General features: G+C 61.2%; 47 protein-coding genes and 1 riboswitch (1 of these 48 only partly in view). Of the genes, 27 read left to right on the top strand and 20 right to left on the bottom strand.

Translation table 11 applies throughout. The features are described 5' to 3' along the window. Window positions 1–149: 149 nt before the first annotated feature. Complete coding sequence (locus ACTG2G_RS08125) at window positions 150–878, bottom strand: 1-acylglycerol-3-phosphate O-acyltransferase (RefSeq protein ID WP_439985353.1); 729 nt, start codon at window positions 876–878, stop codon at window positions 150–152. A gap of 185 nt (window positions 879–1,063) precedes the next feature. On the opposite strand from ACTG2G_RS08125, the gene ACTG2G_RS08130 reads away from it, so the two are divergent. From ACTG2G_RS08130 to ACTG2G_RS08145, 4 genes are read left to right on the top strand one after another with little or no spacing between them, the layout of a single operon-like run. Continuing rightward, complete coding sequence (locus ACTG2G_RS08130) at window positions 1,064–1,441, top strand: hypothetical protein (RefSeq protein ID WP_005354882.1); 378 nt, start codon at window positions 1,064–1,066, stop codon at window positions 1,439–1,441. A gap of 52 nt (window positions 1,442–1,493) precedes the next feature. Continuing rightward, a complete protein-coding gene (locus ACTG2G_RS08135; RefSeq protein ID WP_439985354.1) occupies window positions 1,494–3,536 on the top strand; it encodes a protein-disulfide reductase DsbD family protein in 2,043 nt (680 codons plus the stop codon). A gap of 9 nt (window positions 3,537–3,545) precedes the next feature. Then, window positions 3,546–4,289: a DsbA family protein gene (locus tag ACTG2G_RS08140; protein WP_139462366.1), complete on the top strand. Its 744-nt coding sequence runs from the start codon at window positions 3,546–3,548 to the stop codon at window positions 4,287–4,289. Window positions 4,290–4,292: 3 nt separating this feature from the next. Continuing rightward, window positions 4,293–4,808: a protein disulfide oxidoreductase gene (locus ACTG2G_RS08145; protein WP_439985355.1), complete on the top strand. Its 516-nt coding sequence runs from the start codon at window positions 4,293–4,295 to the stop codon at window positions 4,806–4,808. A gap of 61 nt (window positions 4,809–4,869) precedes the next feature. Here ACTG2G_RS08145 and ACTG2G_RS08150 read toward each other — a convergent pair whose 3' ends face one another. After that, a complete protein-coding gene (locus ACTG2G_RS08150; protein WP_362772777.1) occupies window positions 4,870–5,694 on the bottom strand; it encodes a LysR family transcriptional regulator in 825 nt (274 codons plus the stop codon). Window positions 5,695–5,824: 130 nt separating this feature from the next. Here ACTG2G_RS08150 and ACTG2G_RS08155 point away from each other — a divergent pair, with 130 nt between their 5' ends. The 8 genes from ACTG2G_RS08155 (at window position 5,825) to ACTG2G_RS08190 (ending at window position 14,311) form a co-directional block, all read left to right on the top strand. Then, window positions 5,825–6,703, top strand: coding sequence for an NAD(P)-dependent oxidoreductase (locus ACTG2G_RS08155; RefSeq protein ID WP_439985356.1), 879 nt, complete (start codon window positions 5,825–5,827; stop codon window positions 6,701–6,703). Continuing rightward, a complete protein-coding gene (locus ACTG2G_RS08160; protein WP_368172108.1) occupies window positions 6,700–7,452 on the top strand; it encodes an SDR family NAD(P)-dependent oxidoreductase in 753 nt (250 codons plus the stop codon). Before ACTG2G_RS08155 ends, ACTG2G_RS08160 begins: the two co-directional genes overlap by 4 nt. 280 nt (window positions 7,453–7,732) lie before the next feature. Next, window positions 7,733–8,017 (top strand): cold adaptation protein ActJcold adaptation protein ActJ, encoded by a 285-nt coding sequence (atcJ, locus tag ACTG2G_RS08165; protein ID WP_005343121.1) that lies wholly within the window; start codon window positions 7,733–7,735, stop codon window positions 8,015–8,017. A gap of 23 nt (window positions 8,018–8,040) precedes the next feature. Further along, window positions 8,041–8,583, top strand: coding sequence for a cold adaptation protein AtcA (gene atcA, locus ACTG2G_RS08170; RefSeq protein ID WP_040067053.1), 543 nt, complete (start codon window positions 8,041–8,043; stop codon window positions 8,581–8,583). A gap of 12 nt (window positions 8,584–8,595) precedes the next feature. Next, the gene (gene atcB, locus ACTG2G_RS08175; RefSeq protein ID WP_005343119.1) at window positions 8,596–9,363 is read left to right on the top strand and encodes a cold adaptation protein AtcB; all 768 of its coding nucleotides are present in this window, start codon (window positions 8,596–8,598) and stop codon (window positions 9,361–9,363) included. Between the two features lie 11 nt (window positions 9,364–9,374). Then, on the top strand, window positions 9,375–10,277 hold the full coding sequence (gene atcC / locus ACTG2G_RS08180; protein WP_041209250.1) for a cold adaptation protein AtcC: 903 nt from the start codon (window positions 9,375–9,377) through the stop codon (window positions 10,275–10,277). A 667-nt stretch (window positions 10,278–10,944) separates the two neighbouring features. Next, complete coding sequence (locus tag ACTG2G_RS08185; protein WP_439985357.1) at window positions 10,945–12,432, top strand: peptide MFS transporter; 1,488 nt, start codon at window positions 10,945–10,947, stop codon at window positions 12,430–12,432. Window positions 12,433–13,411: 979 nt separating this feature from the next. Continuing rightward, window positions 13,412–14,311: a hypothetical protein gene (locus tag ACTG2G_RS08190; protein WP_439985358.1), complete on the top strand. Its 900-nt coding sequence runs from the start codon at window positions 13,412–13,414 to the stop codon at window positions 14,309–14,311. 34 nt (window positions 14,312–14,345) lie between these two features. On the opposite strand, the gene parC is transcribed toward ACTG2G_RS08190, so the two are convergent. The 6 genes from parC to nudF all read right to left on the bottom strand — a co-directional run bounded on the left by parC (window position 14,346) and on the right by nudF (window position 21,395). After that, window positions 14,346–16,640 (bottom strand): DNA topoisomerase IV subunit A, encoded by a 2,295-nt coding sequence (gene parC / locus ACTG2G_RS08195; protein ID WP_439985359.1) that lies wholly within the window; start codon window positions 16,638–16,640, stop codon window positions 14,346–14,348. Window positions 16,641–16,711: 71 nt separating this feature from the next. After that, a complete protein-coding gene (parE, locus tag ACTG2G_RS08200) occupies window positions 16,712–18,622 on the bottom strand; it encodes a DNA topoisomerase IV subunit B (protein ID WP_201948020.1) in 1,911 nt (636 codons plus the stop codon). A gap of 132 nt (window positions 18,623–18,754) precedes the next feature. Next, the gene (locus ACTG2G_RS08205; RefSeq protein ID WP_421386873.1) at window positions 18,755–19,342 is read right to left on the bottom strand and encodes a YqiA/YcfP family alpha/beta fold hydrolase; all 588 of its coding nucleotides are present in this window, start codon (window positions 19,340–19,342) and stop codon (window positions 18,755–18,757) included. Between the two features lie 12 nt (window positions 19,343–19,354). Further along, window positions 19,355–20,173: a 3',5'-cyclic-AMP phosphodiesterase gene (cpdA, locus tag ACTG2G_RS08210; protein WP_041202814.1), complete on the bottom strand. Its 819-nt coding sequence runs from the start codon at window positions 20,171–20,173 to the stop codon at window positions 19,355–19,357. Window positions 20,174–20,195: 22 nt separating this feature from the next. After that, entirely contained in the window at window positions 20,196–20,645 is a 450-nt protein-coding gene (locus ACTG2G_RS08215; RefSeq protein WP_042052480.1) for a DUF1249 domain-containing protein, read from the bottom strand. A gap of 108 nt (window positions 20,646–20,753) precedes the next feature. After that, the gene (gene nudF / locus ACTG2G_RS08220; protein ID WP_064335385.1) at window positions 20,754–21,395 is read right to left on the bottom strand and encodes an ADP-ribose diphosphatase; all 642 of its coding nucleotides are present in this window, start codon (window positions 21,393–21,395) and stop codon (window positions 20,754–20,756) included. 304 nt (window positions 21,396–21,699) lie between these two features. Here nudF and tolC point away from each other — a divergent pair, with 304 nt between their 5' ends. Further along, on the top strand, window positions 21,700–23,019 hold the full coding sequence (tolC, locus tag ACTG2G_RS08225; protein WP_005335902.1) for an outer membrane channel protein TolC: 1,320 nt from the start codon (window positions 21,700–21,702) through the stop codon (window positions 23,017–23,019). A 116-nt stretch (window positions 23,020–23,135) separates the two neighbouring features. Here tolC and hldE read toward each other — a convergent pair whose 3' ends face one another. Then, window positions 23,136–24,563, bottom strand: a complete 1,428-nt coding sequence (gene hldE / locus ACTG2G_RS08230; protein ID WP_127006055.1) for a bifunctional D-glycero-beta-D-manno-heptose-7-phosphate kinase/D-glycero-beta-D-manno-heptose 1-phosphate adenylyltransferase HldE — start codon at window positions 24,561–24,563, stop codon at window positions 23,136–23,138. Between the two features lie 204 nt (window positions 24,564–24,767). Here hldE and lpxL point away from each other — a divergent pair, with 204 nt between their 5' ends. From lpxL to ACTG2G_RS08265, 7 genes are all read left to right on the top strand, one after another. Beyond that, the gene (gene lpxL, locus ACTG2G_RS08235) at window positions 24,768–25,691 is read left to right on the top strand and encodes an LpxL/LpxP family Kdo(2)-lipid IV(A) lauroyl/palmitoleoyl acyltransferase (protein ID WP_421209315.1); all 924 of its coding nucleotides are present in this window, start codon (window positions 24,768–24,770) and stop codon (window positions 25,689–25,691) included. A gap of 629 nt (window positions 25,692–26,320) precedes the next feature. Next, on the top strand, window positions 26,321–28,243 hold the full coding sequence (locus tag ACTG2G_RS08240; RefSeq protein ID WP_021231686.1) for a PTS mannitol transporter subunit IICBA: 1,923 nt from the start codon (window positions 26,321–26,323) through the stop codon (window positions 28,241–28,243). A gap of 37 nt (window positions 28,244–28,280) precedes the next feature. Next, a complete protein-coding gene (locus ACTG2G_RS08245; RefSeq protein ID WP_005363105.1) occupies window positions 28,281–29,426 on the top strand; it encodes a mannitol-1-phosphate 5-dehydrogenase in 1,146 nt (381 codons plus the stop codon). A 133-nt stretch (window positions 29,427–29,559) separates the two neighbouring features. After that, window positions 29,560–30,081 (top strand): MltR family transcriptional regulator, encoded by a 522-nt coding sequence (locus tag ACTG2G_RS08250; protein ID WP_005335907.1) that lies wholly within the window; start codon window positions 29,560–29,562, stop codon window positions 30,079–30,081. A 190-nt stretch (window positions 30,082–30,271) separates the two neighbouring features. Continuing rightward, window positions 30,272–32,059 (top strand): cation:proton antiporter, encoded by a 1,788-nt coding sequence (locus tag ACTG2G_RS08255; protein WP_439985360.1) that lies wholly within the window; start codon window positions 30,272–30,274, stop codon window positions 32,057–32,059. Further along, window positions 32,056–32,628 (top strand): DNA-J related domain-containing protein, encoded by a 573-nt coding sequence (locus ACTG2G_RS08260; RefSeq protein ID WP_429205725.1) that lies wholly within the window; start codon window positions 32,056–32,058, stop codon window positions 32,626–32,628. The genes ACTG2G_RS08255 and ACTG2G_RS08260 overlap by 4 nt, the downstream gene beginning before the upstream one ends. Before the next feature lie 64 nt (window positions 32,629–32,692). After that, window positions 32,693–32,941, top strand: coding sequence for a hypothetical protein (locus ACTG2G_RS08265; RefSeq protein WP_005343091.1), 249 nt, complete (start codon window positions 32,693–32,695; stop codon window positions 32,939–32,941). A gap of 160 nt (window positions 32,942–33,101) precedes the next feature. Here the strand turns inward: ACTG2G_RS08265 and dmeF are convergent, their stop codons facing one another. Further along, window positions 33,102–34,061 carry a CDF family Co(II)/Ni(II) efflux transporter DmeF gene (gene dmeF, locus ACTG2G_RS08270; protein ID WP_288727295.1) on the bottom strand — a complete coding sequence of 320 codons (960 nt, stop codon included), beginning with the start codon at window positions 34,059–34,061 and terminating at the stop codon, window positions 33,102–33,104. A 71-nt stretch (window positions 34,062–34,132) separates the two neighbouring features. Here dmeF and ACTG2G_RS08275 point away from each other — a divergent pair, with 71 nt between their 5' ends. The 3 genes from ACTG2G_RS08275 to ACTG2G_RS08285 all read left to right on the top strand — a co-directional run bounded on the left by ACTG2G_RS08275 (window position 34,133) and on the right by ACTG2G_RS08285 (window position 36,870). Beyond that, window positions 34,133–34,408 carry a metal/formaldehyde-sensitive transcriptional repressor gene (locus tag ACTG2G_RS08275; protein ID WP_005343089.1) on the top strand — a complete coding sequence of 92 codons (276 nt, stop codon included), beginning with the start codon at window positions 34,133–34,135 and terminating at the stop codon, window positions 34,406–34,408. A 170-nt stretch (window positions 34,409–34,578) separates the two neighbouring features. Beyond that, a complete protein-coding gene (locus tag ACTG2G_RS08280) occupies window positions 34,579–35,775 on the top strand; it encodes an amino acid aminotransferase (RefSeq protein ID WP_421386870.1) in 1,197 nt (398 codons plus the stop codon). Between the two features lie 162 nt (window positions 35,776–35,937). Further along, the gene (locus ACTG2G_RS08285) at window positions 35,938–36,870 is read left to right on the top strand and encodes a LysR family transcriptional regulator (protein ID WP_100646832.1); all 933 of its coding nucleotides are present in this window, start codon (window positions 35,938–35,940) and stop codon (window positions 36,868–36,870) included. A 63-nt stretch (window positions 36,871–36,933) separates the two neighbouring features. Here ACTG2G_RS08285 and ACTG2G_RS08290 read toward each other — a convergent pair whose 3' ends face one another. From ACTG2G_RS08290 to ACTG2G_RS08305, 4 genes are all read right to left on the bottom strand, one after another. Next, window positions 36,934–37,257: a DUF1820 family protein gene (locus tag ACTG2G_RS08290; protein ID WP_005340296.1), complete on the bottom strand. Its 324-nt coding sequence runs from the start codon at window positions 37,255–37,257 to the stop codon at window positions 36,934–36,936. Between the two features lie 138 nt (window positions 37,258–37,395). Further along, window positions 37,396–38,298: a YjjW family glycine radical enzyme activase gene (locus ACTG2G_RS08295; RefSeq protein ID WP_421386869.1), complete on the bottom strand. Its 903-nt coding sequence runs from the start codon at window positions 38,296–38,298 to the stop codon at window positions 37,396–37,398. A 10-nt stretch (window positions 38,299–38,308) separates the two neighbouring features. Then, window positions 38,309–39,835 carry a YjjI family glycine radical enzyme gene (locus ACTG2G_RS08300; RefSeq protein WP_201914249.1) on the bottom strand — a complete coding sequence of 509 codons (1,527 nt, stop codon included), beginning with the start codon at window positions 39,833–39,835 and terminating at the stop codon, window positions 38,309–38,311. A 164-nt stretch (window positions 39,836–39,999) separates the two neighbouring features. Continuing rightward, window positions 40,000–40,479, bottom strand: a complete 480-nt coding sequence (locus ACTG2G_RS08305) for a L,D-transpeptidase family protein (protein WP_005340284.1) — start codon at window positions 40,477–40,479, stop codon at window positions 40,000–40,002. 279 nt (window positions 40,480–40,758) lie between these two features. Here ACTG2G_RS08305 and ACTG2G_RS08310 point away from each other — a divergent pair, with 279 nt between their 5' ends. Continuing rightward, window positions 40,759–43,926, top strand: a complete 3,168-nt coding sequence (locus ACTG2G_RS08310) for a S41 family peptidase (RefSeq protein WP_421386868.1) — start codon at window positions 40,759–40,761, stop codon at window positions 43,924–43,926. Window positions 43,927–43,941: 15 nt separating this feature from the next. Here the strand turns inward: ACTG2G_RS08310 and ACTG2G_RS08315 are convergent, their stop codons facing one another. Next, entirely contained in the window at window positions 43,942–45,234 is a 1,293-nt protein-coding gene (locus ACTG2G_RS08315) for a ferredoxin reductase family protein (protein ID WP_439985361.1), read from the bottom strand. A 112-nt stretch (window positions 45,235–45,346) separates the two neighbouring features. Here ACTG2G_RS08315 and ACTG2G_RS08320 point away from each other — a divergent pair, with 112 nt between their 5' ends. After that, on the top strand, window positions 45,347–45,775 hold the full coding sequence (locus tag ACTG2G_RS08320) for a hypothetical protein (protein ID WP_307895583.1): 429 nt from the start codon (window positions 45,347–45,349) through the stop codon (window positions 45,773–45,775). A 145-nt stretch (window positions 45,776–45,920) separates the two neighbouring features. Here the strand turns inward: ACTG2G_RS08320 and ACTG2G_RS08325 are convergent, their stop codons facing one another. The 5 genes from ACTG2G_RS08325 to ACTG2G_RS08345 all read right to left on the bottom strand — a co-directional run bounded on the left by ACTG2G_RS08325 (window position 45,921) and on the right by ACTG2G_RS08345 (window position 54,223). Further along, entirely contained in the window at window positions 45,921–46,235 is a 315-nt protein-coding gene (locus ACTG2G_RS08325) for a hypothetical protein (protein ID WP_439985362.1), read from the bottom strand. Beyond that, the gene (gene pgaC / locus ACTG2G_RS08330; RefSeq protein ID WP_139408564.1) at window positions 46,222–47,472 is read right to left on the bottom strand and encodes a poly-beta-1,6-N-acetyl-D-glucosamine synthase; all 1,251 of its coding nucleotides are present in this window, start codon (window positions 47,470–47,472) and stop codon (window positions 46,222–46,224) included. Before pgaC ends, ACTG2G_RS08325 begins: the two co-directional genes overlap by 14 nt. After that, window positions 47,469–49,427 carry a poly-beta-1,6-N-acetyl-D-glucosamine N-deacetylase PgaB gene (gene pgaB / locus ACTG2G_RS08335; protein ID WP_202002911.1) on the bottom strand — a complete coding sequence of 653 codons (1,959 nt, stop codon included), beginning with the start codon at window positions 49,425–49,427 and terminating at the stop codon, window positions 47,469–47,471. The genes pgaC and pgaB overlap by 4 nt, the downstream gene beginning before the upstream one ends. Next, on the bottom strand, window positions 49,427–51,811 hold the full coding sequence (pgaA, locus tag ACTG2G_RS08340; RefSeq protein WP_421386863.1) for a poly-beta-1,6 N-acetyl-D-glucosamine export porin PgaA: 2,385 nt from the start codon (window positions 51,809–51,811) through the stop codon (window positions 49,427–49,429). The genes pgaB and pgaA overlap by 1 nt, the downstream gene beginning before the upstream one ends. Before the next feature lie 567 nt (window positions 51,812–52,378). Beyond that, window positions 52,379–54,223: a M3 family metallopeptidase gene (locus tag ACTG2G_RS08345; protein WP_421386862.1), complete on the bottom strand. Its 1,845-nt coding sequence runs from the start codon at window positions 54,221–54,223 to the stop codon at window positions 52,379–52,381. 276 nt (window positions 54,224–54,499) lie between these two features. On the opposite strand from ACTG2G_RS08345, the gene ACTG2G_RS08350 reads away from it, so the two are divergent. Next, a complete protein-coding gene (locus tag ACTG2G_RS08350; protein ID WP_194495249.1) occupies window positions 54,500–56,182 on the top strand; it encodes a methyl-accepting chemotaxis protein in 1,683 nt (560 codons plus the stop codon). A gap of 265 nt (window positions 56,183–56,447) precedes the next feature. Next, window positions 56,448–56,533: riboswitch (cyclic di-GMP riboswitch) on the top strand. A 65-nt stretch (window positions 56,534–56,598) separates the two neighbouring features. Beyond that, window positions 56,599–57,671, top strand: the 5' portion of a protein-coding gene (gene gbpA / locus ACTG2G_RS08355) for an N-acetylglucosamine-binding protein GbpA (RefSeq protein WP_421386861.1). The gene runs 349 nt beyond the window's last position; only the first 1,073 of its 1,422 coding nucleotides appear in the window; the start codon lies at window positions 56,599–56,601; the stop codon falls past the right edge of the window.

A 57,671-nucleotide genomic window follows, 5' to 3' on the forward strand; every position in this document is an offset into this window, starting at 1 on the left:
AGAAAAATTATTGTTGTTTTACATATAGATGGGAATTTACTGAGGAAATTCAAGAAGGGCTTGTTGGTGAGAATAGCCAACCTTGTGGTGATTTTTACCAACAAAAAAGGGAGCCTGTGGCTCCCTTGTCGATTCGTCTGCAATATCCGTCAGGCGGCGTGGCTGTGGCCCAGCTTGCTGTCCAGTTCGGTCAGCTTGGCCTCCATCCGGGCACGGCAGGTGTCGGAGAGATCGCGAATGCCACTGGCACCGTGCTCCTTGCTGCAGACCGGCGCCATCACTTCCACCAGCACTTCGCCGTTGTCCCAGCGATTGAGGTCGACCTGACCGAAGTAGCTGGAGCAGACGATGGGCACCACGGGCACTTCAGCCTGTACCGCAGTGTGGAAAGCGCCCGCCTTGAATGGCAGCAGGCCACGCCCCTGGGAGCGGGTCCCTTCCGGGAACATCCAGATGGAGGTGCCGCTGTTCTTGATGCGATCCACCACCTGACCTATGGTGCCGATGGCACGGGAGCGGTTGGAGCGGTCGATCAGCACGTTGCCGGAGAGCCAGAAGATAAGGCCGAACAGCGGCAGCCAGAGCAGGCTCTTCTTGCCCACAGCCACCACACCGGGCTGCACCGCACCGGTCACGGTGAAGATGTCGAAGTTACTCTGGTGGTTGCAGACGTAGACCGCCGGGCCGACCGATTTGACCTCGTCGGCCACCGTCACCTTGACTCGCAGCCCGATCAGCGGGCAGACCGCGTGATACATGCGAGCGAAGACATAGACGTTGTTGGGATGGCGCGGACGAACCAGACAGAGCAGCAGGCCGAACAGGAACCAGAAAATGAGCAGCAGACCAAGCAGCAGCACACGGGCAATTTTGAGCATCGAACACCTCGAGTTTTAACTCGGCGCAGTATACTGATCCCCCTTTTAGCGAACAAGCGTTCGCCAAACAGAACCGACCACCCTCCCCGTCGTGCCACCCACAGTGCTGCACATCAATACGCCGTCGACTTGCCCCACCCGCCATTGGTCGTTAGGATGGCCCCATCTTGATGGACGGGGCGAACATGATGTTGCAACAACGGGTAGCGAAACATCTCCTGCTGCTGGTCTGCCTGCTGGTGCTCAATTGTGCGGCCCAGCCGCTGGCACGGCTTGCCCTGCTCGATCACGCCCTCAGCTGTCAGGCACTGCCCGTTCCAGGCTCGGCAACGGATCAAGAGGATGCCAAACCGGCCAGCCCGCAGCCCACCAGCTGCCAGCTCAACGGCAAGTGGCTAAGCGCCGCCACCCTGCTCTGCGTCGAACAGCTCTTCTTTGCCGTGGCCGTGCTGATCGCCCTGCTGGCCCCCCTTTGGCGCTACACACCGCCACTGCCCCCTCCCAGAGTCATCTCGCCGCCCGAGCGGCGTCTGCACCTCACCCTGTGCGTCTGGCGGGAATGAGTTCGGCAGCGTTCTTTCGTTAGCTGTCACTCATTTTTGCGAGACTAAAAAGATGTCGAATCTCTTCAAGGCGGCCCTGCTACTGGGCGGTCTGCTGTGGCAATCCATGGGATTGGCCAGCGACACGGGCTGGCTCACCAGCCCACAGAATGATCACGCCCGGGTACGGCTGCAGGCCGACCGCAGCACGGCAGATCAGACCCGCATCCTGCTCGATGTCGAGCTGGAGTCAGGCTGGAAAACCTACTGGCACAGTCCGGGAGAAGGCGGCATTGCCCCCCAGATCCTGTGGGATGAGCCGGTCGGTGCCTTTCAGTGGCGCTGGCCAGTGCCACGTCACTTCGAGGTAGCCGGGCTCAGCACCCAGGGTTATCAGGGGGACGTGACCTTCCCCCTCAGCCTCAACTACCCAACTGGGCAACCGCTCAAGGGAACTCTGCGTCTATCGACCTGCAGCAATGTCTGCATCCTGACCGACTTTCCCTTCACCCTCTCGGTGGATGGGCAGGCCCCGGCCGACTTCGATTTTGCCTGGGCGAAGGCGATGAGTACCCTGCCCCAGCAATTGCCTGCCGAAACCCAGGTCGAGCTCGGTTATCAGCACAACCAGCTGCAACTGCGCGCCGAGCGGGCAGAGGGCTGGCAATCACCAGCGCTCTTTATCGACGCTCTGGAGGGGGCCGAATTTGGCAAACCGGCGCTTGAGGTCGAGGGCAACACCCTGATCGCCCGGGTGCCGGTGAGCGATGGCTGGCAGGGGGATGCGCCGGATCTGCGCGGCCAATCCCTCGGCCTGCTGCTCACCAGTGGCGAACAGGCGTGGCAGGGCAAGGGGACGATCGGCGCACCACTCGCACTGCCCAACCAGAGTCATTCGCTGTTCTGGCTGCTGGGGGCAGCGCTGCTCGGCGGCCTTATCCTCAACCTGATGCCCTGCGTGCTGCCGGTGCTGGCGCTCAAGCTGGGAACTGTGTTGCAACATCAGGAGCGTGAACAGGGAACGGTACGCAAGCAGTTCCTCGCCGCCAGCGCCGGGATCATCGCCTCCTTCTGGGTGCTGGCGGCCATGAGCAGCCTGCTGCGCGCCACGCAAGGGGCCGTCGGCTGGGGCATCCAGTTCCAGAGCGCCGGTTTTATCGGCTTGATGGTGCTGGTCACCCTGCTGTTTTGCGCCAACCTGTTGGGGCTGTTCGAGATCCGCCTGCCCAGCGCCCTCAGCACCCGCCTTGCCACCAGCGGCGGCAACGGCCTCGGCGGTCACTTCCTGCAGGGGAGCTTCGCCACTCTGCTGGCGACCCCCTGCTCGGCCCCCTTCCTCGGCACTGCAGTGGCCTTTGCGCTGGCAGCGCCCCTTGGCCAGCTCTGGCTTATCTTCACAGCATTGGGGATTGGCATGAGCCTGCCCTGGCTACTGGTGGCGGCCCTGCCGCGGCTCGCCCTCTGGCTGCCCAAGCCGGGTCGCTGGATGAACCATCTGCGCATCCTGCTCGGCCTGATGATGCTGGGCTCCAGCCTCTGGCTCACCAGCCTGCTCGACAACCATCTCGGCAGCTATGCCACCGGCTGGCTGATGGTTGCCATGCTGCTGGCGCTGCTGACTAGCATCATCTGGCGTTACGGCATCCGCGGCTTCACGCTGGCGATCGCCCTCGCCGCCCTGATTGGCAGCCCCCTGCTGCTGAGCGGCGCCTTTAGCGCGCAGGGCTCGGCCAGTGTTGACAAGGTGGTCTGGCAGCCGCTCTCCGAACGCGCCATCACAGATGCGCTAGCCCAGAACAAGCGGGTCTTTATCGATGTCACCGCCGACTGGTGCGTCACCTGCAAGGCCAACAAATACAACGTGTTGCTGCGCGATGAGGTGCAACAGGCCCTCTCGGCCCCCGATGTGGTGGCCCTGCGCGGCGACTGGAGCAAACCGAGCGACGCCATCGCCGCCTTCCTCCGTAAGCGGGGCGCGGCGGCCGTCCCCTTCAACCAGATTTACGGCCCGGAGTTGCCGCAGGGGGTCACGCTGTCACCCCTTCTCGACAAGGACGATCTGCTGACCACATTGCACAAGGCTGGCCTGCTTCAGGCTGGCACCACCCGATTTTAAGGAGCAACCATGAAACCGACTCTGAGCGCCCTGACCCTGCTGGCCTCCCTTTCTGCAACCCTGCTGGCCCCGGCCCTGCACGCCGCCCCTTTCACCCCGGAGCAGGAGGCGCGCATCAAGGAGCTGATCCGCGAGACCCTGATCGCCAACCCCAAGATCCTTGACGAGGCGGCCGAATCCTGGGAGAAGCAGAACGCGGCAGCCCAGGAGGCGCAGCTTGGCAACTTCATCAAGGGCAACAAGGATGTGCTGTTCAACAGCGCCACCAGCCCGCGTCTGGGAGCCAAAAACCCCAAGCTGACGCTGGTGCTGTTCACCGACTACAACTGCCCCTACTGCAAGCAGTTCGATCCCCAGCTGACCAAACTGCTCAAGGCCTATCCGGACGATCTGGGGCTGGTGATCAAGCTGCTGCCGTTCAAGGGGCAGACCTCCGCCAAGGCGGCCCAATACAGCCTGACCCTGTGGCAGCAGGATCCCGCCCGCTTCCTCACCCTGCACGACAAGCTGATGAGCAAGCAGGGGATGCTGACCGAGGCGGACATCAACAAGGCGCTGGCGGCCACCGGCAACGTGGCGCTCAAACCGGCCGCCAAGGCGACCGAGGAGCTGCGCAACAGCCTGCGCATCGGCACCATCCTCGGGGTACAGGGCACACCGGCGACCCTGATTGGCAACCAGCTGGTACCGGGCGCCATCCCCTATGAGGAGCTGGAGCAGCTGGTGAAGGCCGAACTGGCCAAGCAGGGGTAAAGAATGACCACCAATCCTCAACCCCGCTGGCGCCGCTGGGGCAAGGATGCGCTCTGGCTGCTGCTGATGGCGCTGGTCATCTCGACCCTGCTGGATCTGTGGCGCAGCCCGACCCTTCCTGAAGGGGCGATGAGCGCTCCCGTCACCCTGCAGGATGGCACCAGTACGGATCTCGCTACCTTAAGTCAGGGCAAGCCGCTGCTGGTCTACTACTGGGCCAGCTGGTGCGGTGTCTGCCGCTTCACCACCCCGGCCGTGCAGCAGCTCTGGCAAGAGGGGGAAAACGTGCTGACGGTGGCGCTGCGCTCCGGCAATTCGGAGCAGTTAGCCAAGGGGATGAGCAAGAAGGGGCTCACCTTCCCGACCCACAACGACGAGTCGGGGGATCTAGCCGCCAAGTGGCAGGTGGGGGTCACCCCGACTTTTCTCATTATCAAGGATGGGACGCTTGTGAGCAGCACCACCGGCTGGAGCTCGAAGTGGGGCTTGCAGCTGCGGCTCTGGTGGGCGTCGCTCTAGCCACGCAACAACATTGCCTCAACAGGGCCATCCCACCGGATGGCCCTTTTTTATGCCGACATCAGGCGGGGAGCTGCATCCCGCGCACCTGCTCCAGCAGGGCTGTCACCGCCGCCGAGCGCAACGCATCGGGGGCGTAGCAGAGCCCCACCCGCCGCTTGAAGGAAGAGGCCGCCAGCTCGGCGACTGTACAACCGGGCGGACAAAGCGAACGGGGCAACCAGGCGATCCCAGCACCGGCGGCCACCATGGTCGCCGCCAGTCGCAGCGACCCCGCCCGCCGTGGATAGAGCGGCGCCTGATTGCCGAGAATGGCGATCAGCCGCAGGTGGGAGTCGTGGCGCGGGCAGGTGACCCAGAGCTCGTCCGCCAACGCTGCCGGGGTGAGCGCCCCCTTGCCTGCCAGCGAGTGATCCGGCGGCAGCACCAGCACGAACTCCTCCTCCAGCAGGGGGATAAAGAGCTCGTCACCACAGCGCAGGGATTCACAGCCCAGCCGCACATCGCCACAGCAGCCTTCTTCCAGAGTCAGCAGGATCTCCTCGTGGGCAAGCGCCCCGTTGACCAGCGCCCCCACCACACCATCGCCAAGGTCTGCCTCAATCCCCACCGTCAGCTCGAGGCAGGGGGAGGTTTCACGAAACTCGCGGGCGAGGGAGTCGGTGTCGGCGATCAGCCGCTTGGCGCGGGGATAGAGCCGGTGCGCCGCTTCAGTTCCCTCCACCCCGCGCGCCTGCCGTACAAACAGGGTCACCCCCAGCTCATCCTCCAGCGTCTTGATGGTGGTGGAGAGGGTGGGCTGGGTAATGAAAAGGCGGGTAGCGGCCGCCGTGATGTTGCGCTCCTCGAAGACAGCCACAAACGCACGCAGGGTTCGCACATCCATTGAATTCACCTATACCAGACAGTCATAAAAGCCATTTTTCACGGCGACACTGGGCAAATATAGTGGCTTACCTGCCACAAGGCATCCCAATTTCCTATATCAGCGTCTATCAACACAGTCAGGAGCCATCATGCGCCATCTCTCTGTCATCGGCCTCGGGGCCATGGGCTCCGCCCTCGCCACCACCCTGCTCAAGGCGGGCCATCCGGTCACCGTCTGGAATCGCAGCGCCGCCAAGGCCGCCCCGCTGCAAGCGCTGGGCGCGACTCTCGCCCCCTCGGTTGGCGCGGCTATTGCCGCAAGCGATATCACCCTTGTCTGCGTCGATAACTACGCCGTCAGCCAGCAGTTGCTGGACGAAGCCCGCGATGCGGTGGCGGGCAAGCTGCTGGTGCAGCTCTCTACCGGCAGCCCGCAGGGGGCCAGAGCGCTGGAGAGCTGGGGCCATGCCCGCGGCGCCCGTTATCTCGATGGCGCCATCCTCTGCTTCCCGGATCAGATCGGCACCAGCGATGCCAGCATCATCTGCTCGGGGGCCAGCGCCGCCTTTAGCGAGGCCGAGCCGATGCTGCGCCTGCTCGCCCCCACCCTCGACCATGTGGCCGAGGCGGTGGGCGCCGCCGCGGCGCAAGATTGTGCCGTCGCCGCCTACTTTGCCGGTGGTCTGCTCGGTGCTCTGCACGGCGCGCTGATCTGCGAGGCGGAAGGGTTGCCGGTAGCCAAGGTGTGCGCCCAGTTCAGCGAGCTCTCGCCCATTCTCGGTGGCGATGTGGCCCACCTTGGCAAGACGCTGGCGAGCGGCGATTTCGATCACCCCTACGCCAGCCTGAAAACCTGGAGCGCCGCCATCAGCCGCCTCGCCGGTCATGCCACCGATGCCGGGATCGACAGCCGCTTCCCGCGTTTTGCCGCCGATCTGTTTGAGGAAGGGGTGGCGCAAGGGTTTGGCCAGCAGGAGGTGTCGGCCCTCATCAAGGTGCTGCGGGCGCGCAATGGAGTGGCACAATGAACGAGTTGACCAACCACACCCCAATTGCACTGGTCACCGGCGCCGCTGGCGGGATTGGCCGCCAGCTCTGCATCGGGCTGGCCGAGGCGGGTTATCGGGTGATCGCCACCGATCTGGCTCCTCACGCTTTCGACCATCCCGAGATCCACTTTCACCCCCTCGATCTGCGGGACGAGCAGGCCATCGTGCAGCTCTTTGCCGAGGTACGCGCGCAGCACGGCGGCATCCATCTGCTGATCAACAACGGCGCCATCAGCAAGTTCCACACCCGCTTCGAGGAGCTGAGCGCAGCCCAGTTCGATCAGGTGATGACGGTCAATGTGCGCGGCGCCATGCTCTGCGCCCGCGCCTTTGTGCAGGCCAACCGCGATCTGCCGTATGGCCGCATCATCAATATCGCCTCCACCCGCTGGCAGCAGAACGAGCCGGGTTGGGATGCCTATGGCGCCTCCAAGGGGGCGCTGGTCGCCCTCACCCAGTCCCTCGCCAACTCGCTGGCCGACTACCCCGTCACAGTCAATGCCATCAGTCCGGGCTGGATCCAGGCGGAGGATTACCACACCCTGACCGAGGCAGATCATCGCCAGCACCCGAGCGGCCGGGTCGGGCGCCCCGACGACATCACCCGCGCCTGCCTCTTTCTGGCGGATCCTCGCAACGACTTTATCAACGGTGCCAATCTGGTGGTCGATGGCGGGATGAGCAAGAAGATGATCTACCACACCTCCGCCTCCTTCTGGGAGGAGTAACCCCTGCGGCGGCAGCCTCGCCCCGGCCTGCCGCCCGCTCCTTTTTTGCCCGTTTTTTCATCGCTTGTGCCCCGCCGCCCTTGCACTGGCCAGACCGACTGGCAACAATAGGCACTCAACTGACCCCTCTTCATTTCGCCCGTTAATTGATCGCCCAACTCATCGCGTTGGCGGGCTGTTTCCGTTAAAATGACGGGTTTTTGCCGTGCCTGGTTTGCCAATCCCCACCATCAGGCACTCGCAGCGTGAATCCTATGATGCCAGTGATGCAGGATCTGCCATGAACAACTACTTTCGGGTGCTGGGCGTCAAGTCCAACGCCAGCGAAAACGACATCAAGAAAGCCTATCGTCGGCTGTCTAACCAGTACCACCCCGACAAGCTGCACGGGGCCAGTGAAGAAGAGAAAGAGCAGGCAGCCATCAAGCTGCACCAGGTAAAGCAGGCCTATGAAGTGCTGTCCGATCCGAAACAGCGGGCCGCCTTTATCAAGGATTTCAACAACGTCATCGTGACCGACCCCGCCTCCGCCATGCAGGAGATGTGGGATCAGTTCTACCCCTGAAACAGCAGGCAGAAAGAGCAACTATGCAAAAGAGATGGGACCAGGCGCGGCTCAAGTCGCTGCAAAGCGATGCCAGCGAAAACATCGAATCCTACCGAGATCAGGACGACCCCAAGGGGCTGGAACAGTTCACCGACCAGATGAAGAGCCTGCTGCTGGCCGATATGAGCATGCTGGAGTTTATGCCCGAGTATCTGCCGCTGGCCCTCTATGGCCGGGTGCAGTTCCCGGCCAAGGCCAAGTCGCAGTGGAACAAGTGGCTCACCAGCGGCGAGCAGCCGAGCTGGGACGAGTTCAAGGTGAGCGTCGGCTTCAACAACGCCGCCCTGCCACTGGTCAAGGCGGTGCGGGCCCAGAGCGAAGATCAGCTGATGGAAGCCTGCGCCGTGCTGTTTCTGCTCGACAACCCGCTGCCGCGCGGCAGCCACCGCGGCGATGACGACTATGAGCTGCGCGACGAAGAAGATGAAGACGGGGAAGATGCCGACGCCGACTACCATGGCGGCAGTGACCGCTATGGTGATGACGACGGCGATCAGGATATGTACGACGAAGTCCGTTTCTAATTGGGGCAAGGCATGAGCAACAGTCTGATAGAAATTACCGCCATCGAGATCAAAGAGCTGGCCGTCATCGAGCCGAAGCAGGCCAGCGAGAAGTTCGAGCTGATCGCCAAGACCATGTCTGACGACCAGCTGGCAGAAGTGATTGAAAACATTGATATCGTTACCCTGACCCAGATTAACGGCCAGCACGATATCTCCTTCCCCTCCATCATCTCCGAGCTGATGACCCCGGAGCGGATCCGCGACATCGTCTGCCAGCAGCCGCTCTATTGGGAAGAGGCGATCAAGAACAACGCCGATGAGCTGCAACAGCACACCTTCGACTTTCTCAACTACCTGATCCGCACCCAGGATAGCGAAGCCAAGCAGCGCGAGATCCTCGAGTGCGTGGCCGAAGATCCGGCCGGTCTCTTCTACCTCGCCATCCCCTTTATCGAGTTCTATCGCGGCGATCGCTATGAAGAGGACGAAGGCTATCGCGACGTGCTGCACGCCGAAGAGGAAGATCTTGAAGAGTCCCTGCGCTACAGCGAGCGCCAGCAGAGCGAGGATGTCCATGACTACGCGCTGGATGACCCGAGAAGCCTGTTGATGCTCATTCGCGAGCTGGCCCCCGAGGTGGAGAAAGCCATCAAGGCGCTGCTGCGCAACGAGCACTCCAGCTGGGACGGCATCATCAACAAGTTTGCCGCCGAGCTGGTGATGCAGGCCAAAGAGAAGAACAAGGTCGAGGAAGACGAGTACGGCGACGTCGACGACATGTTCAGCTTTCTGGATTAAGGAGCCCATTCATGCAGTTAGTCATTCGCGATGCCAACCAGGGCCCCTTTCTGACCCAGGTGCTGCGCTTTGGCCGCGACAATGAACGTTTGAGCGAGCAACAGCTGGCCGCCATCAAGGGCAAGGCGGTGCTGATGAGCCTAAAATTCGCCGACAAGTACTACAACAAGTACAAGATGCACCTGCTGGAGCAGGCCGCCCACGACGTCATCGGCGTGGTGAGCCTCGGCCTGCAGGAGCTCTCGGCGCGGGATCCGGCCAAGGCGCTGGCGCTGCTGCAGGCGCCGGAAGGCCCCATCAAGCCGTTCCAGAAGGGCTGGTCAATGCTCATTACCGTCAGCCCCAAGCAGGCTGGCAACAGCCTCTACGGTGACGTGGATGCGCGCCTGCTGGACAAGATCTCGAGCCCGCCCGATGTGGAGGAGTGGCAAGGGTGGCAGGAGTACGAGAAGGCGCTGACCGAGCACAACAAGAGCCGCCTGATGGAACTTATCGACCAGCACTTCTTCGCCTGCGAGAGCGACCACCCCACCATGGAGGACAAGCTGGCCGAAGCGCTGCTCTACCGCATCCTCTGCGGCAAGGGCAGTGGCGCCGCTCCGCTCAAGGTGAAGCAGGATCTCAAGCGCAAACTGGCGCGGGAGATTGAGCTCGACGAGGGCTGGTATGACACCGACTATCTCGCCGCCCAGCTCGCCCTGATGCTGAGCGCGCTGCCCGCCGACATGGCCGCCGCCCTGCGCCAGGAGCTGAGCCCGGGCTTTGTGCCCAACCTGCTGCACACCCTCGGCTTTGTGCGCCAGTACCAGCTGCTGCAAAAAGAGAACGCCTCGCCGGAGAAGCTCGACAACATCGAGATGCGCGCCGGCCTCAAGCACCCGCTGCTCGGCTGGCCGCTCTACCACAACTTCTAGGGCGCGCTTCGCCGCCTCTTTTGTTGCCCCCAATGTGGGATAACCCAACGCCCGGCCCGCCGGGCGTTGTTCTATCCGGGATGTCCCCTCACCCTGACCCTCTGCCAAAGGCAGAGGGGAAAAACGCAAACTCCCTCGGGCTGCCGAGCAACACATGGGGTGCACCAAGCGCAGCGCATTGCACAGGTAACTACGGGAACAGACCTGTGGTGCAATTCACTCTGTTCATTGCCCTCTGTGGCTCTTGTCACTGCGCAGGGCCATACGCCAATCCCGGATAATTATTCACTCAAAGGGTGAAACTGAATAAATAAGCTGCCACTCAACATGCTGGCGGCGATGGCGAAAGAGCAGCCAAAAGCGGGATGGCGATCTCACTATCAAATCGTTCAGGCCAAAACGGGCTCCATTCAACCCCAACAACTCTGATACGTACCCGGCCAGCGCCAGCTTTTCAGCAGTCAAAACCGCATAAAAAACCGGAATGGATCAATAAAAGACAATTAATCTCGCCAGATTAAATTTCAGGTATGGCTATTTGCACCGCTTGGCCGCTAAATGACAGACCGGCCTTCAGACCAGCATGGAAGCGCACAAGGCTAGCCGGCAGCAGACCGGTACGCTCTCAGGACGAGTTATGACTTTCTTCTCTCACAGGAGACAGACCGTGAGCGCTTCGAATCAACACCCCACCATTCCCCCCGGCTCCGGGGCGCTGTTCTTTATCCAGACCTTCTCGACCCTGGGGTTTGCCGTGCTCTACTCCACCCTGGTGCTCTACGCCACCAAGCGACTCGGCTTCAGCGAATCCCAGGCCAACGCCATGATGGGGGTCTTCGGGGCCTTCAACTATGGCCTGCACCTGTTTGGCGGTTATCTCGGCGGGCGCTACCTCAGCAACCGCAACCTGTTCGTGATGGGGATGGTGCTGCAGGTGATCGGCTGCTACTTCATCGCCGAGATGGGGATCACCGGCCTCTACTGGGGACTCGCCATGTTCCTTACCGGCAGCGGCCTCAACGTCACCTGCCTCAACATGATGCTGACCCAGCGCTTCGCCCCGGATGATCACCGCCGCGAGAGCGCCTTCCTGTGGAACTACGCCGGGATGAATCTGGGCTTCTTTATCGGCTTCACGGTGGCGGGATACTTCCAGCTCACCGAGGATTACCGCACCCTGTTCCTGTTTGCGACGCTGGGCAACATCATTGCCATCATCGCCACCTTCGCCTGCTGGCCGATTCTGGCGGATATCAGCACCCCGCTGCGTCATGTCAAAGGGAGCGGCTTCTACCGCCGTATGCTGGCCGGGATCGCCATTCTGGCCATGCTGGTGCCGGCGCTGCGTCTGCTGCTGACCCACGCCAGTTTCAGCGGCAGCTTCGTGCTGATCCTGGGCGCCGTGGTGCTGGTGCTGCTCTGCGTGATGACCGCCCGCCACCCGGACGCCGCCGAGCGCAGCCGCATGGTGGCCTACCTGATCCTCGCCCTTGGCTCCCTCATCTTCTGGTCGCTCTACCAGCTGGCGCCCATGGGGCTGATGCTCTTCTCCGAGCACAACATCAACCTCAACGTGTTCGGGCTGCGGGTCGCTCCCCAGTGGATCCAGAACATCAACACCCTCGTCATCGTCATCGGTGGCCCCTTGATGGCGCTGCTGTTCAAGCGACTGCGCGAACAGGGCTGGAATATCGACATTCCCTCCCAGTTTGCCGCCTCGCTGTTCTGCATGGGGCTCGGCATGCTGGTGCTGCCGCTCGGCATCCATCTGGCGGGGGCCGACGGGCTGGTCGCCTTCAAGTGGATCGCCATCAGCTATGTGCTGCAGAGTTTTGGCGAGCTGCTTATCTCCCCCATCGGTTACGCCATGATTGGCAAGCTGGCCCCCGCCAGCCTGCAAGGCTTGATGATGGGCTGCTGGATGATGGTGACCGGCGTTGCCTCCGTGCTGGCGGGCTATGTCTCCGGCGCCATGCCGCAGAATATCGGCAGCTCTCCGGTGGCCACCAATCCGGGTTACAGCTCGGTGTTCAATATGCTGGGCTGGGGCTCGCTGGCGGGCGGGATCGTCCTGCTGTTGCTGGTGCCCCGTCTGCGCCTGCTGATCGCCTCGAAAATCACCCCGCAACCGGCGGCGACAGCCATTCCTGTCTGACCGGGCTCGGGCCAGCCATTTTATTGGCCCCTGCCAGCGCGAACGATTGAATCAGCGGCACTGCTGTTAATGTAAAGGGCCCCGCCATAATGGATGGCGGGGCCCTTCTCTTTTGGTGGGATGGATGGCTCTTTTTCAGGTTGGCAACCTGGCGCCTGTTGCGGCGTTTGCCCCTATCGTCTGCTTTCCCTCACCCTAACCCTCTCCCAAGGGGAGAGGGGATCAGCACCTGCCACTCTGTAGCCGAAGCTGTCACGCTTAGCTATCACGCCATACCACGGTCACTATCAATGGCTGCGATCTCTACTCCCTTCTCCCACTCTTTGCCATAGATAAAGGGAGAAAGGTCGGGGATAAGGGGGAGCAAACCACCGACAAGCAGCAGAGCGTTAAATCAAGCAGGAACGCGTAGGGTCGATTAGCGAAGCGTAATCGTCCGCACCGCAATCTCGGTGGCGATGGATATAGAGAAGAGATCAGCTGGAACACCGGCAGAATTGCGGCAACCGGTTTTCGCGATCGTCTGATTACGCTGCGCTAATCAGACCTACAGCTCTGTCACGCTTAGCTATCACGCTATACCACGGTCACTATCAATGGCTGCGATCTCTGCTCCCTTCTCCCACTCTTTGCCATAGATAAGGGGAGAAAGGTCGGTGAGGAGGGAGAGCAAACCACCGACAAGCAGCAGAGCGTGAAATCAAGCAGGAACACGTAGGGTCGATTAGCGAAGCGTAATCGTCCGCACGGCAATCTCGGGGGCGATGGACATAGAGAAGAGATCAGCTGGCGCACCAACAGAATAGCGGCAACCTGTTTTCGCGATCGTCTGATTACGCTTCGCTAATCAGACCTACGCCCCAAGCTTGTATGACTTTTCAAAATGTCTGACGACACATAAATAAGGCTTCATACAAAGCTCCCTCTGGAGTAAAGTAATTTATTAGGTATACAACTCCAACTGTAGATAGTGAGCATAATGAAAAATATTAGTAATCTCGCGGCTGTCAATGGCGTAATAAACACCAAAATATCAGGATTTGAATACATCCCAACATTAATAGATGAACAAAATAAAGACTCTGGTTATCAGTTTTGCACTGTAAAATCAGATCATTATTTCTCCGGAGGAGAAATATCATTTAAAATAAAATTAGACTCAACAGAAACAAAAATTCAGTTAATACTAAACTGGGGGATGAGCCCTTTATACATTTGCTTCAATGACGATTATTTTTCTTACTCATTAAAAACATTCCAACCTCAGACAAATCAACTCGTTGCACTATCACAAACTGGTAGCAAATCTAATATAAAAGATAATGTGGAATATGATATTCGAGTGTCATGCAGAGCAAACACAATCAAATACTACATAAATAATGTAGAAATACTATCTTGGAATTATCTCATAAATAGAACACCTATAGCCTTTAATATTTGGGGGGCAGGTAAGGCAGATATATACAATATATCTGTGTCAGATGACAGGCCAAAAGCTTTTGTTGTTATGCAGTTTACTGAAAAATTTAATGAACTATATGACAATGTCATAAAGCCGGTTTGTGAGCAGAAAGGATTAGAGCCGATAAGAGCTGATGATATGTACAGTAATGGATTGATAATACATGATATCATTCAATCAATTCAACAATCCTCACTCATTATATCTGATATTACACCAGATAATCCCAATGTATACTACGAGGTTGGATATGCTCATGCGGCAGGTAAAAATGTCATATTAATGTGTGACCGAGAAAGAGAAAAACTACCCTTTGATTTGTCTGGTTTCAGAACAATTTTTTATTCAAATACGATTGCAGGGAAATCAAAAGTTGAAGAAATACTGAAAAAACACTTAGACAATATATATTAAAAAAGAAGGGCGCTTTCGCGCCCTTCCATATTAATTACCCTTCCTGATTTTCCCCGGCTACCGGCTCGGCACCGGCGGCGGGTTCAATCTCGATGCGATCCACGCGCTGCAAACCGCGGGGCAGCTTGGCGCCACGGCGGCCGCGCTCGCCGCGGTAGTAATCGAGATCGGACGGTTTGAGGGTCAGCTTGCGCTTGCCGGCAAACAGGGTGACCGACTGCCCCTGCGGGATCACGGCGGCCATCACCACAAACTCCTCCCGCGCCTTCACGCGAGCGGACGGGATGCTGATGAGCTTGTTGCCCTTGCCCTTGCCGAGTACCGGCAAGGTATTGAGCGGGAACAGCAGCATGCGCCCTTCGTTGGAGATGGCCATGCAGAGATCGGTCTCTGGCGAGCCGATCTTCTGGGGTGCCATCACCTGACCCCCTTCCGGCACGGTGAGCAGCGCCTTGCCGTTCTTGTTCTTGCCGATCAGGTCGTCATAGGTGCAGACAAAGCCGTAACCGGCATCGCTGGCTATCAGGTAGGGCTCGCCTTCGTTGCCCATCACCAGATGGCGCACCTCTTCCCCTGCCCCCAGCGCAAAGCGGCCGGTGAGCGGTTCGCCCTGACTGCGCGCGGATGGCAAGGTGTGAGATTCGAGGGCGTAGGTTCTCCCCAACGTGGAGAGGAACACCGCCTGCTGGTTGCTGCGGCCAAAGGCGTGGGTGAGGTAGTTGTCCCCCGCCTTGTAGGAGAGCCCCTCGACATCCACGTCGTGGCCCTTGGCGGCGCGCACCCACCCCTTGTCGGAGAGGATGACGGTGACCGGCTCGCTCGGCACCAGTTCTTTCTCGGTCAGCGCCACGGCGGTAGCACGCTCCACCAGCGGGGTGCGGCGATCGTCGCCGTACTTCTCGGCATCGGCCAGCAGCTCTTTCTTGAGCAGGGTGTTGAGGCGACGCTCGGAGCCCAAAATGAGTTCAAGCTTGTCTCGCTCTTCGGCCAGTTCGTTCTGTTCGGCGCGCAGCTTGAACTCTTCGAGCTTGGCCAGATGGCGCAGTTTCAGCTCGAGGATCGCTTCGGCCTGGGTCTCGGTAATGTTGAAGCGCTCCACCATCACCTTGCCCGGCTCATCCTCGGTGCGGATGATCTCGATCACCTCGTCGATGTTGAGATAGGCGATCAGCAAGCCTTCGAGGATGTGCAGGCGAGCCAGCACCTTGTCGAGGCGGAACTGCAGACGGCGACGCACGGTCTCGCGGCGGAACTGGATCCACTCGCTGAGGATGGTCTTGAGGCACTTCACCTGCGGCCGGTTGTCGAGGCCGAGGATGTTGAGGTTGACCCGGTAGTTCTTCTCCAGATCCGTGGTGGCGAACAGGTGGGCCATCAGCCCCTCCACATCCACCCGGTTGGAGCGCGGCACGATCACCAGACGGGTCGGGTTCTCGTGGTCCGATTCATCCCGCAGGTCGGTGACCATCGGCAGCTTTTTGGCCACCATCTGGGCGGCGATCTGCTCCATGATCTTGGCGCCGGAGGCCTGATGGGGCAGCGCAGTGATGACGATGTCGCCATCCTCCTCGCTCCAGACCGCCCGCTGCTTGATGGAGCCCTTGCCGGTCTCATAGATTTTGCGGATATCGTCGCGCGGGGTGATGATCTCGGCGTTGGTCGGGTAGTCCGGCCCCTGAATGTGCTGCATTAATGCATCCAGCCCCGCATTGGGGTTGTCGAGCAGCTCGGCACAGGCGTAGGCCACTTCCCGCGCGTTGTGGGGCGGGATGTCGGTCGCCATGCCCACCGCGATACCGGTCACCCCGTTGAGCAGGATGTGTGGCAGGCGGGCGGGCAGCACCACCGGCTCCTTCATGGTGCCGTCGAAGTTAGGCGTCCACTCCACCGTGCCCTGCCCCAGCTCGGAGAGCAGCAGCTCGGAGAAGCGCGACAGCCGCGCTTCGGTATAACGCATCGCAGCGAAGGACTTGGGATCGTCCGGCGCACCCCAGTTGCCCTGACCGTCAACCAGCGGGTAGCGGTAGGAGAAGGGCTGGGCCATCAGCACCATGGCTTCATAACAGGCGCTGTCGCCGTGGGGGTGGTACTTACCCAGCACGTCACCCACAGTACGGGCGGATTTCTTGTGCTTGGACAGCGCCGACAGGCCCAGCTCGCTCATGGCGTAGATGATGCGCCGCTGCACCGGTTTGAGGCCATCGCCAATATGCGGCAAGGCCCGATCCATGATGACGTACATGGAGTAGTTCAAGTAAGCCTGTTCGGTAAAGGTGCGCATTGGCTGGCGCTCTACCCCGTCCAGACTGAGCTCGATAGCATCACTCATATGTTTTTCTCTTGCTATGGCGCGCCCCAGGAGGGCACGCCTGAAATGCGGGTCGGCAGGTGACCGACGGCTTAGATGATGGCGAGGTTGCCCTTCTCTTCCAGCCATTCGCGGCGATCGCTCGCCCGCTTCTTGGCCAGCAGCATGTCCATCAGCTGCAGGGTCTCATCAGCCGCATCCCCTTCGCTCTCTCCTGCCGGCTCCATGGTGAGCTGCACCAGACGGCGGGTGTTGGGATCCATGGTGGTTTCCCGCAGCTGTTTCGGGTTCATCTCACCCAGGCCCTTGAATCGGGTCACCATCACCTTGCCCTTTTTCTTCTCGGCTTCGACCCGTTGCAGCACGCCGTTCTTCTCGTCCTCGTCGAGGGCGTAGTAAACCTCTTTACCGATATCGATCCGGTAGAGGGGCGGCATGGCAACGTAGACGTGGCCCTTCTCCACCAGCGTGCGGAAGTGCTTCACGAACAGGGCGCAGAGCAGGGTGGCGATGTGCAGACCGTCCGAGTCCGCATCCGCGAGGATGCACACCTTGCCGTAGCGCAGGCCACTGAGATCCTCGGAGTCGGGGTCGAGCCCGATGGCGACCGAGATATCGTGTACTTCCTGTGATGCGAGCACCTGACCGGCCTCCACCTCCCAGGTGTTCAGGATCTTGCCACGCAGCGGCATGATGGCCTGAAATTCGCGATCCCGCGCCTGCTTGGCACTGCCGCCCGCGGAGTCACCCTCCACCAGGAACAGCTCCCCCTGCATGGGGTCGGCGCAGTTACAGTCGGTGAGCTTGCCGGGCAGCGCCGGGCCCTGGGTAATCTTCTTGCGCACCACCGTCTTGGCGGCGCGCATCCGGCGCTGGGCGCTGGAGATACAGATCTCGGCGATCTGCTCCGCCAGCTCGGTATTGCTGTTCAGGTAGAGGCTGAAGGCATCCTTCACCACGCCGGAGACGAACGCAGAGCTCTGACGGGAGGAGAGGCGCTCCTTGGTCTGACCGGCGAACTGCGGATCCTGCATCTTGATGGAGAGGATGTAGGCGCAGCGATCCCAGATATCTTCCGGGGTCAGCTTGACCCCGCGCGGCAGCAGGTTGCGGAACTCGCAGAACTCGCGCATGGCGTCGAGCAGGCCCTGACGCAGACCGTTGACGTGAGTACCTCCCTGCGCAGTGGGAATGAGGTTCACATAGGATTCGGCGAGGCATTCGCCCCCTTCCGGCAACCAGCAGAGGGCCCAGTCCACCGCCGACTGTTCGGAGCTGAACGAGCCGATAAAGGGCTGCTCCGGCAGGCAGGTGTACTGCTTGACCGCGTCGATCAGGTAATCCTTGAGACCATCTTCGTAGCACCACTCCAGCTTGATGCCAGTGTTCTTGTCGAGGAACTTGATGGTGAGGCCAGGGCAGAGCACGGCCTTGGCTTTGAGCAGGTGTTCCAGCTTGGTGACCGAGAATTTGGGCGAATCGAAGTAGCTCGCCTGCGGCCAGAAGCGCACCCGGGTGCCGGTGTTGCGGCGACCGCAGGTGCCGGTGATGGTCAGCTCCTGCACCTTCTCGCCACGCTCGAAGGCGATGTCGTAGACCTGACCGTCGCGACGCACCGTCACCTCGACCCGATCGGAGAGGGCGTTTACTACCGAAATACCCACCCCGTGCAGACCGCCGGAGAACTGGTAGTTCTTGTTGGAGAATTTGCCGCCCGCGTGCAGCTTGCAGAGGATCAGCTCCACCCCGCTGACACCCTCTTCCGGGTGGATATCGACCGGCATGCCGCGGCCGTCGTCGATCACTTCGAGGGACTGGTCTTCATGCAGGATCACCTCCAGATTGCGGGCGTGACCTGCCAGCGCTTCATCGACGCTGTTGTCGATGACCTCCTGGCCGAGGTGGTTGGGCCGGGTGGTGTCGGTATACATGCCGGGGCGGCGACGCACCGGCTCAAGGCCATTGAGGACCTCAATGGCATCCGCATTGTATTGAGTAGACATGGAGGGCCTTGCGAATTGACGTTTGGAGGGAATCTTAACTGCTAGGCGGGGGTAGAACAAACTCCCCGCACCGAAAGCTTGATCTGGAGAAGAACAAGCAGGGCGAGACCGCCCTTATTGACTCAAACCTGACTATAACCCGAGGAAACGGATAATCTGGGCGGGATAGCGCTCGAACGCCACAAAGGCGTGGTTGCCGCCACACTCCAGCGAGAGGCGGGCAAAGCGGTATTCATCCAGCACTTTGCGATAGTCGAGCACCTCGTCCTCCTGCTGTTGCAGCACCCAGAGCCGATCGGGGGCGCTCACAGGTACAGCCAGCGCCCGCAGCTCATCCATATGTTCAGACCGCAGTTCGTACTGCTCCCCGGTATAGGGATTGGTCTGGGGGCCGAGGTAGTCACAGAGCAGCTCGTGCGGGCGCACCGCCGGATTGATCAGCGCCGCGCGGCAGCCGTACTGCTCGCTCACCCGGGTCGCCATAAAGCCACCGAGGGAGCTACCCACGGCGCCGAGCTTGAATTCACTACCATAACGCCCCTGCAGATCGGCGATAGTCTGCTCAATAGCCGCCCAGGCCGCCGCAGGGGTGTTGGGCTGGGCCGGAATGATCACCTCGATGTCGGGCCGGTTGGCGGCCACCCAGGCAGCCATCTGCTGCGCCTTGGCGGAGCCCGGTGAGGAGTTGAAACCGTGCAGATAAAGGAGAACCGACTTCATTGAATGCTCTCCTCAATAACCGGTGGCGTTGGGGTCGGGCACAAACTGCCCCACCGGCAGGCGCCACACCTCGCTGGCCACCCGCCCATCCGGATAGAGGGTGAGATAGCGCCAGCCCGGGCCGGACTCGTCCAGCGCGAAGCCATCAGAGAGCGGTTTGAACTGGATGCAGGTCGATGGGCTGGCAATCAGCCGCACCCCGCGGTGCACCTCGTCAAACTCCTGATGAACGTGACCGAACAGGATGGTCTTCTGCTGCGGATGACGGGCCAGTACGGCAAACAGGTCATCGGCATTCTTGAGATTGTGTTGATCCAGCCAGGCGCAGCCCACCGGTACCGCCTGATGGTGCAGGGTGATAAGGGCGTGGCGATCAGGATATTGGCGCAGGGCACGGTCGAGGGCGGCCAGCTGGTGATCGCCAATCATGCCGTGGGGTTTGCCACGCACCTGGGTGTCGAGCAGGATCACCTGCCAGTGGTCGCCCACCAGCTGTTTGGATTCGCTGATCCCGGCGGCATGGAGATATTCGGTCATCAGCGGGCTGTCATCGTGATTGCCCGGCAGCCAGTAGATGGGGCGGCCCAGGGGCGCCATCATGGAGGCGAAACGCTGATAGGATTCCGGGCTGTGATCCTGCGACAGATCGCCGGTCGCCAGAATCACCTCGTAGGGGTGTTCATTGGCCTGCACCTGTTCCAGCACTGCGGCCAGACTCTCTGCGGTGCGCACAGCCAACAGCCGCCCTTCGGCACTCGCGAAGAGGTGGGTGTCGGTAATTTGCAACAGGCGCACACTGCCGTCCTGCGCCTGGGGGAGCTCTGTTTCCAAAATCACGCTTCTTTTTATTTGTTCAACTGGAGATATTGATCGGGCTGGTACCATGTCTGAGACAAAATTTTAGCCATTCGGCCAGAAACAGATTTACCTGCTCCTTTTCGTCCCGCTGGTGCATCTTTTTATTGGGATAATCATAACGTGGTTGCAAACGGGAAATCTGTTGCGCTGCACACACTTCCGCCATTCGCACATCATGATACAAACGAATCTCTATTTGAGCCTGTAAATATTCGGGCAACTCGGGGTTGTGCTGGCTAAGGATCACCTGATTGGTGAAGCGACTCTCGCCAATGATGGTGAGCTGGAACTGCAGATCGTTGCCGACCCGATAGCGGCGCTCGGCGCCGACTTCCCCATCAGGCGGCAGCAGTTTCATCAACGCCATGTAGTTGACCTCGCAAGTTCTCTGCAAAGACATCAAATCCGGCACATAACGTTTGGTCCGGGATTGAACTAACGGCATCGCAAAGCTCCATCAATCAACACCCGTGAGTAGTTGACCTCGCAGATACGCTGCAAGGACATCAGGTCAGGCACATAGCGCCTGCTCTGTTGCAGGGTCAGCGCCACCTCAGCGATCCGCCAGCCAGCGGGCGCGCAGCTCGCCATGGTTGAGGGCCAACCACTGCAGGGCAATGACCGAGGCCGCATTGTCGATGCGTCCCTCTTTGAGCCAGGCGTAGGCCTGTTCGCGGCTCACCACGTGCACCCGGATATCCTCACCTTCATCAGCCAGACCGTGCAGGCCGCTCGCCTTGCTGGCATCCACCTCGCCCACAAAGACCTCGATCCGCTCGGTGCTGCCGCCCGGGCTCACCAGATAGCTGATGGCATGCTCGCAGCGGGCCACCTCGATACCGGCCTCTTCCACCGCTTCGCGACGCACCACTGCCTCGGCGGTCTCCCCTTCGTCAATGATGCCGGCCACCAGCTCCAGCAGCCAGGGGGTCGGGCTGGTCTCCATGGCGCCGATGCGGAACTGCTCCACCAGCACTATCTGGTCGCGCACCGGATCATAGGGCAGCAGCGCGGCAGCATGGCCCCGCTCGAACAGCTCGCGTACGATGGGCTGGTTCCAGCCGCCCGCAAATAACCGATGCTGCAGACGATAGACATTCACCTTGAAGAAGCCGTTATATCCAGCTGATTTTTCAATGATTTTCACATCATCGGCGGCGTAATGCCGATCTTGCGGCAAGGGTTGCTGCGACATCCGGGGCTCCCGTCAGCTTGACTTGAAACTGTTTGACCATAAAATCCGAGGAACATGAATGAACGTTCATTCACTCGGCGTGCCATGGTAATGAGGGGTGGATTTTAGCAGCCACAGACCATTTGGCTAGGCGCGCGGGGATAAAACTGCGTCCGGTTCTTGACGTTCCCGTCACCGGACCTGAGACTCTTAGCATTAAATTTTGCTTATAGTAGAGTGATTAAGCTGCAATCAAGCTTGGTCGGTGACAATATTTGCCTCTCCAGCAACCAGTTTGGGTTACTACATAAGGTTAAAACGATCTATGAAAAGAACACTTTTGTCAGTCATGGTGTTGCTGGGCGTCAGTGCCGGTGCCCATGCCGAAAACCTGCTCGACATCTACCAGCAAGCCCAGATCAAAGACCCGCAGTTGCTGCAGTCCAAAGCCGTTCGCGACCAGGCTTTCGAGAAGATCAACGAATCCCGCGCCCCTCTGCTGCCCCAGATCGATCTGGGTGCCGGGCTCAATTATCTGCAAAACAAGAACGATACCCAGAGCAATACCAACGCCAAGGGTGAAGTGACGCTGTCGCAATCCCTCTATCGTCGCAGTAACTGGGTCAATCTGGATATCAGCGAGAAGCAGGCTACCCAGTCAGATGTTGCCTACAACCTCGAAATCCAGAACCTGATGGTGCGCACCGCCAAAGCCTACTTTGATGTGCTCAAGGCGATGGATACCCTGGAGTTCGTTCGTGCCAACAAGGTTGCGGTAGAGCGTCAGCTGGAGCAAACCCAGCAGCGTTTCGAAGTGGGCCTGACCGCCATCACCGACGTCCATGAAGCGGAAGCCTCTCGCGACCAGGCGCTGGCTGACGAGATCAATGCCGAAAACTCGCTGGATAACAGCTACGAAACCCTGCGCGAGCTGACCGGTATCGATCACCGCAATCTGGACGTGCTGAACACCGATCGTTTCAGCCCGCAGAAAACCGCCTTCGGCTCCGACAAGTGGCTGGAGCTGGCGCTGGACAAGAACCTGCAACTGCACAGTGCCCGCATCAGCAAGGACATTGCCAAGGAGCAGATCGATCTGGCCAAGACCGGCCATGAGCCGACTCTGGATCTGGGTGCCGGACTGCAAACCAGCAATACCGATTACAAGCTGGATAGCATTCCAGGCGGCAATGACAATCAGGCCAATATCGGTCTGACCTTCAAGCTGCCCATCTACAGCGGTGGCGCCACCAGCTCCAAGGTGAAGCAGGCTCAATACAACTACGTAGCGGCCAGCGAACTGCTGGAGAAGAACTTCCGCTCGGTGCAGAGCACAGTGCGCTCCTCCTACAACAACGTGAACGCCAGCATCGGCTCGGTGCGCGCCTACAGCCAGTCTGTGGTCTCCGCCGACAGCGCCCTGAAGGCGACCGAAGCCGGTTACGAAGTGGGTACCCGTACCATCGTCGACGTGCTGGACTCCACTCGCAAGCTGTACGAGGCCAAGCAGAAGCTCTCCGAAGCCCGTTACAACTACATTCTCAATATCCTGAGCCTGAAACAGGCTGCCGGTATTCTGGAAGCGCAGGATCTGGTGGAAGTGAACCAGGGTCTGATGCCTGCCACGGCAAAAGCCAAAGGCTGATAGCCGCTATCGGGCATGAAAAAGGCGACCGCAAGGTCGCCTTTTTGTTATCCGTATTTCGGTCGGCTTGCAGCCGCCGATAGTGCGCCCCGCCAGATTGCGGGGCCAGCAGAACGTTAGCCGCGCTCGCGGATCGTCTTGATGATGTCGGTGGTGGAGCAGCCATCCTCGAAGTTGAGAACGCGCACCTCACCGCCATTGGCAGTCACTTCGGCGTAACCGGCGATATCTTCCGGCTTGTAGTCACCGCCCTTCACCAGCAGATCGGGCAGGATCTCGGCGATCAGGCGCTGCGGGGTATCTTCACCAAACGGCACTACCCAGTCCACCGCGCCCAGCGCAGCCAGCACCGCCATGCGGCGCTCGGTCGGGTTGACCGGACGACCCGGCCCTTTCAGACGGCGAACCGACTCGTCGGTATTGACCGCCACGATCAGACGATCCCCCAGCTTGCCGGCGTTGGCCAGATAGGAGACGTGACCGGCATGCAGGATGTCGAAGCAACCGTTGGTCATCACCACCTTCTCGCCACGCAGACGGGCGGCACGAACCGCCACTTTCAGCTGGGCTTCGGACATGACGCCGAAGCCGGTCTCCTGCTCGGTGTAGAGGGCGTTGGCCAGCTCGACCGGGCTGACGGTAGAGGTACCCAGCTTGCCGACCACAATACCGGCAGCGGTATTGGCCAGCGCACAGGCTTCGTCCAGGCTCTTGCCTGCCGCCAGTGAGGTAGCCAGAGTGGAGATGACGGTATCACCGGCACCGGTCACATCATAAACCTCGTGGGCCTGAGCCGGCAGATGCAGCTCAGGCTGACCTTCTCGGATCAGGGTCATGCCGTTCTCGGAACGGGTGACCAGCAGGGCATCCAGCTCGAAGCGTTTGACCAGCTCCAACCCCTTGGCGACCAGCTCTTCTTCGCTCTTCACCTTGCCTACCACAGCCTCGAATTCGGACATGTTGGGGGTCAGCAGGGTGGCACCGCGATACTTCTCGAAGTCGGTCCCCTTGGGGTCGACCAGCACCGGAATACCGGCGGCACGGGCGCGCTGGATCATGCCGGGCACGTCGTTGAGAGCACCCTTGCCGTAGTCGGAAAGGATCATCACGTCGCTATTCGGCAGCGCCTGCTCCACCTTGCTCATCAGCAGGGTGGCATCGACGGAGTGGAAGGGCTCTTCAAAGTCCAGACGCAGCAGCTGCTGGTTGCGGGACAGCACCCGCAGCTTGGTGATAGTCGGGAAGTCGGCCAGACGAACGAAATCACAGGCCACCTTGACGCCAGCCATTTGGCCAGCCAAGGCATCGGCAGCCTCGTCCTGACCGGTCAGGCCAAGCAGCACGGCGTGGGCGCCAAGGGCAGCGGAGTTGAGGGCCACGTTGGCCGCGCCACCGGGACGCTCCTCAATGTGTTCAACCTTGACCACGGGCACCGGCGCCTCGGGGGAGATCCGACCGGTAGGGCCATGCCAGTAACGGTCCAACATGACATCGCCAACGACCAGAACGCGGGCTTTTTCAAAATCGGGCAGGGTGATCTTCATCTGTATCGACTCTCAAAACCTGAAAAATCAGCGGGCGATTTTATCACACTCTTTTATCCGGTGTAGAAAAAGCCGACCGCAGTTGCCGCCGCTGTCACGCTAACCGGACGCAGGCTACCCCTCTGACCAGCACACAGCCATTCGCCCCCGCCCCCCCTTTTCGGCTAGAATCCCCCGATTGTGTTTGCGAACAAGAGATTAGCCATGGCCCATGACAACGCTCCCCGCCTGGAGCCCCGCCTGTTTCATCCCCGTTACTGGGCCAGCTGGTTCGGCCTCGGCCTGCTCTGGCTGCTGACCCTGCTGCCGTGGCGCAGCCAGATGTGGCTGGGCCGTCAGCTCGGTCGCCTCGCCGCCAGGATTTTGAAGTCCCGGGTCAAGATTGCCCGTCGCAATCTGGAGCTGGCGATGCCCGAGCTGACCCGGGATGAGCGGGAGAAACTGCTAAAAGCAAACTTCGAGAGCGTGGGCTGCGCCGTGTTCGAGGTGGGGATCGCCTGGTTCTGGCCAGACTGGCGGATGCGCAACCTGATGAAGGTGGAAGGGGAAGAGCACGTCATCGCCGCCATGGAGAAGGGACAGGGCATGCTGCTGCTCTCCTGCCACTTCCTGACGCTGGAACTCAACGCCCGCTGTTTCGGGCTGGTGCGCCCCGGCGTGGGGGTCTATCGCCCCAACACCAATCCGGTGCTGGAGTATGCCCAGTATCACGGGCGCTGTGCCTCCAACAAATATCTGGTAGACCGGATGGATGTGAAGGGGATGATCAAGGCGCTGCGCAACGGCGACGCCCTCTGGTATGCACCGGATCACGACTACGGCAGCCACGCCAGCGTGTTCGTGCCCTACTTCGCAGTAGAGCAGGCGGCCACCATCACCGGCACAGCCACCCTGGCGCGGGTGAAGAACACCGTCACCCTGCCCTGCTACAACATCCGCACCAGCGAGGGTTACACCCTGCATATCGGGGCGCCGCTCGCCGACTACCCGAGCGGGGATGACATGGTCGATGCCACCCGCGCCAACCGCGAGATTGAAGCCGCTGTGCGCAAGGCGCCAGAGCAGTACATGTGGCTCCATCGCCGCTTCAAGACCCGCCCCTCCCCCGAGGATGCCGGTTTCTACTAAACCGCAGCCCCCGACATGGGATAGCTCGTAAAAACCGACAAACCGCCTGCTGGCGGTTTGTTTTTATCTGCTGTCAGCCCTGTGCGGCAAGCAAGATCCCCCTGCGTCAACCGCACCATAACCTCCAGCACGACCTCCTGCAATCTGCCGACCATTTCCCACAAAAGAGCCCTCATCACTGCCTGCAAAAACTGAAAGCGGGTTACAAATCTATTGATTCATTGGTTATTAGAGAGAGATTTAGATAGATCCATCGCCACTACCCACTGATGAGTAATTGAGTGATTTGTCCCATTCGAATACAAAAACTGAATTTGTGATGCAAATCACTTTTGCACGAAGGAGCGGCAAAGTTGAAGTGGTGATCTAAATCACAAAAAATGGTCGTTCAAAACAGAAAAGATCGAAATGTAGCCGAATTACAGCATGGGAATGTGATGTGGGTCACTGGTTATGGATGGGGTATCGCTGGGTATCTGAGAGCTGGATCACAAGACACCCCGTTTTCAGCCTAATTTGATATCAAGCTGGTAGATTGAAGTTGCTTAGACGACCGGGATGGCGGTTCGGCAAAACCGGCCATCCCGACTACCACTTTTAATCAAACAGGCTTAAAACGGGGTCCCGACATGTTATCACCGGATACCAAAGTCAAGATACAGAATTTTGGACGCTTCCTGTCCAATATGGTCATGCCCAACATAGGCGCCTTTATCGCCTGGGGCTTTATTACCGCCCTCTTCATCCCCACCGGCTGGCTGCCCAATGAAACCTTGGCCAAGCTGGTCGGCCCCATGATCACCTACCTGCTGCCGCTGCTGATTGGCTACACCGGCGGCAAACTGATGGGCGGTGAGCGCGGCGGCGTGGTCGGTGCCATCACCACCATGGGTGTCATCGTGGGAACTGATATCCCCATGTTCATGGGAGCCATGATGGTCGGCCCGCTCGGTGGCTGGGCCATCAAGCGCTTCGACAAGGCGATGGACGGTCGCGTCAAGAGCGGCTTCGAGATGCTGGTCAACAACTTCTCCGCCGGCCTTATCGGCATGCTGCTGGCGATCCTCGCCTTCTTCGTGATTGGCCCCTTCGTCAAGGTGCTCTCCGGCCTGCTGGCCGGTGGCGTCGGCTTCCTGGTGGAAAACCACATGCTGCCGCTCACCTCCATCTTCGTCGAACCGGCCAAGATCCTGTTCCTCAACAACGCCATCAACCACGGCATCTTCTCGCCGCTGGGGATCCAGCAGGCGACCGAGCACGGCAGCTCCATCTTCTTCCTGATTGAAGCGAACCCGGGCCCGGGCATGGGTGTGCTGCTGGCCTACATGGTGTTCGGTCGTGGTGCGGCCAAGCAGTCCGCGGCTGGCGCCTCCATCATTCACTTCTTCGGCGGCATCCACGAGATCTACTTCCCATATGTGCTGATGAACCCGCGCCTCATTCTGGCGGTGATCGCCGGTGGCATGACCGGGGTCTTTACCCTGACCCTGTTCAATGCAGGTCTGGTCTCCCCCGCGTCGCCGGGCTCCATCTTCGCCGTGCTGTTGATGACGCCGAAAGCCTCCCTGATCGGGGTCGCCCTCTCCATCATCAGCGCCACTCTGGTCTCCTTCCTGGTCGCCGCCGTGTTCGTTCGCGCCCAGCAACCGGAAGCCGACGAGGCCGATGCCCTCGGTGAAGCCACCCGCAAGATGAAAGCCATGAAGGGCGGCAAGCCCGAAACCGCAGCGGCCAAGAAGCCGGGCGGCGAACTGATGGCGGTACGCAATATTGTGGTCGCCTGCGATGCGGGCATGGGCTCCAGCGCCATGGGCGCCGGCATGCTGCGCAAGCGGGTGCAGGCCGCAGGGCTCGATATCAGCGTCACCAACCGCGCCATCGATCAGCTCGACGATCAGGTGGACTGGGTCATCACCCACAAGGATTTGACCGAGCGGGCCCGTCGCCATGCGCCGAACGCTCACCATATTTCCCTGACCAACTTCCTCGACAACGGCCTCTATCAGGAGCTGGTACAGAGCCTGAGCCGCGCCGCCAACGATGACGTCGCCAACCCGCAACTGCTGGTGGCCGCCAACGACGACAGCTACGAGCCGCAGGCAGCCGAAGTCTTTACCCTGAGCCGTCATGACGTGCATCTGGGACTGAAAGCGGACAACAAGGAGGCCGCCATCCTGACCGCAGGCCGACTGCTGGCAGAGCGCGGTTACGTGGCCCCCGACTACGTCAACGCCATGCTGGAGCGGGAACAGCTGGTCTCCACCTACCTCGGCGAATCCATCGCCGTGCCGCACGGCACCATCGCCGCCAAGGAGTTTGTGAAACGGACCGGCATCGTCATCTGCCAGTACCCGGCCGGGGTCGCCTTTGGCGAAGCCGCCGATGAGGTGGCGCGGCTGGTAATCGGCATCGCTGCCCGCAACGACGAACATATGCAGGTGATAACCCGCCTGACCAATGCACTGGATGAACCCGGTCTCATCGACCGGCTGGCCAGCACCACGGATCCCCAGGCCTTCCTGGATCTGCTGGGTGCCGAACAGGCTGCGTAATCATCTTTCATCGTCTTTGGTTCAAGAGGTTAATATCATGAAAACATTGCATTTTGGTGCTGGTAACATCGGTCGCGGCTTTATCGGTAAAGTGCTGGCGGATGCCAGCCATCAGGTCACCTTCGCCGACGTCAACGACACCCTGATCGACCAGCTCAACCACCGTCAAGAGTACAAGGTCCATGTGGTGGGTGCGGATCAGAAGCTGGACGTGGTGCGCAACGTGGCGGCGGTGAGCTCCGCCGGTCACGAGGTGATCGCCCGTATCATCACTGCCGATCTGGTCACCACGGCAGTAGGCCCCAACATTCTGGACAAAATTGCCAGCACCCTGGCCAAGGGGCTGCAGGCCCGCTTCGATGCCGGCAACCTGACACCGCTGAACGTCATCGCCTGTGAAAACATGGTGCGCGGCACCAGCCACCTCAAGCGGGAGGTACTCAAGTACCTGCCGGTCGCGTATCATGCCACGCTCGAATCCTGTATCGGCTTCGTCGACTCGGCGGTGGATCGCATCGTGCCGCCCGCTGCGGCTGCCAACGATGACCCGCTGGAAGTGACGGTAGAGAGCTTCAGCGAGTGGATCGTCGATCAGACCCAGTTCAAGGGGGAGCTGCCACAGGTGGCGGGCATGGAACCCACCGACAACCTGATGGCCTTCGTCGAGCGCAAGCTGTTCACCCTCAACACCGGCCACATCGTCACCGCCTATCTCGGCAAACTGCGGGGCTACCGCACAGTGCGCGAGGCGATCGAAGATCCGGTGATCCGCAGCAAGGTGCGCCGCGCCATGGAGGAGAGCGGTGCCGTGCTGGTAAAACGCTACGGCTTCGACCCGCGCCTGCACGCCGCCTATATCGAGAAGATCCTGGCCCGCTTCGCCAACCCCTATCTGGTGGACGAGATTGACCGGGTCGGTCGTCAGCCGCTGCGCAAGCTGGCGGCGGGAGATCGACTGGTGAAGCCGCTGCTGGGCACCCTGGAGTACGGCCTGCCCAACGAGCAGTTGCAGGAGGGGATCGCCGCGGCGCTCCACTATCGCAATGCCGATGACCCGCAGGCGGTGGAGCTGCAAGCCCTGCTGGCGGAGCTTGGCCCGGCCAAAGCGCTGGCCCGCGTCACCGGACTGGATGAAGAGAGCGAAGTGGTTCGCGCCATCGTCGCCCGTTACGAAACCCTGTAATAACCCTGCTTGCGGCGCATTCAGCCACCACTGATAGCGCGCCAAGCGCTTGAATGGCAAGGGAATGTGCCCCATATGATAAAAACCGGGAGAGAGGCCCACTCTCTCCCTGTCAGCTGGACCCAATGCACCTATGACCACACACCAGGAAGATGAAGTACTGGAACGACTGAATGAGCAGGATGGCCCCCGCGGCTTCTTTCTCGAAGCCGTGACCATCCTGGAAGAGGCGGTCGACTCCCTGATGCGACGCGCGTTCCGTCAGGAGGAGTATGCCGTCAAATACGCCATCGAACCCCTGCTCAACCAGAGCGGCCCCCTCGGCCAGCTGGAGGTGCGCCTCAAGCTCATCTTCGCCCTCGGCCTCATCTCACTCGAGCGCTATCAGGATATCGAAGCCTATATCAAGATCCGCGACTTTCTGGTGCGCGACCCCAAGGATTACCGCTTCAGCGACAAACCAATCCGCGATCTGCTCGACCGCCTGCACGGGGTCAATCAGGGCGGCATGATGAAGCTGGAGCCTCCCGCCAGCGAAGAGGATTGGGCCTTCTACCAGATGCAGCTCAACCGGCTCGATCAGATGGTGCGCTCCGCACTGGTACTGGCGCTGGCCGACTGTGTCGGCGAGCTCCACAAGGAGAGCCCCATCTAATCCGGCCCCGAGGCAACACCATCACCACGGTTGGCGTCTGGCTGGCACCCTTCACACCACCGCCAGCCACCATGACGCCGACTGTCGCACATCTCCCCATCCCGGCCATGACGCACGCTCCTTCGGGTGTCAATCTGACCAACTTAGCCACTACACTAGCTCCATACTCACTGCCTGAATCGAGGTCTGCATGATTGCCCTCTCTCTGGCCGGGATCGCCCTGGTCTCCGTGCTGGCCCAATGGCTTGCCTGGTCGCTGCGGGTGCCCGCCATCCTGTTTCTGCTGCTCACCGGCCTGACTCTGGGTCCGGTCAGCGGCCTGCTCGACCCCGATGCCCTGCTCGGGGATCTGCTGTTTCCGCTGGTCTCCCTGTCGGTCGCCATCATCCTGTTCGAAGGGGCATTAACCCTTCATCTGGCCGAGCTCAAGGGGATCGGCAAGGTGGTGCGCAATCTCTGCTCCACCGGCATGCTGGTCAGTTTCACCGTCATCGGCAGCGCCGGTTACTTCCTGCTGGGGCTGGACTGGCGGGTCGCCACCATGCTCGGCGCTGTGCTGGTGGTGACGGGCCCCACCGTGATAGCCCCCATGCTCAACGTGATCCGCCCCACCTGGGAGGTGGACAGGATCCTGCGCTGGGAGGGGATCGTCATCGACCCCATCGGCGCCCTGTTTGCGGTGCTGGTGTTCGAGGCGGTACGCCTCGGCAGTCAGGGGGATCTCATCAGCCATACCCTGCTGGCGCTGGGCAAGACAGTGCTGGTCGGCTCCCTGATCGGGGTGGCGGCAGGCTGGCTCACCACCCTGCTCATTCGCAAGGACTGGCTGCCGGTCAGCCTGCACAAGTTCGGCGTGCTGGCACTGGTGCTGGTCACCTTCAGCCTTTCCAACTGGCTGAGCCACGAGTCCGGCCTGCTGGCGGTGACCGTGTTCGGCATCTGGCTCGCCAATCAGGAGGGGCTGGACCTGGAGGAGGTGCTGGCGTTCAAGGAGGATCTCGCGGTCATCCTTATCTCCAGCCTGTTTATCCTGCTGGCGGCCCGCCTCGATCTGGCACAGCTCTGGCAGCTCGGTCCAATGGTGCTGGCGCTGCTGTGCGTGGTGCAGTTTGTGGCGCGCCCGCTCTGTATTCTGGTCTCGACCTGGGGCTCGGATCTCTCCTGGCGAGCTCGCGCCCTGCTAAGCTGGATCGCCCCGCGCGGTATCGTTGCGGCGGCAGTCAGCGCCTCGTTCGCCATCAGCCTGCATCAGGCCGAGATCCCTGATGCCGACAAGCTGGTGCCGCTGGTATTTACAGTGATCATCTCCACCGTGGTGTTGCAGAGCCTCACCTCGGCACCGCTGGCCAGCCTGCTCAAGATGCGCCAGAGCGCCCCCAACACCTGGCTCATCATAGGGGCCAACTCGGTGGCGCGGGCCATAGGCCGGGCGCTGGCGGATCAGGGGGTGCCGGTGCAACTCTGCGATCCCGCCTGGGAGTTCTGCAAACAGGCACGGATGAGCAACCTCCCCTGCTACTTCGGCAACCCCCAATCGGAACATGCCGAGCTGCACCTGCCGCTCACCAGTATCAGTACCGTGCTGGCGCTCTCCCCCAACCGCCACAACAACGCACTCGGGGTGCTGCACTTTGCCCACCTCTACGGCGAGGAGCAGGTCTACTCCCTGCGATCCAGCGAGCACCACGGCAAGGCCAACCGGGAGAGTGCCACCTTTCGCGCTCGCCAGAACCTGTTCGGCCCCGACATCAACTATGCCAAGCTGAGCGGCCTGCTGAGCCGGGGTGGCCAAATCAAGGCGACCCGCCTGAGCGAGGCGTTCGACTGGGTCCAGTATCAGACCGCCAATCCCGGCGCCATTCCGCTGTTCATCATGGATGGCAAGGGCAAGCCCCAGATCGTTACCGGCCCCGTCACTCCGCAGGCGGGTGAGCTGCTGATCGCCCTGCAGCCACCCAGAGAGCAGGGCGCCGAATGAACGAAGCCAACCACAATCCGCTGATCGCCCCTCTGCTGGTGCTATTGCAACAGGCGGCGGGCAGCTACAAGGTGCATGAGCTGATGGCCGCTCTGCGCCAGCAGGGGGCAATACCCCGGCTGGCTGACGATGAACAGCTGCAGCTGTTTCGGCTCAACTTCCTGATCATGAACGCCCTCTACCAGTTGCAGGCCGAGCTCTGGCAAGAGGGTTGGTGGCTGGTGATCAGCACCCTGGATATCCGGCTCGAACCACTGGTCGGGAGCTCGGAGGCCAGCCACGGCTTTGCCCTTGGCGAAAATCTGCGTAGCTACTATCTCGACTGGCAGGTGTTCTGGCAGACCGATCGTGCCGAAGTGGAGGCCCTGCTCAACCGCTTCTGGCGCGCTTATGACGGTGAGGGACACAAAGCCGAGGCGCTGGCCCTGTTCGAGTTGAATGAAGGGGCGAGTCAGGAGGCGATCCGCCGCCGCTGGCGGGAGCTGGCACTGCAGCACCATCCGGATCGGGGCGGCAATGCCGAGACTTTTGTCCGCATCCGCTGGGCATGGGAGGTCCTGCGGGGATGATCCCGTTGCCGCATATAAATGGCAGGCATAGACTGGAGCTGGATATTCCCCACAGGAGAGCATCATGACAGTCAGTGAACTTCGCAAGCTCTATCAACAACAGATCCTGCAAGAGGCCGAAATACTCCACGACGTGGCCATCCCCGGCTGGATCATCGAATTCAGAGGCAATGATGGCGCTCTCTACGAGCTGACCGACACCCTCGGCTGCCCGGTCAGTTTCGATACGGTCGAACAGGCCCGCGATCATGTGCATCTGGTAGCTGACTGCCCGATGCAGGTAGAACACCTCTATCGCTTCTTCGAACGTTAACTCAAACCGTCACATCTCACCCTTGGCTCCGGTGAGGCCTGTACCAGGCATATAGTCAGCACTTGCCTGCCACAGGCCTCCCCAGAAACAACCGCTTCGATTTGCTCGTGTTGCAGAGTGCAAGTTGCACGCTATCTGGCATAGACAGCTATAAGTCTGGCTATGGAGTGGCTATCTCTATGGTTACATGGACCAGCTCTTCATGTATCGCCAACCGCGCGCGGATCTCGCTGGCGGAGACAGGCGCCGCCATCAGCAGGGAGAGCACGCAGGCATACTGTTGCTGTCCCACCCGCCAGACGTGCAGATCGCGGATCTCGGCATCCGGCAGGTCGGCAATCACCTCACGGATCTCACCCACCAACGGGGTATCCATCTCTGCATCCAGTAACACCCGACCGGAGTCACGCAACAGACCCCAGGCCCACACAGCCACCAGTACGGCCCCCACTATGCCCATCAGGGGATCCAGCCAGTCGGCCCCCCACAGCATGCCCCCCACCAGTGCCAGGATCGCCAGCACGGAAGTGGCCGCATCCGCCAGCACGTGGATATAGGCGGCGCGCAGGTTGAGATCCTGATGGCCGTGGTGATCGTCATGGTCATGATGATCGTGGTCGTGATGCTCATGATGGTGGTCATGCCCATGGCCGTGGTGATGATGGCTGTGATCATCCTTGAGCAACCAGGCACAGGCCAGGTTCACCAGCAGCCCCACCAGCGCGATGGCGATCGCCTGTTGATAGTGGATTGGGCTGGGATCCAGTAGCCGGAACACCGACTCGAACAGCATCAGCCCGGCCACCCCCACCAGCAGGAGAGCACTGGTGAAGCCACCCAGCACCTCGATCTTCCAGGTGCCGAAGCTGAATCTGTGGTCGCGGGCAAAGTGGCGGGCGGCGCGATAGGCCAGCACCGAGAGACCGAGTGCCAGCGCGTGGGAGCTCATATGCCAGCCGTCGGCCAGCAGCGCCATGGAGTTGTAAAACCATCCGCCGCCGATCTCCACCACCATCATGATGACGGTCAGCAGCACGGCCCAACGGGTTTTCTGTTCAGCCAGCGGATTCCCTTCGTGGACGACGGGTTGGTGGCAGTGGGATGAGACAAGGGATGACATGGATTTCTCCTGAGGACGATAATGCAATATACTATACCCCAGTATAGTTTTATTGATCGAGAGGATCCTGCATGTCACACACCATTCACGGTAAAAAGAAGCTGCTGGCACGGGTACGTCGCATCAAGGGGCAGGCGGGCGCGCTGGAGCACGCACTTGAGCAGGAGAGCGACTGCGCCGCCATTTTGCAGCAGATCGCGGCCATTCGTGGTGCCGTCAACGGCCTGATGCTGGAGGTGCTGGAAGGGCACATGCGTGAGCACCTGGGCGCCGAAGAGGCGACCCCGGCCGAGCGGCTGGAAGATCTGGATCAAGTAGTGCGGGTATTGCGATCCTATCTGAAGTAAGACCGGTGAACGAGGCTGAGGGCAACCCCGCATCATCCCGTTTACGGCTGTGCGGCGTCTGCCCGCCAGCCCCCGTCCCTTTCGGGCTTGAGCCACCGCCAGCTTTGCGCCATGATGTCCAGCCCGGCTGACCGCCGGTTTTACTGGACAGTCAATTTCAAGGATCCCCCATGTTTGAACACGTCGATGCCTACGCTGGCGACCCCATCCTGACGCTAGTCGAGACCTTCCACAAAGACACCCGCGAGCAGAAGGTGAACCTGGGGATCGGCCTCTATTACGACGAGCAGGGGCGTATTCCGCTGCTGCCGTCGGTGCAGCAAGCCGAAGCCCAGCGCGCCGCCGCCCCGGCCCCGCGCCCCTACCAGCCGATGGAAGGCGCCGCCAACTACCGCACCGTAGTGCAACACCTGCTGTTTGGTGCCGACCATGAAGCGGTCAAGGCGGGACGTATCGCCACCATCCAGACTATCGGTGGCTCAGGCGCCCTGAAGATCGGCGCCGATCTGCTCAAGCGCTACTTCCCGACCTCCGAGGTGTGGGTCAGCAATCCGACCTGGGACAACCACAAGGCGATGTTCGAGGGCGCCGGCATCAAGGTGCATGACTACCCCTACTACGATGCGGCCACCGGCGGCGTGCAGTTTGATGCGATGATCGACTGCCTGAGCAGCCTGCCGGCCAAGAGCATCGTGCTGCTGCACCCCTGCTGCCACAACCCGACCGGGGTGGATCTCTCCCGCGCCCAGTGGGACCGGGTGATCACGCTGGTGGTCGAGAAGAACCTGATCCCCTTTATGGATATCGCCTATCAGGGCTTCGGTGACGGACTGGAAGAGGATGCCTACGCCATCCGCGCCATGGTGGCCGCCGGTGTCAGCTTCTTCGTCAGCAACTCGTTTTCCAAGAACCTCTCCTTCTACGGCGAGCGCTGTGGTGGCCTGTCGGTGATCTGCAAAGATGCCGAAGAGGCGAGCCGGGTACTGGGTCAGATGAAGGCCACCGTGCGTCGCAACTACTCAAGCCCGCCCACCCACGGTGGCCAGATCACCGCGGCGGTGATGAGCCAGCCCGAACTGCATGCCCTGTGGGTCGGCGAGGTGACCGAGATGCGCACCCGCATCAAGGCGATGCGCCAGAAGCTGTTCGAGGTGCTGAGCGCCAAGGTGCCGGGCCGCGATTTCAGCTACTTCATCAACCAGCGCGGCATGTTCAGCTACACCGGCTTCACACCGGAGCAGGTGGACAGACTGCGCGAAGAGTTTGCCGTCTATCTGGTGCGCTCCGGCCGCATGTGCGTGGCGGGTCTCAACAGCCGCAACGTCGACTATGTGGCTGATGCCATGGCGGCGGTGCTCAAAGGCTAATCCGCATCAGCCCCGCTTTGGCGGGGCTGTTTGTCTGTTGCGTTCGCAGTCACCTCTTGATGGGTCTGCTCACCCTCCCCCTGCTGTGAGAGAATGCCAGCAGGTCACGCTGAATCTCCCTGATTCCAAGCCTGTTTATCTTCATCAATTTCAGGAGCCACTATGGATCTGATCGCTCTCTCTCGGCTGGGAGGTCGCCATCTGGTCACCCTGCACCTGCTGCTCGACAACCAGAGCGTCACCCGCACCGCCGAGCGGCTCTGCACCACGCCTTCCACCGTCAGCAAAACCCTCAACCAGCTGCGGGATCTGCTGGGGGATCAACTGCTCTACCGCCAGGGCAACCAGCTGCTGCTCACCCCCATGGCCGAGCGACTGGCGCCCACCCTGCACCGGCTGTTGGGGGAGCTGAACGGCCTCACTCGCCAGAACGCCTTCAACCCGCAGCAGTGGCAGGGCACATTGCGGCTGGGATTGCGCGAGAGCGTGATGACCTGGCCGGTGGGCCCCATTCTGGGTCAGCTGATGAAAGAGGTGCCGGGCATGGTGCCGGAGATCTGGAACAAAGATGAGCAGGGACTGGAGGCGCTAGCGGCGGGCAAACTCGACTTCGTGATCCTGCCCCATGACCAGAGTCAACCGTTGCCACGCCAGCCCGGGCTGGTGTGGGAAACCCTGCGGGAAGAGAAACTGGTCTGCCTGCTGCGCAAAGACCACCCCGCGCTGGCCAAGCCCTGGGATCTCGATGCCTACCTGAGCTGGCGCCATATCGCCATTCGGGATCAGGAGCTGGCCAACCCCTTCTTCGAGCAGAGCCTGGCCCAGCAGCAGGTGCGTCGCCAGATTGGCGCCACTCTGCCCGATTTTGCCAGCGCGGCGGCCCTGCTGCCCCAGACCGACCTGATCCTCACCGCCATCGGTGGCTGGGCGGCCTGCATGGCCAGTCAGCCGGATCTGGTGATGCGTCCGGCACCGTTCGATTACGGCAAGGTGAGTCACAGTCTGGTCTGGTATGGCCCGGCCGGTGATGGCTCGGCCCGTCACTGGTTCCGCCAGCGGATCCTGCAACTGGGTCGCGAATTGATTGAGCCCTGAGCCGGGCGACAAGGAGAAGAGATTGATGTTTCACCGCGGCGAAACATCAATGGCAAGTAGGGACTAGGGACGTTTGGTATAGATGGGGCTGGGGAAGGAGGCGACGTTGCTGCCCAGATCCGTGATGCGGGCAGCCCCCTGCTTTTTCACCTGATCGATGCGCAGCACCTGATGCATGGGAATAAGGGTCTGGCGCACATCGGCAAATTCGCTCTTGAGCTTCTCGTGACTGGGATCGACGATAAGCGCCGTGTGGTTATCCCAGACAAAATCGGCGATCTCGATAAAACCAAACAGTTGGCCCTGATTGACTTCGCGCACATAGACTTCGTAGCGCTCGCTGTGGCAAATAAACTGAACCCGATATAACGCCTTGCTTTCACTCATGATTATCTGTCATTGAGGGGTAAGAAGATGGCCATTATTCTAGCCGCCGTTCTCGCCCCCTCCAATAGACAGAAATCACAGTTGCGGCCTTTCCATGCCGCACCTCACGCCATGACGGTCACCGGATGACGCAACCACTCAGCCCATCAAGGCAGGCAGTGAGACCGGCCCCAATCCCGCTGCACGCAAACGACGGGCCAGCTGTTCCAGCTCGGTTTGGCTAGCCTCTGGCCATTGCATCGCCTCCCCCCGCACCCCGTGGTGGCGAAAGCCGTTGAGGCGAATGGGCACAGGCCCAAGCTGCTGCAAGAAGGCGGCGAGATCCGCGTCCAGCTCACCACTCGCATCCAGAAAATCGCTCTTGCCCGGCACATGGAGCAGCCGCAGTTCGGTCAGCTTGCCGTGGCGTGCCAGCAGTTGCAGCGATCCCAGCACCCGCTCGCGACCATAGCCGGTCAGGGTGTGATGCACCGAGTCACGCCACCCCTTGAGATCGAGCATGGCGCCGTCGAGCACCGGCAGCAGCCGCTGCCAGCCGGTTTCGGCCAGCGAGCCGTTGCTGTCGAGCAGGCAAGTGAGATGGGCCAGATCCGGCGCGGCCTTGATGGCGGCAAACAGCGCAACCACAAAGGGGAGCTGGGTGGTCGCCTCGCCGCCGGAGACGGTTATCCCGCTCAGCATTGGGCCGTAGCGGCGCAGCAGGGCCAACACGTCGTCCACCGTCATGGTGGCAGTCTTGGGATTGGCACTGCGCGGGCAGACATCCAGACAAGCGTCGCAGTCGGTGCAGAGCGCCGCCTGCCAGCGCACTCTGCGCTCGCCAAGGGGGCCCTCATCCAGAGTGAGGGCGCCGCTCGGGCAGACCGCAAGGCAGTCACCGCAATCGTCACACAGCCCTATGGTGTGCGGGTTGTGGCAGCCGGGGCAGCGAAAGTTGCAACCCTGCAGAAACAGCACCAGCCGGTTACCCGGCCCGTCGACACAGGAGAACGGCAGCACCCTGCTTACCAAGGCGCTGCGTGTTGGCAATACATCAGCCATCGGTGCGAACTCAATACTCGCCGATGGTCGATTCGTGGGCGACCACTCGCGGCGCCCTCTGACGAATGGCGGTCACTTCACTCGCCTCGGCACCGAGACAGGTGGTCTGCAAGCGCGACCCCTCCTCTGCGAAGCGGGCCACGTCGCTCTTGCGGATCATATAGCCGGTCACCCGCACCAGATCGCTGTCGGCCACGTTGGCGGTGAACTCGCGCATACCGATAGCGAGCGCCCCTTTGCAGAGCTGCAGCAGTGCCTGCGGGTTCTGACGGATGGTGGGATCCAGCGTCAGAATCTCGCTGATCCCCGAATGGTAATAAGTGTGGTGCGGTGCCAGCGCCAGCACATGACTGGCGGGATCCGGCTCATGCCCGTAGGGAATGCGCACCCCGGGGGTAACAGCCACATCGATGCTGAGGCCACCTTGAGAATGCAATAAAGCGCGACCACCCCAGGCATGGGTTTGCGGCGTCGCAGTAACATATTCCGAGAGTTGGGCCGAGATGCGATAGCCAAGCTGGTTCGCCTCCTCGCCATGGCCGTAGCGATCCGGCAGATTCTCTTTATCCATCAGGATATTGACCGCTTCCGCCATGCCGTAGATGCCAAACATGGGGACGAAACGATCCTCATCCAGCAGCCCCTCCTTGACCAGGAAGCTGTCGAAGAAACCGGACTCATCGTGGAGGAATGCGGCCCGCGCTTCGATCAGCTGGGAGGCCAAACGGCAGTAGTGGGGCAGCAGGCAGCCGAGGAAGTCATCGATCCCCTGACACTGCTCGGCGACCCGCTTGAGGGAGATGCGCACCAGGGTATTGGCGCCACCGGCCTGCGGCAGGGCGTTGTAGCAGCTGACGATGCCAAAACCACGCTGGTCAAAGGTATCGCGATGGATAGGGTAGTTGGCGATGTGCGGCTTGCTGCACTCGGCGATATTCTTCACCGCCTGCAGCAGCAGGCTGTCCGGGGTCTGCTCCGGATCGTGGAAGAAGGTGAGGTTCGGCGCCACCTGCTTGAGCTCGTTGTCGATGCGCAGGATCAGGCGGCAGATACGGTTGTCATCCGGCCCGATGTTGACGTGCATGAAGGCGTCCGGCAGCACCCTGTCCAGATAGACCCAAAACCCCTTCAGCTTGCGATAGAGGGTCTCGTCATCCAGTTCGCCGACAAACGGCAACAGCAGATGGTCGAGCCGCCCCAGCCAGACCGGCATGCCGGTGACTGAGGGGACATGGTGATAGAGGATGCGCAGGGCGTTGAGCGCCTCGTCGAAATCCTGCGGCGGCGCCAGCTCCAGCCAGGAAGAGCCCTGACTCAGGAATTTTTCATAGTCCGGCAACACATAACGCGGCTTGTAGGGGGCGTGCCCTTCGAACATGTCGCAGATAAATCCCTGCTCCATCGCCTCGGCGACTGCGGCAGGCAGGTCGGGGTAGGGCAACGCATTCTCGGCGGCCAGCGCCAGTGCGTGGCTCTTCTGGGCGGCGGAGAGATGGGGATCGCGCACGATACGCTGACAGGTTTCGATCAAAGACATGGGACACTCCTTCACGGATAGAGCCCATATCCTCACCATTTGCAGGCTTTTTTTGAAGTGACATTCACAACAATACGAATGTCTCAAAAAGACATCCGTGAGAGAGGATCACACCCCAAACAGAACGGGGGCCTTGTCTGCCGACAAGGCCCCCGTTGTGCGGATCAGGGCTCGATGACGATGGGCGTACCCGGGTCAATAGCGTCCCACACTTCATCCAGCTCGTGATTGAGCATGGCAATGCAGCCGTTAGTCCAGTTGGAAGGCTGAACCCTGCGGTTGCCAATGCTGTTGCGCTGGCCGTGGATCATGATCATGCCACCCGGACGAACACCCAGCTCATTGGCGCGCTTGATGTCATCCAGGTTCGGATAGTTGATATGGATGGCTTTGTAGTAGCCGGAATTGGTCTTCTTGTAGTCGAGGGTGTAGCGTCCTTCCGGCGTACGCTGATCCCCTTCCTGCTGCTTGTGCCCCTTGGGAGCCGGGCCCAGAGCAATCCAGTAGCGCTTCAGTTCTTTGCCATCCTTCATCAGGGTCAGGCTATAGGTCGACTTCTTGACCACCACCAAATCGGCTTTTTCGGTCAAGGCAAAACTCAATGCGGGCCAAAGCCCCAACAAACACAGTAATACGGCTCTCATTCCATCCCTCGACAAGCCTCTGGTGCGGGCTTTTCTTGTTACCAGATCATCTGAACGATACCCGCCGAGCGGCGAGCGAGCGCCATGATATTGGATCTCCATCAATACTCAATATGCCCGGCAAAACATATCTTGCCGCAACCAGACCATCTTCCTTGAACGCCGTCATTTGGCATTGGTAATTAACAGTTAAAACAACAAGATACAAAAAATTATCGCGCTGGCACCCGGGGCAATGATCGGCGAAGATAACACTCCACTCCCCGACAGGATCATGCCATGCGCTCTTCGTGCCGTCTCGCCACCCTGCTGTTCTCGCCACTTCTGCTCTGGCTGCCCGCCAGTGTCGCCGCCGATGCGCTCTGGCTACGCGAGCCCGCCCTCTCCCCCGATGGCAAGCAGCTTGCTTTCACCTGGCAGGGGCGCATTTTTGTCGCCAGTGCCGAGGGTGGCCCCGCCACGGCGCTCACCGGCAGCGACTACCTGAGCCAGCGGCCAATCTGGTCGCCGGATGGCAAACAGCTCGCCTTTGCCGCCAATCTCTACGGCAACGAGGATGTGTTCGTGGTACCCGCCAACGGCGGCGAGATGGTGCGTCTCACTCGCGATTCGCGCACCGATCTGCCGCAAGCCTTCAGCGCCGATGGCAAACGACTGCTGCTGAGCAGCCAGCGCCTGGGTGCGCCCGATGCCGACCATTTTGTCGCGGAAGGCTACCAATGGGGCGAGCTCTACTGGACCCCGATCACCGGCGGCACCTTGCAGGCCGATCTGCCGCTGCCTGCGACTCTCGCCCGCCCCCACGGGGAGCGACTCGTCTACCAGATGCCCGCGGCGGATCAGCCCTTTCGCAAGCATCAGCACTCGTTCGCGGTGCCCCGTCTCTGGCTGTTTGATGGCAAGCAGCACAAGCAGCTGACCGAAGATCGGGTGGCGGCCACCGATCCGGTCTGGAGCGACAAGGGAGATACCCTCTTTTACCTGAGCGAGCGCAGCGGCGATTTCAACGTCTGGCGCCGGGATCTCGCCAGCGGCAAGGAGCAACAGCTGACCCACTATCAGGGCCATCCGGTGCGGGGGCTCAGCGCCTCTCGCAATGGCGATCTGGTCTGGTCATGGTTGGGCGAGCTCTATCGCCTCGATGCCGGTAGCAGCGAGCCACGCAAGCTGACCCTCACCCCGCAAGTGGCGAGCGCGCCGGATGAGGCGAGCGAGACCCTGACCCTGGCAGACGAAGCGCTGGTCAGCGAAGAGGCGGACGAGCTGATCCTGGTGAGCGAGGGCAACCTGTTTGCCGTCGACCCCGAGCGGGAGCGGGTGCGCCAGCTGACCCGAGATCCGAGCGAGCAGTCCAGCCCCCTCTTCGCCGAGCAGGGCCGCGCCCTCATCTATCTGTCGGAGCAGCAGGGGCACGCCGCCCTCTATCGCCTGCGCAAGGGGGACCCTGATCTGCTGTTCAGCGATCCCGGCACTCTGACCGAGAGCCTGCTGATGGCCATTCCCGGCAAGGGGATCAGCCGTCCGGTGCTCTCCCCCGACGGCAAGCAGCTCGCCTTCGTGGTGGATGGCCAGGCCATCCACCTGCTGGATCTGGCGAGCAACAAGCAGCGGGAGCTGGTGCCTGCCAGCTTCAACCCCTCGCGCCACGAGGTGCATCTCGCCTTTGCCCCCGACTCCCGCCATCTGGCGCTCACTTTCCGCCCCGATGCGGCAGAGCAGGAGATCGCGGTGATCGACACGGCCAATCCCAAGGCCAAACCGGTCAATGTCAGCCTCAACGGTTATCAGGATGGGCAACCGGCCTGGAGTCAGGATGGCGCCATTCTCTACTGGCAATCGACCCGGTTTGGCGCACTGGGGCCCGATGGCGAGCCCCTCGTCACCAACCTGCTCGGCATTTACAGCAGCCGCGCCGCCAGAGCTGATGCGATTGCCGAACTGGAGCCGCCGAAAGGGGGATACGGCTTTGAGAGCGATCGTCTCAACCATCGAGAAGCGCTGCTGCTGCAACCCACCGGCACCCTGCTCGCCAGCCGCATCATCGGCGACCAGCTGATCTATCTGGTGGAGGAGATGGGGGTCAACAGCGAGAGCGAGATCAAGGGCTACAGCCAGGATCTGCGCAAGGGCAAAACCAGCGAACTGTTTGGCGAGCAGCCCGGCCCTGCGCTGGCAAGCCTCAACCAGCAGGGCACCCTGGCTACCCTGGTGCGGGATGGGGAGATCACCCGGATCCACCTCGACTCCGGCGAGGCCACCAGCGCCCCCTTCGCCTTGCAGCCCAGCAGCCGCTGGCAGGAACGCATGACCGCCGCCTTCGATCAGATCGCCCGGCTCACCCGGGACGAGTTCTATCTGGACGACATGAACGGGGTGAACTGGGATAGCTATGTCGCCGCTTACCGCCGCCTGCTGCCGGGCATCGGCAACCCGCGGGACTTTGGCAACCTGCTGGCGGAGCTGGCTGGCGAGCTCAATGTCTCCCACACCTGGGGCAGCGGCCCCGCCCCCTTCCCGCGCATGGCGGACGAGACCGCCAGCCTTGGCGGCTACTGGCAGGATGGCGAGCAGGGGGTGATGCTCACCGCCCTGCTCTCTGGCGGCCCGCTGGATCAGGAGAGCGATATCGCCCCGGGCGCCCGCCTGCTCGCCATCAACGGCAGCCCAATTGCCAATCTGGCCGAGCTGGATCGGGCCCTCAACCATCAGGCTGGCGCCCGGCTTGCACTCACCTTCCAGCAGGCGGGCAACAAGCAAACTGACGAGGTGGAGCTCACCGCCATCGACAAACAGCAGGAGTACCAGCTGCAACAGGATCGCTGGATTGAGAAACGGCGGGAGCTGGTGGCCAGGCTGAGCGGAGGACGGGTCGGCTACGTCTATCTGCCGGCAATGAATAGCGAGGTCTACGATGCGGTGGTGGCGGATGTCCTCGGCAGACAGCGCAATCGCGATGCGCTGATCGTCGATGTCCGCTTTAACAGCGGTGGCTATCTCGCCAATACCCTGGTGGAGTTTCTGACCGGCAGCGGCAGCACCAAGGGGATGGCCAGCAGCTGGCCCCGTCAGGGCAAGGGGGAAACCGACGCCGCCACTCGCCAGTGGACCAAGCCTTCGGTGGTGCTGGTGAACGCTGGCAGCTACTCGGAAGGCTCCGCCTTCCCCGAGTACTACCGTGCCCTCAAGGTCGGCCCCATCGTCGGCGATCCGGTGCCCGGCACCGGCACCATGGTCTACAGCCACGACTCCCGGCTGATCCCGGGCCTCTCCTACGGCATTCCGACCCTGGGGCTGCGCAAACCGGACGGCACCTTCTACGAGAATCAGGAGCTGATCCCGGATCTGCAGGTGCCACTCACCCCCGCCGACATGGTGGTCGGGCGCGACCCGCAACTGGAGGCGGCAGTACAAGCCGCCCTCAAGCAGTTGCCAGCCAGCGCCAAATAACGGCGCCCATCAAGCTCAACGAAAGCGAAACAACTCGCGATGCAGATGCCCGTCCGACAACAGCCGGGTCAGGGCATCTGCCATCCCCTCCGGCCCGCAAAACCACACTTGCTCGGGCGCATCCTGCGCGATGCGGGCCAGATCCAGCCGCCCGGCCGCCTTGTCCAGATGCAGCTGATAACGCACACCGGTGCGATGACAGAGCTCGACCAACCGCTGGTGGTAGACAGCCCCCGCCAGATCCGGCGCGCACTGGATCAGGGTGATCCCCTCGCCCCGCTCTCCACGGGCAGCCAGCCCCTCCAGCCAGGCAACAAACGGCGTGATACCTATCCCGGCCCCCAGCCAGAGGGCTCGGCCTCCCCCTTGCGGCGCAACAAAGGCGCCATAGGGGCCGGTCACCACCACCTCATCCCCGACGCGCGCCTCTGCCACCAGCTGACGGGTATGATCCCCGAGCGCCCGTACCGCGATCACCAGCTGGCGCCGATCCGCCGACACCCGCACCAGAGTAAAGGGGTGCGGCCCCTCCTTGGCGTCAAATTCGAAAAAGGCAAACTGACCCGGGCGGTAATGGGCGAGCGGCCGCTCCAGCTGCATGGTCAGCTCGCAGGTCTGATCCGCCAGCGTCCGCACCGCAACGACCCGGCCGGGATGGCGCTTGCGCGCCCCCACTTGCCCCAGCAGGGAGTAGAGGGCCCCGATAGCACCGATCCCGCCGATCAACCAGATCGATACCCCAACCGGCGTCATGGCTCCCACCTGAGGCAACAGGCAGAGCCCGTGCCCCCAACCCGCCAAATAGATGAGCGGCGCCAGCCGGTGGATCAACCGAAAACGGCCATAACTAACCAGCGCCAGCAAGCTCAACACCACCAGCGCGATCAGCAGATAGAAACTCCACTCACCCAGGGTATTGCCAAGGGCATGGAGCGAGATGCCATTACCTGCACCAGCGCCAGCTGTACTGGCCCCACGCCGCGCAGGACGACTCAGCCAACCCGCCGAGACAGCCCATTTGGGCGCCTCCACCAGCAGCCAGTGGGCGGTCAGCACCAATGCGCCACCGATGGCCGTCTGGCGGTGCAATCGCAACATCCGGTCCAGACCGCCACACCACACCTCCAGCTGCGGCAGGCGCAATGCCAGCAACAACGAAGTCGCCATATAGGTCATCCCCAGCAGGCCGGTCAGTAACAACATCTCATGGCGCCAGGGCCACACCCCATTGGCATCCCCCGCATAACCGAGCCACCAGACTCCGACCGCCAGCAGTGGCAACAGCCACCACATCCATTTGTTCGTCATAACATGCTCCCTGGTTCCATCGCGGCAGGGCCTCATCTCCCTGCTCATGGCACCATTGCACACCCGTCTGGTCACAAGACTTTGCCAGAGGGGGAAGGTTGTGTGGCAATGTGTGACAAACGGAAACAAAAGAGGGGCCGACCGGCCCCTCGTGATCACCCTTGTTGGCTCGCCCCTCTTCATAGGAGATGGCGCACAATTCGCCTCCGCTGTGATTGACGATCCGCCAGCAAGAGGAATCAAATGGGGACGTTACATATCTGCGGCGGAAAGCCTGCTGCCCACTCTTCCGGACAAGGAGATCCCCTTGCTTTCATCCACCGAACAACGCTACTGCCCGAGTTGTCAGCGCGAGACCAACCATGTCGTAGTGCTGGTCGACAAATCCTATGGAAAAGAGGTGAAACCAGAGCAAAAGCGCACAGCATTTATCAAAGACTTCATTACCGGCTGGGCCGCCGGTCCCTTTCTGGCCAACATGGATCGCTTTGAACGCCACGTCATCTGTGAAAATTGCGGAAATAAAGTCATTGATGAATGAAGAATAAGGAGCAAAACGACTGGTTTTTTGAGGGGGCGGCGACATCACGATGGCAAACAGGCCCGGAAAAACGCTCCGGATGCCCCGCCCGTTTCGCAGCCCGTGACCGGTGATAAAAAGTGAGGGGCCGATTGGCCCCTCATGCTCACGGCGCTTTCGAGGCCGCTCGCTTGCCCACCAGCCGGTGCAGCAGCTTGTTGTATTTCGCCCAAGAGTGGATCAACAGGAAGATGCCGAACAACAGGGCCAGAAACAGTTGCCCCACCTCGATGGCATCCAGCGAACCGATAAAGCTATCATCCTCCTCCGTCTCCAGATAGTTGAACCAGGGTTGCAGCGCCAGAAACAGCCAGCCGCCCCAGGTCACCAGCAGGATCAGCAGATCCCGCAGCCGGTACTTCCAGCTGCGCCGGGCGCCGTTGCTGATGATCATCTCGTTCGCCAGCTTATGTTTTGTCACGGAACGACTCTCCCCTGTCAGGACTCTCCCACACCGCCAGCTGGCCACGGCGACGCAGGATCGCCTTGGGCACCGCCACCACCACGGTCACCAGATTGAGCAACCAGTAGATAAGCGGATACCAGACGCACCAGATAAAGCTGCGGGCCATGCGCTTGTCGTAATGGTTGTCGATAAGGATGCTGACCCCGAACTGCACCAGACAAATCGCGGTCATCATCACCCCGCTCCACTGGAACAGGTGGCCCACCGCCAGTCCGCTCACGTCAGGCTCAATCAGCCAGATCAGCGCCAGCAGCAGCATGCTGTAGCACCAGGCAACACTGGAGAGATACTCCAGCAGCAGCAGCCAGAAGCGGCGGTTGCGCCAGCGCATCGCCTGCAACCCGTAGCGCAGAAACACCTCGGCGCCCCCCTGTGCCCAGCGCAGCCGCTGCTTGTAGAGACCGCGTACCGTCTCCGGCATCAGCACCCAGCAGAGCGCCTGCGGCTGATAGTGGATGAGCCAGCCGGCCAGCTGCAACTTCCAGCTGATGTCGATGTCCTCGGTCACCATGTCATTGCTCCAGCCGCCGACCGCCTCGACCGCCTGCTTGCGAAAGGCCACCACCACTCCGGAGACGGTGAAGACGGTGCCGTAGATCCGCTGGGCCCGCTTGATGAGGCCGATGATGGAGCTGAACTCGCCGGTCTGGATCTTGCCGATGATGGTGGAGCGGGTGCGGACCCGCGGATTGCCGGTGACCGCCCCGACCCTCGGGCTCTCGATGAAGTGCTTCACCATCCAGCGCACCGCGTCATAGTCCAGCACCGCATCCCCGTCGATGCCGACCAGGATCTCCCCGCTGGCCACCGCCAGCCCGTTGTTGAGCGCCATCGCCTTGCCCTGATTGTGCTGGTGGAGCACGGTCAGGCGCGGATCCTGCTGCGCCAGCCGATCCAGCCGCGCACCTGTGTCGTCCTTGCTGCCATCGTTGATGGCCAGCACCTCGAAATCGGGATAGCGCTGGCGCAGCAGGTGGCCGATGGTCTCCTCGACGTTGGCCCCCTCGTTGTAGCAGGGCACCATCAAGGTCACTTTGGGGTAATAGGGGAGCTCCAATCCCCGCTTGGCCAGCGCGATATCCCGCCGCTCCCACTGGAAGTAGTAATAGAGACCGCCACAAACCCACACCATGGCCATCAGACTGGGATAGGCCAGGGTAAAGATGGCGATCCCTTCCAGAAGCGCCTTCACCGCATCGCCTCCCCTTGGGTGGCTTTAGCGGTACTGACTGCGACCGGCGTCGCCGGCAGCTGGGTCGGCTGAGGCTGGGTCTGCACCGAGAAGACCGGCTTGAGCACGGCCGGATCCGGCTGGTTGTTGTGAAAATCATCCGGGTAGTAGCCAAAGTTGGTCACCCCCTTGCGCTGGATGATCTGCATCCAGCGCACCAGCTCGGCATCGGGGATAGGCTGGTCGGTGCGCCAGTTGCGACTCTGCAGTTCGAACACCAGCCGATTGGCCGGCACCTGTGCCAGTGAATCCTCCGCCAGCCTGGCCAGCCACTCATCGGGGTTTTCTGCCTGCTCCATATAGGGCATCGCCATTACAGCGGTGTAGTCATAGGCCTTGGCAAACGCCGCCATGCTCTGGGCGAACCACTGCTGGGATTGCGGCTCGGTCACCAACGCCGCATAGATGTTGCGGGCGGTCTTGAGGCCGTCGGCTCCCCCCTGCCGGTAACGGGCGGCGGCATCGCGCAGCGCCATGGTGAAATCGATCAGCAGATCGGTCTTCTGCTCCCCCTGCGCCTGCAGTGCATCCGGGGTGCGAGCCAGCGGCATCGGCCCCTCGTAGTCGCTCAGGAAGGCATCGTCATGGAACAGCAGGCCATCGAACTTGGTGTAAAAACCGAGATCCTCGTAGATATCCAAAAGGATTTGACGGCTGGCAGGATCCCAGGGCGAAAGGCGCAGATACTGCCCCTTGGCCGGAGTGCCGGTACGGCTGTCGGTGACATAGGCATGGTTCGGCCCCATGTCGTAGGCCATCACCGGCATCCAGGCGAACACCTTGACCCCGGCACGGGTCTTGAGCTGCCAGGCCACCCGGTTGAAGAGATCCGCCTTGACCGGCATATGACGGTTGGGGAAATAGAGCGCCTCCGCCACACCGTCGCCGTTGTCATCGGCATAGGCCTGCAGATAGACGGTGGTGATGCCGTAACCCTTGATCCGATCCAGCAGCATGTCGATGTTCTTGTTCATCTGCTGCGGATCCTTGTCGTAGACATAGTCCAGATCCACGTGCACCAAGCGCTCCACCTGCCGCTCCCAGGTATTGCCCCCCATGATCTCGTCCAGAGTTTCGAGGCTGGTGTCCTCCTCCAGCAGATAGCGGCGCACCGTGCTGCCCGAGTCACTCAGCTTGTTGAGCCCTTCCGCCAGGGTGAAGGTGTAGGGCATCCCCGCCGCACGGGCCAGATCCAGCGCAGTCTGGTTGAAGGCGCCGTAGGGCCAGACCAGGATCCGTGGTGCCCGACCGGTCTGCTCCCTGAGCTGGCTGGCAGATGCGTCGAAGTCCGCTTTTATCCGGGCCCGATAGTCGGCCATGCTCTCGTAGCCATTCTGGCTCCAGCCTGCGGTGGTCACCGCCGGCTGCACGTTGCCCTGCGGGTTGGCAAGCAGCCCGTAGTGGGAGGTGAAAGTGTGGGAGGCCAGCTCCACCAGTCCGGAGTCCTGCATCTCGCGGATCTGCGGCCAGCCGACGAAGTAGCTACGCGGCAGCTTGTCATTGCCGTACGGGACCATCTTGTCATCGGCCACATCCAGCCAGCTGCCAACCAGCGCAAAGACCGCCGGGTAGTTGTAGAGCTTGAGCAGCGGATAGACCAGCCGGTAGAAGCTCTCGTAGCCATCGTCGAAGCTGAGCAGGATCGCCTTCTCCGGCAGCGGTGCCTTGCCCGCTTTGGCATCCAGGATCTGCTGGAAGCTGACCGGGTGATAGCCCTGCTGCTTGATCCAGTTGAAGTGGCGGATCAGGGTGTCGCGCCGGATGGTCTGGGGATAGAGCTTGAGGTTGGGGGTCAATTTCAGATCGACGATATCGTGGTAGCAGAGCACCACATAGTCATCGGGTTGCCGGGCCGCCTGGGTCAACGAAGGCAGCAGTGCAAGCAGCAAAACGAAAGGGGCAAGCCAGCGTCTCATCACATGAAACTCCATTGCAGATTGGCGAAGATGAAATTTCCGAACTCGGGGTTGCCGTCATAGATGGCCTGACGGCGGCCCAGGCCATAGCCCAGGCTGAGAGCGGGAGAGAGGATCCAGTCGTGGCGATAGCTGAGCTGCCACCCCTGATCGCTGCCATAGCCCTGCTGCCAGTAGTGGTTGCTACTCATGGTCAGGCTCTGTAGCAAAGAGCGGCGCCCATCCAGCGGCAGTCGATAGCGCCCCGCCAGCTCCAGCTCCAGATTGCGATCCTGCAGGGGGTTGAAGTAGTCGACCTCCACCGCCTCGTTGCGTGAGGTGGCGCCGCGCAAGGTGGTATCAAACCACCAGCGATCCCGGCGCCAGAGATCCTGACGCAGCCAGCCGGAGGCCGTCAGCCGCCGGTTGCCATCGCTGATATCCATCTGCTCCAGCCGCAGTGTCCCCTCGCGGGTCTCATCCTGACGCCAGCCCAGATCGAGCTGGTATTGATCGGCGTGGTTGCCGCGCGCCAATGCCCGCAGCGGGGTGTCGGCACTGTTGAGATTGATGGCTGCACCCAATGTCCAGTGGTCATCCAGCCGCCAATCGAGGCGACTCCAGAGATAGCCTTTGTGGTTGAGCTCACTGCCCACGCCCCCCTCCAGCGTCAGTTGCAGCGGGTAGAAAAAGATCTCGGCCCCCAGCCCGGTATAGGCGGCGAGCTCGGGCTGCTGGTCGAACTCGCCAAAGCTGCCCTGACGGCGGACAAACAGCCGATCACCGCCATCCGTGCGAGCGCTGTAGAGGCGGCTGTCGTAGCTCCAGTCACGGCTGGCCTGCACCGAGCCCCCTTCGTTGCGGCCATGGGTCAGGTCGGTGACAAATTGCGGGGCCTGCTCCAGAGTCAGCCGCTGCTGTAACTCCTGACGATCCCGGGTCAGGTTGCCGAGGGTGCGCACGGCCTGCGGCGTGCCCTGCCAGTCGCCCTTGTCGAGCCGGGCATTGAGGCGGCCGGGATCGGCCAGCACGGTGCGTCCGGCAGGCAACCAGCGCACAGCCTGCTGATAGGCCTGCTCGGCTTCATCGGGATGACCCCGCCAGCGGCGGATATCCCCCAGTAGCAGCCAGAGCCAGGGATTGGCAGGCGCGGTTTTCAGCCACGCTTCCAACTGCCGCTCTGCCGCGCCCGCCTGACCACGCCAGGCCTGCAGCAAGGTTTTCAGCTGCAACACCTTCTCGTAGTCGTCGTTGGCCATCCGCATGTTGCCGGTGAAATCCCAGCGAGTCGGCGGCTCCTGCCAACCGGCCAGCAGCCCCTGCGCAGCGCCATAGCGCTCTCCATCCGAATAGGCATAGAAGCGCTTCTCCAGCAGGCGTTTGTCTTTGGCCCGTGCAGGGGTCGCCAGTTGCTGGTAAATCACGGAGGCCTCATCCACCCGCCCCAGCCCGGCCAGTGCATCGGCGCGCGCCTCCAGCACATAGTCAGGCAATGGCCCCTCGGCCTGCAGCGTAGCGGACTCCCGTTCGGCCCGAGCAAAATTGCCAAGGGCTACCAGGGTCACCACTACATCGCGACGGGCACTGATGTAGAGCACATGATCGTGGGGGGCGCGGGCCAGGATCCGCTCTTGCAGCGCCAGCGTGCGAGTCAGGGAGCGGCGGGCCAGCACCGGATCCTCGGTCTGGGCCGAGATCCGCAGCAGATTGACCGCCTGGTAGTAGTCGAGCCAGAGCCGGTCGACCGGTTTGAACAGCTTGGGGTAACGGCCCATCAGCTCCGCAGCGGCAGGCCCCGCCCCCAGACTCACGGCTACCCGATAGAGTGCCAGCACCTGTTCGTGGTTATCCGGCTCCAGCTCCAGCCACTGCTGACGGGCCAGCAGCTCACCCATGGGATCTTCCCCCTGGCGGGCGGCATAGATGTGGGCTTCGAGGATCGCTTGGTCGCGGCCAAAGTTGACCTCATATTCACCCGCTGCGCGGCGGGCCAGCTCGCGGTTGCCCTGATCACTGGCAGTGAGAAACAGCCCGAGCCAGCCATTGCGGTTGGCCGGATCGCGTCCCTGCAGGATGCGGTAATAGCTGATCGCCTCGGAGTAGCGCTTCTCGTCGCGGGCAGCACGTGCCACCCCTTCCAGCGTACTGTTGCTGATGGGACTGAGCTCGCACGGCTCACAGGCAGCCAGCGCCCCCTTGCGATCACCCCGCCACAGCTGTACGGCAATCAGGTCATCGAGCACCTTGCCATCACCACTTTGTCGATAGAGAGCATCCAGCCCGTGCGCTGCCGCATCCAGCTCTCCCGCCCGGGCCTTGATCACCCAGGCTTCACGCACTCTGTCCACCTCACTGGCGCACACCAGCAGGGGCAGCAGCGCCAACATCAAAAAGATGCGATTCATTCGCAACATACCACCCATAACAAACGCTGGTCGTATCGTCCCTGCACGACCATACGGATATACACACCCGTCCGCTCCTGCCTGATGAGCAAGAGGGCTTCCTGACTTGTGTGCTGATTTCGAGGGTGAAAGGCGGGCAGCGGCCACACCCTTCCTATGTGCGGCCCAGCCATCTCCGGGCGGAGATCTGAGGCTTTCCGAACCCGATTCACATCGGGAGTGGCAAGGTGGGCGATTTTGCAGCTGTGGACAATTTAGTCAATCCAGCAAGATGAGAATGCTTCTCAAACATATGAATAGATCAATCTTTATGCACAAAGGTGAGTACAAAAAACACTATTAACAAAATAAACAAAGATATGAAGCGATAAGGTTCTATGAGCTTATGGCCTGCTCTGTAGAGACTTGTTCATATGAATACATATTTAATCTGAAATCTGCATACCAAAACCATCATGCGACAGTCTGTGTCGTCAACACATCTACAGCTGTACCAGCCATCACCGCGAGCATACATCAGAGCCACGCCAAGAGTGCCCCCGGCTCAAGAACCGGGAGCATTCCAGCTTACGCAACTGAGGCTCGTGCGCTGTGGCTCAGGATCCACTCTTCGAAGTCGGCCAGCATGCGGGTTTCCGACTCGCTGTTGTCGGCGATAAGCTCGGCGCCGTGTACCACGCGGATATGGGCGTCGAGCGGGCTTCCCTCGCCAACCGCGGGGCGCTGCTGGGCGGCAGCCATGCAGGCCTGAGCCTGTTGCCACGCCTCGGCGGCGCTCAGGTTGCACGCCTCGGCCAGCGGCACCGCGCTGAATCCCTCGCCGGTCAAGCTGCGCAGGGTCTCATCGTGACTCATGCCGTTGCCAGGCCCCCAGTAGTGGGCGGCCAGATCCGGCCCGATGCGCGGGTTGTCGGTGAGGTAGCCATCACGTTTGAGGAAAAAGGCGCGGGTCTGCTCCACCGCCATCAGCGCCAGCAGGTAGCCGTGATAGGCGCAGGCCGACTCCTGATTAAGGAGGTGCGGAATGGCCAGCAGCGGGCGCGGGCTCTCCACCCCGAGGATCTTGCGCTCCCACTGGCGGGCCAGCGCCAGTACTGCATCGGGAGTGCGCTCGGCCTCATCCATGGCGTAGAGATCCCGCTCGAAGTAGGCCACCAGCGCGATCTGGCGTTCGTTGAAGGCACGAAACGGCTGGCGTGCGGCGATCATCGCCTTGATAAGCGCATCGGGGAGCGCCTCTCCTGCCGCATTTCTAGCGTAACGTTTGAGCCAGTCGGCATCGTCCAGCAGGCTGTCGCAGAACATCGACTGGGTCTCGGCATAAGCCATGGAAGTTGGCGGGAACTCCTGGGAGAAGCAGGGGGCGTTGCCGGTGACATTGGCAAAATGCGCGGCGTGCCCCCCCTCGTGGAACAGGGTGTTGAGGCCACTCCAGCCGCTGCCCACCTGCGCCGGATCGGCCAGGCTGGTGAAATTGACCACCGCAGGCACCCAATCCCCTTGCTGGAAGAAGCTCGGAACCGGGCCGTGGCAGAAGCCGTTCTCATACTTCCCCTCCCGTGTCAGCAAATCCAGGGTCAGGGTCGCCCCGCGATACTGGATGCCGAGCCGGCGGAAGCTCTCGACCCAATCTCGCAGCGCCCGCGAGAAGGGCACGTAAGGATCGAGCTGACGGGTCACGTCGCCGCTCACGCTGTAACGCAGGTTGTGAGGCAGCAGGGCCGCCTCGCCCTTGGCGGCCTTCAGCTCGGCCAGGCTCTGCTGCAACCGAGCGTCGGTGCGGGCAATAAAGTCGTCGAGGATGGCGAACAGCTGCTCCGGGCTCATCTGCTCATTCTTGCGCACCTTGTAGTCGAAGTAGTCGCGATAGCCCATGGCGCGGGCAAAGCGGTTGCGGATCGCCACCACCTCGAGAAAACCGTTGCCGACCACCCACTGCTCCAAGGTGTGGAACATGGCGAGCGCGCTCTGGCGCACCGCCTCGTTCGGGCTGGCGGCAAGGGAGGTGCTGGCGGCGGGCAGGCTGCCTGCGACCTGCTGACCCTGCTCATCCAGCAGGGTCAGTTTCAACCCCTTGCGGCGGGCGAACAGCTCCGCCTCGGCAGCTACCAGCTCATCTATCAGGGCGGCAGCGGCGGGATCTTCAATCACATTGCACTCGAAGAAGGCGATCCAGCCTTGCAGACCGCGCTTGAGGTCATCCTCGTCGGCCTGCACCAACATCTCCCGCAATTCGGGCAGACGGGCCGGATTAGCACAAAAGGCCTTGTAGGCCTGCTCGGCCGTGGTGAAACCGGCCTGATCATCGCTGGTGCCCATATAGGTGGACCAGAAGAGATCCTCCTTGCGCCTGTGCACCTGCAGGTAGTCGGCGTTGAGCTGGTTGAAGTAATTCCTGGCAATGGAACTCATAAATTCCCTCTTGTTATGGGGTCACCCGCAGCGGGGCCCACTCCTTTTTTTGAAGAAATGCCAAACCATTCACACTCTTTGGCAAAAATTGCGCTGGGATGCGCATCAACACGCTACCAAAAAGTGGGGGTTGCTGTCTGCTGACTATACTGATGTTAAAACGCTCATTTGAGAAAGCTCGGCAAGAGACTGAAAGTAAATGAGTTGTTAACTCTTACGAACTGGCTGCCGCGGTACAGAGCCACATAAAATCAACAGGGAAATGAGGGTTTAGTCATGTTCAAGCTCGGTGATATTACCGTGAGCCGCAAATTGATTTTGCTGCTCGCACTGGCGTTTGTCGGTTTTGTCTCGCTGCTGCTTATCTCGGCAAACGCGCTCCAGCGCAATCTGATGAGCGAGCGAGAGGCGCGGCTCAATGCGGTACTGGAGCAGGCCATGAGCCAGATCCAGTTTCTGGCCAGCACCCTGCCAGCAGAGCAGGCCCAGCAGGAAGCGCGCAAGCTGCTGACCAACACCCGCTTTGATGGCAACAACTACCTGTTCGTCATCGACGAGAACCGCACCATGGTGGTTCACCCCATCCGTCCCGAACTTGTCGGCCAGAAGATGGGTGAAGGAGGTGCCGCCACCGCCGGGCAGTTCTGGTATCAGATGGTGGATATCGCCAAAGGGGGCAAACAGGGCACTCTGCAATATGTGTGGGTCGGCCCGTCCGGTGAGACCGCCGACAAGCTCTCCATGGTCTCCGGCTATCAGCCTTGGGGCTGGATCCTCGGTTCCGGCATGCTGCTGCAGGATATTCAGCAGACCATCTGGGCCCAGTACATGAAGATGGGTACCGCCACCGCCATCGTGATCCTGCTGATGGGGCTGCTGGGCTGGCGCATCACCCACTCCATCGTCTCCCCCCTCAGCCAGATCAACCACGCCATGCAACGGGTCGCCAAGGGGGATCTGGTGGTAAGCATCCCGGTACAGGGCAAGGATGAGTTGGGAGTGGTCGCCCGCTGCACCAACCAGAGTCTCGATGCCATCCGTCACGCCCTGCTGGAGGCCAGCCAGGGGGCTCGCAACGTGGCGGATGCCGCCCTGCGCATCGCCGCCTCTGCCGAGCAGACCAATCAGGCGGTCACCAGCCAGCGGGATCAGCTGGCCCAGCTCGCTACCGCCATGAACGAGATGAGCGCCACCATCTCCGATGTGGCCGGGCACGCCGAAAATACCGCGCGGGATACCCAGGAAGCGACCGGTGAAGCAGGACTCGGCAACCGCGACGTTCACGCCAGCGTGCACGGCATCAAGGCGCTGGCCACCGAGGTGGAGCAGGCCACCCAGCAGGTCAACCAGCTTAAAGAGGGAGTGATGCAGATCAGCGAAGTGACCGCCGTCATCAGCGCCATTTCGGAGCAGACCAACCTGCTGGCCCTCAACGCCGCCATCGAAGCAGCCCGCGCCGGTGAGCAGGGCCGCGGCTTTGCCGTGGTGGCCGACGAGGTGCGCCAGCTGGCCAGTCGCACTCGCCAATCCACCGAAGAGATCCAGAGCACCATTGCCCAGCTGCAGCAACGGGCCGTCACCGCCGCCAACGCCATGGATACCAGCCGCAAACTGGCAGAGAGCAGCGTCAACCAGTCCCAGCAGGCGGGGCAGGATCTCACCCTGATCGTCAACCACATCCAGCATGTGAGCGACATGGCGACCCAGATCGCGACCGCCGCCGAGCAGCAGAGCATGGTGGCCGAGGATATGAACCGCAATGTCAGCGGCATCAACGACTCGGCGCTGGAGATGTCCCAGTCCGCCTCGCAACTGGCGCAGGAGAGCGAGTTGCTGGCCGGTCTCTCCCGCAGTCTGGATGAGCGACTTGCGGTGTTCAAACTGGGCAAGGAGTCCGCTGCAGCGCCAATGATGGCTCCCGTATCTCCCCCCTCCGGAGAGCAGCGCACCCGTCATTGATGGCGTCAATCCGTGTCGCCTTGTCACCCAACCTGCCAGCCAAGCTGGCAGGTTTTTTTTACGTCAGCAACACGCAATCAACATGCATCTTATCGACATATTCAACGTTAATCGGTGCCATTCACAGATAAGAGAACAATTTAAAAACAGCCAGTTAGAATGATTTTCGCGCCATTGAATGGCGCATTTAAACATTTAACTTCAAATAATTAATCAATGCAGTGCACAATGCTGATGGCCGAACATTTGGCCCATCACTAACCATCTAGTCATTTGGCAAACTGACCGAAAGGTCGGGACGCAAAGCCTCCGGTCTACAGACGTTTTGTCCAGGATAGCGGGGTTGCCACACGCAAGTGTGCATCGGGGATCTCCCCGGCCAACTGACTGCCCACATCTATCGAACAGAGGAATGTATGGCAGCAAAAATCCAACTCAATCACATCGCGGCGATGCTGGCCCTGCTGGCCAGCGGCAGCGCCCTGGCCCACGGCTACATCAGCCAGCCCGAGAGCCGCAACTACCTGTGCAAAACCGGTGGCAACAGCCAGTGTGGCGGCGTGCAGTGGGAGCCCCAGAGCGTGGAGGGCCCATCAGGCTTCCCGCAAACCGGCCCGCAGGATGGCCAAATCGCCTCGGCGGGCAGCCCGCGCTGGAGCGAGCTGAACATCCAGACCAGCGACCGCTGGACCAAGCGTGAAGTACAGCCCGGCCCCTTCGCCATCAGCTGGACCTTCACTGCCAACCACGTCACCCGCAACTGGCGCTACTACCTCACCAAGCAGGACTGGAACCCCAACCAGCCGCTCACCCGCAACTCGTTCGACCTGACCCCCTTCTGCGTCATCGACGGCAACATGGTGCAGCCGCCCAAGCAGGTGACCCACAACTGTGTCCTGCCGGAGCGCACCGGTTATCAGGTGATCCTCGGCGTGTGGGAAGTGGGCGACACCAGCAACAGCTTCTACAACATCATCGATGCCAAGTTCAAAGATGGCAGCCAGCCGCCGCTGGAGTGGAGTCAGGCCGGCACCATCTACCCCTCCATCGACCTCGCGGCAGGCGACAAGGCGATGACCCGGGTATTCGATGCCAACGGCGAGCGCCCCGATCTGCAGACCGTGCTGACCATCACCACCGCCGAGCAGGGCCAGAAGAACAACTGGGCTCATGCCCTCGCCAGCAAGATCAACGCCGAGCAGAGCCTGATCCGCGCCGGTCAGCAAGGAGCCGATGGCCAGTTCAATCCGATCTACGGTATGAACCCCGTCTATCTGAAGCGAAACAGCAAGCTGGAGCGAGTCGAGATTGACCTGCAACAGCTGCAGCCGCCGGTAGTGGACAGCATCAGCGTCAGCGGTCTGGCCAACGACTATGTGCTGGACAACGGCAAGGCAACCCTCGATTTCACCGTCACCGCACAGGGCGATCTGGCCGTCACCAACACCCTCTATGACCACGGCGGCGTCGCCAAGGGTGAAAGCAGTGC

Source organism: Aeromonas sp. 55A (assembly GCF_051919665.1).
GTDB lineage: Bacteria > Pseudomonadota > Gammaproteobacteria > Enterobacterales > Aeromonadaceae > Aeromonas > Aeromonas veronii.

What these genes read in the sequence shown, in the direction of transcription:
- ACTG2G_RS08125 (WP_439985353.1), bottom strand. Translation starts at nt 878, where the DNA reads ATGCTCAAAATTGCCCGTGTGCTGCTGCTTGGTCTGCTGCTCATTTTC.
- ACTG2G_RS08130 (WP_005354882.1), top strand. Translation starts at nt 1,064, where the DNA reads ATGATGTTGCAACAACGGGTAGCGAAACATCTCCTGCTGCTGGTCTGC.
- ACTG2G_RS08135 (WP_439985354.1), top strand. Translation starts at nt 1,494, where the DNA reads ATGTCGAATCTCTTCAAGGCGGCCCTGCTACTGGGCGGTCTGCTGTGG.
- ACTG2G_RS08140 (WP_139462366.1), top strand. Translation starts at nt 3,546, where the DNA reads ATGAAACCGACTCTGAGCGCCCTGACCCTGCTGGCCTCCCTTTCTGCA.
- ACTG2G_RS08145 (WP_439985355.1), top strand. Translation starts at nt 4,293, where the DNA reads ATGACCACCAATCCTCAACCCCGCTGGCGCCGCTGGGGCAAGGATGCG.
- ACTG2G_RS08150 (WP_362772777.1), bottom strand. Translation starts at nt 5,694, where the DNA reads ATGGATGTGCGAACCCTGCGTGCGTTTGTGGCTGTCTTCGAGGAGCGC.
- ACTG2G_RS08155 (WP_439985356.1), top strand. Translation starts at nt 5,825, where the DNA reads ATGCGCCATCTCTCTGTCATCGGCCTCGGGGCCATGGGCTCCGCCCTC.
- ACTG2G_RS08160 (WP_368172108.1), top strand. Translation starts at nt 6,700, where the DNA reads ATGAACGAGTTGACCAACCACACCCCAATTGCACTGGTCACCGGCGCC.
- atcJ (WP_005343121.1), top strand. Translation starts at nt 7,733, where the DNA reads ATGAACAACTACTTTCGGGTGCTGGGCGTCAAGTCCAACGCCAGCGAA.
- atcA (WP_040067053.1), top strand. Translation starts at nt 8,041, where the DNA reads ATGCAAAAGAGATGGGACCAGGCGCGGCTCAAGTCGCTGCAAAGCGAT.
- atcB (WP_005343119.1), top strand. Translation starts at nt 8,596, where the DNA reads ATGAGCAACAGTCTGATAGAAATTACCGCCATCGAGATCAAAGAGCTG.
- atcC (WP_041209250.1), top strand. Translation starts at nt 9,375, where the DNA reads ATGCAGTTAGTCATTCGCGATGCCAACCAGGGCCCCTTTCTGACCCAG.
- ACTG2G_RS08190 (WP_439985358.1), top strand. Translation starts at nt 13,412, where the DNA reads ATGAAAAATATTAGTAATCTCGCGGCTGTCAATGGCGTAATAAACACC.
- parC (WP_439985359.1), bottom strand. Translation starts at nt 16,640, where the DNA reads ATGAGTGATGCTATCGAGCTCAGTCTGGACGGGGTAGAGCGCCAGCCA.
- parE (WP_201948020.1), bottom strand. Translation starts at nt 18,622, where the DNA reads ATGTCTACTCAATACAATGCGGATGCCATTGAGGTCCTCAATGGCCTT.
- ACTG2G_RS08205 (WP_421386873.1), bottom strand. Translation starts at nt 19,342, where the DNA reads ATGAAGTCGGTTCTCCTTTATCTGCACGGTTTCAACTCCTCACCGGGC.
- ACTG2G_RS08215 (WP_042052480.1), bottom strand. Translation starts at nt 20,645, where the DNA reads ATGCCGTTAGTTCAATCCCGGACCAAACGTTATGTGCCGGATTTGATG.
- nudF (WP_064335385.1), bottom strand. Translation starts at nt 21,395, where the DNA reads ATGTCGCAGCAACCCTTGCCGCAAGATCGGCATTACGCCGCCGATGAT.
- tolC (WP_005335902.1), top strand. Translation starts at nt 21,700, where the DNA reads ATGAAAAGAACACTTTTGTCAGTCATGGTGTTGCTGGGCGTCAGTGCC.
- hldE (WP_127006055.1), bottom strand. Translation starts at nt 24,563, where the DNA reads ATGAAGATCACCCTGCCCGATTTTGAAAAAGCCCGCGTTCTGGTCGTT.
- lpxL (WP_421209315.1), top strand. Translation starts at nt 24,768, where the DNA reads ATGGCCCATGACAACGCTCCCCGCCTGGAGCCCCGCCTGTTTCATCCC.
- ACTG2G_RS08240 (WP_021231686.1), top strand. Translation starts at nt 26,321, where the DNA reads ATGTTATCACCGGATACCAAAGTCAAGATACAGAATTTTGGACGCTTC.
- ACTG2G_RS08245 (WP_005363105.1), top strand. Translation starts at nt 28,281, where the DNA reads ATGAAAACATTGCATTTTGGTGCTGGTAACATCGGTCGCGGCTTTATC.
- ACTG2G_RS08250 (WP_005335907.1), top strand. Translation starts at nt 29,560, where the DNA reads ATGACCACACACCAGGAAGATGAAGTACTGGAACGACTGAATGAGCAG.
- ACTG2G_RS08255 (WP_439985360.1), top strand. Translation starts at nt 30,272, where the DNA reads ATGATTGCCCTCTCTCTGGCCGGGATCGCCCTGGTCTCCGTGCTGGCC.
- ACTG2G_RS08260 (WP_429205725.1), top strand. Translation starts at nt 32,056, where the DNA reads ATGAACGAAGCCAACCACAATCCGCTGATCGCCCCTCTGCTGGTGCTA.
- ACTG2G_RS08265 (WP_005343091.1), top strand. Translation starts at nt 32,693, where the DNA reads ATGACAGTCAGTGAACTTCGCAAGCTCTATCAACAACAGATCCTGCAA.
- dmeF (WP_288727295.1), bottom strand. Translation starts at nt 34,061, where the DNA reads ATGTCATCCCTTGTCTCATCCCACTGCCACCAACCCGTCGTCCACGAA.
- ACTG2G_RS08275 (WP_005343089.1), top strand. Translation starts at nt 34,133, where the DNA reads ATGTCACACACCATTCACGGTAAAAAGAAGCTGCTGGCACGGGTACGT.
- ACTG2G_RS08280 (WP_421386870.1), top strand. Translation starts at nt 34,579, where the DNA reads ATGTTTGAACACGTCGATGCCTACGCTGGCGACCCCATCCTGACGCTA.
- ACTG2G_RS08285 (WP_100646832.1), top strand. Translation starts at nt 35,938, where the DNA reads ATGGATCTGATCGCTCTCTCTCGGCTGGGAGGTCGCCATCTGGTCACC.
- ACTG2G_RS08290 (WP_005340296.1), bottom strand. Translation starts at nt 37,257, where the DNA reads ATGAGTGAAAGCAAGGCGTTATATCGGGTTCAGTTTATTTGCCACAGC.
- ACTG2G_RS08295 (WP_421386869.1), bottom strand. Translation starts at nt 38,298, where the DNA reads ATGGCTGATGTATTGCCAACACGCAGCGCCTTGGTAAGCAGGGTGCTG.
- ACTG2G_RS08300 (WP_201914249.1), bottom strand. Translation starts at nt 39,835, where the DNA reads ATGTCTTTGATCGAAACCTGTCAGCGTATCGTGCGCGATCCCCATCTC.
- ACTG2G_RS08305 (WP_005340284.1), bottom strand. Translation starts at nt 40,479, where the DNA reads ATGAGAGCCGTATTACTGTGTTTGTTGGGGCTTTGGCCCGCATTGAGT.
- ACTG2G_RS08310 (WP_421386868.1), top strand. Translation starts at nt 40,759, where the DNA reads ATGCGCTCTTCGTGCCGTCTCGCCACCCTGCTGTTCTCGCCACTTCTG.
- ACTG2G_RS08315 (WP_439985361.1), bottom strand. Translation starts at nt 45,234, where the DNA reads ATGACGAACAAATGGATGTGGTGGCTGTTGCCACTGCTGGCGGTCGGA.
- pgaB (WP_202002911.1), bottom strand. Translation starts at nt 49,427, where the DNA reads ATGAGACGCTGGCTTGCCCCTTTCGTTTTGCTGCTTGCACTGCTGCCT.
- pgaA (WP_421386863.1), bottom strand. Translation starts at nt 51,811, where the DNA reads ATGAATCGCATCTTTTTGATGTTGGCGCTGCTGCCCCTGCTGGTGTGC.
- ACTG2G_RS08345 (WP_421386862.1), bottom strand. Translation starts at nt 54,223, where the DNA reads ATGAGTTCCATTGCCAGGAATTACTTCAACCAGCTCAACGCCGACTAC.
- ACTG2G_RS08350 (WP_194495249.1), top strand. Translation starts at nt 54,500, where the DNA reads ATGTTCAAGCTCGGTGATATTACCGTGAGCCGCAAATTGATTTTGCTG.